Source organism: Amycolatopsis sp. NPDC049252, assembly GCF_043197175.1.
Taxonomy (GTDB): Bacteria; Actinomycetota; Actinomycetes; order Mycobacteriales; family Pseudonocardiaceae; genus Amycolatopsis.
The window spans coordinates 1-56091 of the sequence record NZ_JBICSQ010000046.1; the positions used below are offsets into that span (position 1 = coordinate 1).

Annotated in this window: 49 protein-coding genes (1 of these 49 only partly in view); 19 read left to right on the top strand and 30 right to left on the bottom strand. The window is 72.7% G+C overall.

Annotated elements, in window-relative coordinates; genetic code table 11:
- Window positions 1-325: integrase core domain-containing protein (locus tag ACGFMK_RS32950; RefSeq protein WP_392771571.1), on the top strand; the 325-nt coding region annotated here is incomplete at its 5' end.
- On the opposite strand, the gene ACGFMK_RS32955 is transcribed toward ACGFMK_RS32950, so the two are convergent.
- Both ACGFMK_RS32955 and ACGFMK_RS32960 read right to left on the bottom strand, forming a co-directional pair.
- On the bottom strand, window positions 322-1068 hold the full coding sequence (locus ACGFMK_RS32955) for an LLM class flavin-dependent oxidoreductase (RefSeq protein ID WP_392771573.1): 747 nt from the start codon (window positions 1066-1068) through the stop codon (window positions 322-324). The genes ACGFMK_RS32950 and ACGFMK_RS32955 overlap by 4 nt on opposite strands.
- A 1-nt stretch (window position 1069) precedes the next feature.
- Complete coding sequence (locus ACGFMK_RS32960) at window positions 1070-3019, bottom strand: acetoacetate--CoA ligase (protein ID WP_392771576.1); 1950 nt, start codon at window positions 3017-3019, stop codon at window positions 1070-1072.
- A gap of 130 nt (window positions 3020-3149) precedes the next feature.
- Between ACGFMK_RS32960 and ACGFMK_RS32965 the strand changes: the two genes are divergently transcribed.
- Complete coding sequence (locus ACGFMK_RS32965; RefSeq protein ID WP_392771579.1) at window positions 3150-4136, top strand: LLM class flavin-dependent oxidoreductase; 987 nt, start codon at window positions 3150-3152, stop codon at window positions 4134-4136.
- Here the strand turns inward: ACGFMK_RS32965 and ACGFMK_RS32970 are convergent.
- From ACGFMK_RS32970 to ACGFMK_RS33000, 7 genes are all read right to left on the bottom strand, one after another.
- The gene (locus tag ACGFMK_RS32970; protein ID WP_392771582.1) at window positions 4133-5719 is read right to left on the bottom strand and encodes an ATP-binding protein; all 1587 of its coding nucleotides are present in this window, start codon (window positions 5717-5719) and stop codon (window positions 4133-4135) included. The genes ACGFMK_RS32965 and ACGFMK_RS32970 overlap by 4 nt on opposite strands.
- Window positions 5716-6420, bottom strand: coding sequence for a response regulator transcription factor (locus ACGFMK_RS32975; RefSeq protein ID WP_392771584.1), 705 nt, complete (start codon window positions 6418-6420; stop codon window positions 5716-5718). The genes ACGFMK_RS32970 and ACGFMK_RS32975 overlap by 4 nt, the downstream gene beginning before the upstream one ends.
- 111 nt (window positions 6421-6531) lie before the next feature.
- Window positions 6532-8349 (bottom strand): SpoIIE family protein phosphatase, encoded by a 1818-nt coding sequence (locus tag ACGFMK_RS32980; RefSeq protein ID WP_392771586.1) that lies wholly within the window; start codon window positions 8347-8349, stop codon window positions 6532-6534.
- Window positions 8350-8433: 84 nt separating this feature from the next.
- The gene (locus ACGFMK_RS32985) at window positions 8434-9264 is read right to left on the bottom strand and encodes a MarR family winged helix-turn-helix transcriptional regulator (RefSeq protein ID WP_392771588.1); all 831 of its coding nucleotides are present in this window, start codon (window positions 9262-9264) and stop codon (window positions 8434-8436) included.
- A 228-nt stretch (window positions 9265-9492) separates the two neighbouring features.
- Window positions 9493-10116 (bottom strand): hypothetical protein, encoded by a 624-nt coding sequence (locus tag ACGFMK_RS32990; RefSeq protein ID WP_392771591.1) that lies wholly within the window; start codon window positions 10114-10116, stop codon window positions 9493-9495.
- A gap of 9 nt (window positions 10117-10125) precedes the next feature.
- Window positions 10126-10950: an alpha/beta fold hydrolase gene (locus ACGFMK_RS32995; RefSeq protein WP_392771593.1), complete on the bottom strand. Its 825-nt coding sequence runs from the start codon at window positions 10948-10950 to the stop codon at window positions 10126-10128.
- A gap of 11 nt (window positions 10951-10961) precedes the next feature.
- Window positions 10962-11432, bottom strand: coding sequence for a VOC family protein (locus tag ACGFMK_RS33000; protein WP_392771597.1), 471 nt, complete (start codon window positions 11430-11432; stop codon window positions 10962-10964).
- Between ACGFMK_RS33000 and ACGFMK_RS33005 the strand changes: the two genes are divergently transcribed.
- The 7 genes from ACGFMK_RS33005 to ACGFMK_RS33035 all read left to right on the top strand — a co-directional run bounded on the left by ACGFMK_RS33005 (window position 11328) and on the right by ACGFMK_RS33035 (window position 16674).
- Window positions 11328-11906, top strand: a complete 579-nt coding sequence (locus ACGFMK_RS33005) for a TetR/AcrR family transcriptional regulator (protein ID WP_392771600.1) — start codon at window positions 11328-11330, stop codon at window positions 11904-11906. The genes ACGFMK_RS33000 and ACGFMK_RS33005 overlap by 105 nt on opposite strands.
- A 98-nt stretch (window positions 11907-12004) precedes the next feature.
- Entirely contained in the window at window positions 12005-13198 is a 1194-nt protein-coding gene (locus tag ACGFMK_RS33010; protein WP_392771602.1) for an MFS transporter, read from the top strand.
- Between the two features lie 96 nt (window positions 13199-13294).
- Entirely contained in the window at window positions 13295-13630 is a 336-nt protein-coding gene (locus ACGFMK_RS33015; protein ID WP_392771700.1) for a PadR family transcriptional regulator, read from the top strand.
- 23 nt (window positions 13631-13653) lie between these two features.
- Entirely contained in the window at window positions 13654-13995 is a 342-nt protein-coding gene (locus tag ACGFMK_RS33020) for a DUF1048 domain-containing protein (protein WP_392771605.1), read from the top strand.
- On the top strand, window positions 13992-14759 hold the full coding sequence (locus tag ACGFMK_RS33025) for an ABC transporter ATP-binding protein (RefSeq protein ID WP_392771608.1): 768 nt from the start codon (window positions 13992-13994) through the stop codon (window positions 14757-14759). Before ACGFMK_RS33020 ends, ACGFMK_RS33025 begins: the two co-directional genes overlap by 4 nt.
- Entirely contained in the window at window positions 14759-15520 is a 762-nt protein-coding gene (locus tag ACGFMK_RS33030; RefSeq protein WP_392771610.1) for an ABC transporter permease, read from the top strand. Before ACGFMK_RS33025 ends, ACGFMK_RS33030 begins: the two co-directional genes overlap by 1 nt.
- A complete protein-coding gene (locus ACGFMK_RS33035; RefSeq protein WP_392771613.1) occupies window positions 15517-16674 on the top strand; it encodes a serine hydrolase domain-containing protein in 1158 nt (385 codons plus the stop codon). Before ACGFMK_RS33030 ends, ACGFMK_RS33035 begins: the two co-directional genes overlap by 4 nt.
- Here the strand turns inward: ACGFMK_RS33035 and ACGFMK_RS33040 are convergent.
- On the bottom strand, window positions 16590-17057 hold the full coding sequence (locus ACGFMK_RS33040; protein WP_392771615.1) for a hypothetical protein: 468 nt from the start codon (window positions 17055-17057) through the stop codon (window positions 16590-16592). The two genes, ACGFMK_RS33035 and ACGFMK_RS33040, sit on opposite strands and share 85 nt — an antisense overlap.
- Window positions 17058-17144: 87 nt before the next feature.
- Here ACGFMK_RS33040 and ACGFMK_RS33045 point away from each other — a divergent pair, with 87 nt between their 5' ends.
- The gene (locus tag ACGFMK_RS33045) at window positions 17145-17387 is read left to right on the top strand and encodes a helix-turn-helix transcriptional regulator (RefSeq protein ID WP_392771617.1); all 243 of its coding nucleotides are present in this window, start codon (window positions 17145-17147) and stop codon (window positions 17385-17387) included.
- Here ACGFMK_RS33045 and ACGFMK_RS33050 read toward each other — a convergent pair.
- Entirely contained in the window at window positions 17302-20133 is a 2832-nt protein-coding gene (locus ACGFMK_RS33050) for a hypothetical protein (RefSeq protein ID WP_392771619.1), read from the bottom strand. The two genes, ACGFMK_RS33045 and ACGFMK_RS33050, sit on opposite strands and share 86 nt — an antisense overlap.
- A 208-nt stretch (window positions 20134-20341) precedes the next feature.
- On the opposite strand from ACGFMK_RS33050, the gene ACGFMK_RS33055 reads away from it, so the two are divergent.
- Genes ACGFMK_RS33055 through ACGFMK_RS33065 form a run of 3 tightly spaced genes read left to right on the top strand, consistent with a single transcriptional unit; the run spans window position 20342 to window position 22606 of the window.
- On the top strand, window positions 20342-21499 hold the full coding sequence (locus ACGFMK_RS33055) for an acyl-CoA dehydrogenase family protein (protein ID WP_392771621.1): 1158 nt from the start codon (window positions 20342-20344) through the stop codon (window positions 21497-21499).
- Between the two features lie 15 nt (window positions 21500-21514).
- Window positions 21515-22303: a MaoC family dehydratase N-terminal domain-containing protein gene (locus ACGFMK_RS33060; RefSeq protein ID WP_392771623.1), complete on the top strand. Its 789-nt coding sequence runs from the start codon at window positions 21515-21517 to the stop codon at window positions 22301-22303.
- A gap of 54 nt (window positions 22304-22357) precedes the next feature.
- Window positions 22358-22606 (top strand): Atu4866 domain-containing protein, encoded by a 249-nt coding sequence (locus tag ACGFMK_RS33065; protein WP_392771626.1) that lies wholly within the window; start codon window positions 22358-22360, stop codon window positions 22604-22606.
- Window positions 22607-22611: 5 nt separating this feature from the next.
- On the opposite strand, the gene mftC is transcribed toward ACGFMK_RS33065, so the two are convergent.
- The 4 genes from mftC to ACGFMK_RS33085 form a co-directional block, all read right to left on the bottom strand.
- Window positions 22612-23778 (bottom strand): mycofactocin radical SAM maturase, encoded by a 1167-nt coding sequence (mftC, locus tag ACGFMK_RS33070; protein ID WP_392771628.1) that lies wholly within the window; start codon window positions 23776-23778, stop codon window positions 22612-22614.
- Window positions 23778-24068, bottom strand: a complete 291-nt coding sequence (mftB, locus tag ACGFMK_RS33075; protein WP_392771631.1) for a mycofactocin biosynthesis chaperone MftB — start codon at window positions 24066-24068, stop codon at window positions 23778-23780. Before mftB ends, mftC begins: the two co-directional genes overlap by 1 nt.
- Window positions 24058-24180, bottom strand: coding sequence for a mycofactocin precursor MftA (gene mftA, locus ACGFMK_RS33080; RefSeq protein WP_392771633.1), 123 nt, complete (start codon window positions 24178-24180; stop codon window positions 24058-24060). The genes mftB and mftA overlap by 11 nt, the downstream gene beginning before the upstream one ends.
- Before the next feature lie 126 nt (window positions 24181-24306).
- Window positions 24307-26382, bottom strand: coding sequence for a PQQ-dependent sugar dehydrogenase (locus ACGFMK_RS33085; protein WP_392771636.1), 2076 nt, complete (start codon window positions 26380-26382; stop codon window positions 24307-24309).
- Window positions 26383-26669: 287 nt separating this feature from the next.
- Here ACGFMK_RS33085 and ACGFMK_RS33090 point away from each other — a divergent pair, with 287 nt between their 5' ends.
- On the top strand, window positions 26670-29366 hold the full coding sequence (locus tag ACGFMK_RS33090) for a glycoside hydrolase family 2 TIM barrel-domain containing protein (protein WP_392771638.1): 2697 nt from the start codon (window positions 26670-26672) through the stop codon (window positions 29364-29366).
- A 13-nt stretch (window positions 29367-29379) separates the two neighbouring features.
- On the opposite strand, the gene ACGFMK_RS33095 is transcribed toward ACGFMK_RS33090, so the two are convergent.
- The gene (locus tag ACGFMK_RS33095) at window positions 29380-29820 is read right to left on the bottom strand and encodes a hypothetical protein (RefSeq protein ID WP_392771641.1); all 441 of its coding nucleotides are present in this window, start codon (window positions 29818-29820) and stop codon (window positions 29380-29382) included.
- A gap of 80 nt (window positions 29821-29900) precedes the next feature.
- Between ACGFMK_RS33095 and ACGFMK_RS33100 the strand changes: the two genes are divergently transcribed.
- Entirely contained in the window at window positions 29901-30662 is a 762-nt protein-coding gene (locus tag ACGFMK_RS33100) for a maleylpyruvate isomerase family mycothiol-dependent enzyme (protein ID WP_392771644.1), read from the top strand.
- Window positions 30663-30668: 6 nt separating this feature from the next.
- Here ACGFMK_RS33100 and ACGFMK_RS33105 read toward each other — a convergent pair whose 3' ends face one another.
- Window positions 30669-31247, bottom strand: coding sequence for a TetR/AcrR family transcriptional regulator (locus ACGFMK_RS33105; RefSeq protein WP_392771647.1), 579 nt, complete (start codon window positions 31245-31247; stop codon window positions 30669-30671).
- Between the two features lie 87 nt (window positions 31248-31334).
- On the opposite strand from ACGFMK_RS33105, the gene ACGFMK_RS33110 reads away from it, so the two are divergent.
- A complete protein-coding gene (locus ACGFMK_RS33110) occupies window positions 31335-32216 on the top strand; it encodes an SDR family oxidoreductase (protein ID WP_392771650.1) in 882 nt (293 codons plus the stop codon).
- A gap of 101 nt (window positions 32217-32317) precedes the next feature.
- On the opposite strand, the gene ACGFMK_RS33115 is transcribed toward ACGFMK_RS33110, so the two are convergent.
- From ACGFMK_RS33115 to ACGFMK_RS33135, 5 genes are all read right to left on the bottom strand, one after another.
- A complete protein-coding gene (locus ACGFMK_RS33115) occupies window positions 32318-32821 on the bottom strand; it encodes a roadblock/LC7 domain-containing protein (RefSeq protein ID WP_392771653.1) in 504 nt (167 codons plus the stop codon).
- The gene (locus ACGFMK_RS33120; protein WP_392771656.1) at window positions 32818-33186 is read right to left on the bottom strand and encodes a hypothetical protein; all 369 of its coding nucleotides are present in this window, start codon (window positions 33184-33186) and stop codon (window positions 32818-32820) included. Before ACGFMK_RS33120 ends, ACGFMK_RS33115 begins: the two co-directional genes overlap by 4 nt.
- Window positions 33187-33420: 234 nt before the next feature.
- Window positions 33421-34428 carry an RNA polymerase subunit sigma-70 gene (locus ACGFMK_RS33125; protein ID WP_392771702.1) on the bottom strand — a complete coding sequence of 336 codons (1008 nt, stop codon included), beginning with the start codon at window positions 34426-34428 and terminating at the stop codon, window positions 33421-33423.
- On the bottom strand, window positions 34425-35423 hold the full coding sequence (locus tag ACGFMK_RS33130) for a zinc-binding dehydrogenase (RefSeq protein WP_392771658.1): 999 nt from the start codon (window positions 35421-35423) through the stop codon (window positions 34425-34427). Before ACGFMK_RS33130 ends, ACGFMK_RS33125 begins: the two co-directional genes overlap by 4 nt.
- An 855-nt stretch (window positions 35424-36278) precedes the next feature.
- Window positions 36279-37388 carry an FAD-dependent oxidoreductase gene (locus tag ACGFMK_RS33135; protein ID WP_392771661.1) on the bottom strand — a complete coding sequence of 370 codons (1110 nt, stop codon included), beginning with the start codon at window positions 37386-37388 and terminating at the stop codon, window positions 36279-36281.
- Window positions 37389-37458: 70 nt separating this feature from the next.
- Between ACGFMK_RS33135 and ACGFMK_RS33140 the strand changes: the two genes are divergently transcribed.
- Window positions 37459-38142 carry a TetR/AcrR family transcriptional regulator gene (locus tag ACGFMK_RS33140; RefSeq protein ID WP_392771663.1) on the top strand — a complete coding sequence of 228 codons (684 nt, stop codon included), beginning with the start codon at window positions 37459-37461 and terminating at the stop codon, window positions 38140-38142.
- A gap of 1 nt (window position 38143) precedes the next feature.
- Here ACGFMK_RS33140 and ACGFMK_RS33145 read toward each other — a convergent pair whose 3' ends face one another.
- From ACGFMK_RS33145 to ACGFMK_RS33165, 5 genes are all read right to left on the bottom strand, one after another.
- Window positions 38144-40429, bottom strand: a complete 2286-nt coding sequence (locus ACGFMK_RS33145; protein ID WP_392771666.1) for a lantibiotic dehydratase — start codon at window positions 40427-40429, stop codon at window positions 38144-38146.
- An 11-nt stretch (window positions 40430-40440) separates the two neighbouring features.
- On the bottom strand, window positions 40441-40677 hold the full coding sequence (locus ACGFMK_RS33150; RefSeq protein ID WP_323326601.1) for an acyl carrier protein: 237 nt from the start codon (window positions 40675-40677) through the stop codon (window positions 40441-40443).
- Window positions 40674-41594: a threonine/serine dehydratase gene (locus ACGFMK_RS33155; protein WP_392771669.1), complete on the bottom strand. Its 921-nt coding sequence runs from the start codon at window positions 41592-41594 to the stop codon at window positions 40674-40676. Before ACGFMK_RS33155 ends, ACGFMK_RS33150 begins: the two co-directional genes overlap by 4 nt.
- Before the next feature lie 289 nt (window positions 41595-41883).
- Window positions 41884-43359, bottom strand: coding sequence for an amino acid adenylation domain-containing protein (locus tag ACGFMK_RS33160; RefSeq protein ID WP_392771671.1), 1476 nt, complete (start codon window positions 43357-43359; stop codon window positions 41884-41886).
- Window positions 43356-45650 (bottom strand): lantibiotic dehydratase, encoded by a 2295-nt coding sequence (locus ACGFMK_RS33165; protein WP_392771674.1) that lies wholly within the window; start codon window positions 45648-45650, stop codon window positions 43356-43358. Before ACGFMK_RS33165 ends, ACGFMK_RS33160 begins: the two co-directional genes overlap by 4 nt.
- A 173-nt stretch (window positions 45651-45823) precedes the next feature.
- On the opposite strand from ACGFMK_RS33165, the gene ACGFMK_RS33170 reads away from it, so the two are divergent.
- Window positions 45824-46027, top strand: a complete 204-nt coding sequence (locus tag ACGFMK_RS33170) for an MbtH family protein (protein ID WP_392771677.1) — start codon at window positions 45824-45826, stop codon at window positions 46025-46027.
- A gap of 5 nt (window positions 46028-46032) precedes the next feature.
- Window positions 46033-47145 carry a methyltransferase domain-containing protein gene (locus ACGFMK_RS33175; RefSeq protein WP_392771680.1) on the top strand — a complete coding sequence of 371 codons (1113 nt, stop codon included), beginning with the start codon at window positions 46033-46035 and terminating at the stop codon, window positions 47143-47145.
- A gap of 45 nt (window positions 47146-47190) precedes the next feature.
- Here ACGFMK_RS33175 and ACGFMK_RS33180 read toward each other — a convergent pair whose 3' ends face one another.
- The 3 genes in view from ACGFMK_RS33180 to ACGFMK_RS33190 are tightly spaced (each overlapping or abutting the next) and all read right to left on the bottom strand, a layout consistent with a single transcriptional unit that may run on beyond the window.
- On the bottom strand, window positions 47191-48435 hold the full coding sequence (locus ACGFMK_RS33180) for an MFS transporter (RefSeq protein WP_392771682.1): 1245 nt from the start codon (window positions 48433-48435) through the stop codon (window positions 47191-47193).
- Entirely contained in the window at window positions 48435-49661 is a 1227-nt protein-coding gene (locus ACGFMK_RS33185; protein ID WP_392771685.1) for a cytochrome P450, read from the bottom strand. Before ACGFMK_RS33185 ends, ACGFMK_RS33180 begins: the two co-directional genes overlap by 1 nt.
- Window positions 49658-56091, bottom strand: partial view of an amino acid adenylation domain-containing protein gene (locus ACGFMK_RS33190; RefSeq protein WP_392771686.1) — the 3' portion only. It continues 754 nt past the right edge of the window; the window shows 6434 of its 7188 coding nt (coding positions 755-7188); its start codon lies beyond the right edge, outside the window; it ends in the stop codon at window positions 49658-49660. The genes ACGFMK_RS33185 and ACGFMK_RS33190 overlap by 4 nt, the downstream gene beginning before the upstream one ends.

Below are 56091 nucleotides of genomic sequence, written 5' to 3' on the forward strand. Positions count from 1 at the left end.
CGCCCGTGGCGTGACCGTCGAACGCGTGCTCTCGGACAACGGGTCGGCCTACCGGTCTCACGCCTGGCGCGATACCTGCCTCGAGCTGGGGATCACCCCGAAACGGACTCGGCCTTACCGGCCGCAGACCAACGGCAAGATCGAACGGTTCCACCGCACGTTGGCCGAAGGCTGGGCCTATGCCCGTTTCTATCCCTGGGAAACCCTGCGTCGGGCCGCGTTACCGGGGTGGCTGCACTTCTACAATCACCATCGACCCCACAGCTCAACCGGCGGCAAGCCGCCGGTCACCCGGATGACCAACCTCCCCGGACATCACACCTAAAGCAGCGCCCTGACCCGCGCCGGGTCCGGTCCGTCCGGGCCGATCAGGACGACGGCGTCGTCGAAGCCCGCGTCCGCGTACTGCCGCAGGACCTCGCCCGTGGGGCCGAGGTCCCCGGAATCGGGCACCGGGACGGCGCACACGATCGCCCGGCGGCCGCCGGCGGCGCGGAACCGGGCGCAGGCGGCGATGATCTGGTCGGGGGTGCGGCGGTAAGCGGACGCCAGCCAGCCGTCGAACTCCCGGGCGGCCCGCTCGACGTTGGCGCCCCACGAGCCGAGGAGAAGCGGTGGCCGGCCGTGCGCAGGCGGTGGGGCGAGGTCCGCGCGCTCGTCCCGGCCGTGCTCCAGCAAGCCCCGCAACCGCGGCAGGTTCGCGGAGAAGGTCCGGAAGCGCGCGGCGAAGTCCCGGTTGAAAACGCCGTAGTCGGTGTCGGTCGACCCGGGGCTGAGGCCGAGCGTCAAGCGGTCGCCGCACACCGACATCAGCGACAGGATCCGGTGGGCGAGGTCGGCCGGGTGGTGCAGCGGGACCTGCACGGTGGCCGTGCCCAGCTCCACGTCCTCGGTGGCCGTGGCCGCGACCGCCAGCGTGACGAACGGGTCCGGCACCAGGAAGCCGCGCCCGATGATCTGCGGTGTCCACAGGCTCTCGAAACCCGCACCCGCCAGCCGTTTCGCCCGCTCGGCGAGCGCGATCGGCGGCCCGGGGGACAGGTCGGCCAGCGTCGCACCCAGGCGCATGTCAAAGCCCTCGTTCCGCCGCGAACCGCGCGTACCAGCGCAAGGCGTCCGGATCGTCCACCGACGCGATGTTCGCGGCCTTCGCAAGTTCCTTGCCACTCAACAGCTTCTTGATCGGGACCTCCAGCCGCTTGCCGCTCAGGGTGTGCGGCACGGCGGGCGCCTCGACGATCTCGTCCGGGACGTGCCGGTTGGTCAGGCGCGTCCGCAGCGTGGTGACGATCTTCTGCTTGAGGGCGTCGTCGAGCGTGTGCCCGGGCGCCGGAACCACGAACAATCCCAGCCAGTACCCGTCGTCGGGCAGGTCGACCCCGATCACCAGGGTCTCGGTGATCTCCGGCATCGTCTCCAGCACGTCGTAGAAGTCGCTGCTGCCGAGCCGGACGCCCTGGCGGTTGAGCGTCGAGTCCGAGCGGCCGTGGATGGCGACGCTGCCGTCGGCGTGCATCGTCACCCAGTCGCCGTGGCGCCACACCCCGGGCCACGTGTCGAAGTAGGACTCGGTGTAGCGAACCGCGTCCGGGTCGTTCCACAGGGACACCGGCATCGACGGCATCGGCTGGGTGAGCACGAGGTCGCCGACCGCGTCGACCACCGGCTCGCCGTCGTCGTCCCAGGCCGCGCCGTCGACGCCGGCGAGCCGGCCGCCGATGCGCCCCACCCGGACCGGGTCGTACTCACTGGCGCCGACGAACGAACCCGAAATGTCGGTGCCGCCGCTGGTCGAGTCGATCCGCAGCTCGGGGCTGACGTGCTCCATCACCCAGTGGTAACCGGCGGACGGCAACGCCGAACCGCTGACCATCACGTGCCGCAGCCGGCTCAGGTCGTGCCGCTCCCGGGGCGAGACGCCGGTGTTCGCCGTCGCGGTGATCACCGCGGCGCCGAGCAGCACGAGGTCCGCTCCGGTCCGGGCCGCGACCTCCCAGACCGCGCCCGGCGGGTGGTTGGGGCTGCCCTCGTACAGCGTGATGGCCGCGCCCTGGGTGAGCGCGCCCAGCTGCATGTTCCACAGCGCCCAGCCGGTGGAGGTGAAGGTGAACATCCGCTCGCCGGCGCGCAGCCCGCAGTACAGGCCGGACCACTTCAGGCCCTCCAGCGTGATACCGCCGTGGCCGTGCACCAGGCCCTTGGGCAGGCCCGTGGTGCCGGAGGTGAACAGCACCCACAACGGGTGGGAGAACTCGACCTGCTCGAACGCCGGTGGTTCGTCGCGCGCCAGCAGCTCGTCCCACGGGGTCGTGCCGTCGGGCCGCGGCCGGTCGAAGGCGTACGGGACGTGGACGACGTGCCGCAGCGTCGGAAGCTCTTCGCGCAGCCGCGCGACGACGTCGCCGCGGTCGATCTCCTTGCCGTTCCAGTGGTAGCCGTCCGCCGCGACGAGCACGGTGGGCTCGAGCTGGGCGAGGCGCCCGATGGCGCCGTCGGCGCCGAAGTCGGGGGAGCAGCACGCCCACACCGCGCCGACCGCGGCGGTCGCGAGGCAGGCGATCACGGCGTGCTCGGTGTTGGGCAGATAGGCGCCGACGCGGTCGCCGGGGCGCACTCCGGCCCGGCGCAGCCAGCCGGCCGCGGCCGCCACCGACCGCCGCAGGGCCTCGAAGGTGATCTCCCGGGCGGGCTGATCACCTTCTTGGACGCACACCAGCGCGGCGTCGTCCTCGGCCCCGGCGCGCAGCGCGTGTTCCGCCCAGTTGAGCCGGGCCCCGGGGAACCAGCGGGTGTGCGGCATCGGGTCGCCGGTGCGCACCCGCGTCCACGGCGTGCTGAAACCGACTTCGTAGTAGTCGACGATCGAGAGCCAGAACCGATCCAGGTCCTCGACCGACCACGCCCACAGCGCGTCGTGGTCGGGGAACGGCCGTCCCTCGCGCTTTTCCAGCCAGTTGAGGTACGCGCGCAGCGGGGAGTTCGCGATGCGGTCCGCCGTCGGGCTCCAGAGCACGTCCATCCGTGCAACATAGAGACCGTCCGCCTCGCTCCCCGGCACCGTTGACGGGGATTTGAGAATCGCGTGTGATCGAGTTGAGCCGGCCGGCGCACGCTCCCTTCGACGACGACGTCTCGAGGAGGCCGGACGCATGAAGCTCGCTCTCTACCTGCCCAACTTCCGCGATGAGGTGACCGTCAAGGAGCTGGAGGACCTCACGGCGCTGGCCGAGGACCTCGACTTCGACTCCGTCTGGACGCTCGACCGCATCGTCGTCCCGGAGACGTCCGACCGCGCGGAGCTGCAGTACCCGTTCGGCATGATGACCGACCTGCCCAACGCCCTGCCGGTCATCTCACGCGGCAAGTGGTTCCAGGGCATGACGTTGATCCCGTGGCTCGCCGCCAAGACGACCAAGGTGCGGATCGGGATGAGCATCATCGACACCCCGTACCGCTCGCCCGGCGTGCTCGCGGCCGAGCTCGCCACCCAGGACCACCTGTCGGGCGGGCGGCTCAACGTCGGCATCGGCTCCGGCTGGATGCCCGAGGAGTTCGCCGCCGCCAGCGTCCCGGAGCTGTTTCCGCGTCGGCACGCCCATGTGCGCGAGACGATCGAAATCATGCAGGGGATCTGGTCCAACGAGCTGTTCGAGTACCACGGCGAGTTCGCGGACTTCGAGCTCTCGGGCTTCGGGCACAAGCCGATCCAGCAGCCGCCGCCGATCTTCTTCTCCGGCCTCAAGGACCCGAAGCGCTCGGCCAAGCGCATCGCGAAGTACGGCCTGCAGGGCTGGATCGGCATCCAGGACTCCCCGGAGGACATCAAGCGCTGGAAGGGTGAGATGGAGCGGGAGCTGGGCGAGCTCGGCCGCGGGTTCCCCGACGGGTTCGAGATGTGCAGCATGATCTGGTTCGTCATCACCGACGAGCCGATGGACCAGACCCCGGCGGGCAAGGGCACCAATCTGCTGGCCGGCAGCGCCCAGCAGATCGAGGACATCCTCAAGCGCTACAAGGAAGCCGGGATGACGATGCCGCTGCTGTGGCCGCCGTTCCGCGACGTGCCGACGTCCAAGACGCTCGACGACCTCAAGCGGCTGACCGAGGAGATCATGCCGAAGGTCGACGCGGCTTAACGGGGCAGCCGCACCTCGACCGTCGTGCCTTGGCCCACGACGCTCGTCACCGCGAGCCGCCCGCCCATCGCCTCGGTGAGCCCCTTCGCGAGGGGCAGGCCGAGGCCGACACCCTGGTCGGTGTCCGCACCGAGCCGGTCGAACGGCGTGAACAGCCGCTCCAGGTCTTCGGGCGCGACACCCCGGCCGCTGTCCGCGACGGTCACGATCACCGCTTCGGCTTCGACGCGGGTGGTGATCGTGACCGTGCCGCCGGTCCGGTTGTAGCGCACGGCGTTGCCCGCGAGGTTGAGCAGGACCTGCTTGAGCCGGCGCTCGTCGCAGCGCACGGTGGCCGGCCCGCTCTCGTCGCGCAGGTGCACGCCTTCGGCGCCGGCGAGCGGTTCCAGCAGGTGCAGCACCTCGGCGACCACGCCCGCCACGTCGATCTCCGCCGGGTGCAGCGGCAGCGCGCGGGCCTCGATCCGGGCCACGTCGAGGACGTCGTCGACCATGGCCAGGATGTGCCCGGCCGCGTCGTTGATGTGCTCCAGCGCCGCGCGACGGCGTTCCGGCGGCAGGTCGAGCGAGCCCAGCAGCTCGGTGAACCCGGTGACGGCCTGCAGCGGCGTGCGCAGCTCGTGGCCGAGGGCGGCGACGAAGTCGGTCTTGGCCCGGCTGGCCTGCTCCGCGGCCTGGCGCGCCACCTCGGCCTCGCGCCGGCGCCGGCGTTCCCGCTCGGCCGCGCGTCGCTGGGTGACGTCGAGGACGTTCGCGATCAGCCGGACGGGACGGCCGTCGGGCCCGGCGACCGGCGACACCGAGACGACGAGGTCCAGCGTGCGCCCGTCGGGGTGGCTCAGCGTCGCTTCGTAGGGCGCGGCCGATTCCCCGGCCGGAGTCAGCAGCTCGTCGAGCCGGGCGCCGAGCAGCTCGTACTCCGTGCGCCCGAGCAGGTCCCGCAGCGCTTCGTTGGTCCGCGTCACGGCGCCGTCCGGCTCGGTGATGGCCATGCCGGTCACGTTGTCGTCGAAGGCACGCCGGAACCGCTCCTCGCTGTCGGCCAGCGCGCCGAAGAGCGTGTCGTGGTCGATCGCCACCGACGCCAGGTGGGTGAGCCGGTCGACGAGGTCGCGTTCGCGGGGCGCCGGCTGGTGGGTCCGCTCGTGGTAGACGGCGAAGGTGCCGACGACGCCGGCCCGGCCGCGGATCGGCGTCGACCAGCAGGACCGCAGCCGGTGCGCGCCGGCGAGCTCCCGGAACGGCACCCAGCGCGGGTCGGTCGTGACGTCCTCGGCGATCACCGGCACGCCCAGGAAGGCCGCCGCCCCGCAGGACCCGGCGTCGCGGCCGATGGGGAGGCCGTCGATGCCCTCGGACCAGGCCGCGGGCAGCGACGGCGCCGCGCCGTGGTGCAGCGTCGCCGACTCCGGGTCGAGCAGCAGGATCGAGCAGTGGCAGCCGGGCATCAGCCGTTCGAGGGTGGTCGCGACCTCGGTCAGCACCTCGGCCAGCGGCGCGCCGCCCGCGATCCGCTCCAGCACCCCGGACTGCGCCCGCAGCAGCGCCTCGGCGTCACCGACGGCCTCCTGGACCCCGGTCACGGCTCGAGCCGGTAGCCGACACCGCGGACGGTCCGCACGAGCCCCGGCCCGAGCTTCTGGCGCAGGCGGTGGACGTGCTCGGTGACGGTCGCTTCGCTCTGCCACTCGGCGGCGCTGGCCCAGACGGACTCGAGCAGCTGGGCGCGCGTGAACACCTGCCGCGGGTGCGCGGACAGGAAGGCCAGCAGGTCGAACTCCTTGGCGGTCGTGGTGATCTCGCGGCCGTCGAGGAAGACCTCGCGTGCGGCGTGGTCGATCCGCAGCCCGGCCGCGGTCACCGGCGGCGCCGGCGCGGCCCGCCGCAGCACCGAGCGCACGCGGGCGACCAGCTCGCCGGGGGAAAAGGGTTTCACCAGGTAGTCGTCGGCGCCCAGGTCGAGCCCCACGATCCGGTCGGTCTCGCCGCTGCGGCCCGACAGCACGATCACCGGCAACGCGGCCCCGCGCTCGCCGCTGCGCAGCCGCCGCAGCACGTCCAAGCCGCCGACGCCGGGCAGGGCGAGGTCGAGGATGACCAGGTCCAGCTGCTCACGCCCGATGGTCTCGAGGGCCCGCCGCCCGTCGGGCGCTTCGGCGACCCGGAACCCCTCGGCCTCCAGCTGCCACGTCACGACGGTCCGCACCCGCGGGTCGTCGTCGACGACCAGCACCAGCCGCCCGGTGGCCCCGCGCTTGCCGGGCAGCGTCGCAGGGGCGTCCATCGCGGCTCCTTCACCGGCGTCCGGCCGCCACGGCGCGGCCGTCATCCATCGTGCCTCACCTGCGGCGCAGTGGCCAGATCATCGGTGCCGTCGCCGCGCCGGCGGCCGGTTTCAGGTGCCGATCGCGAGCACGACGACGTCGTCGTCGTGGCCGCCCGGCTCCACCAGGTGCGCCAGCACCGCGTCGGCCACGGTCGCGGGTTCCTGGCCGGCGAGCCCGCTCAGGAACGCCGCCAGCCCGCGGATCGCTTGGTCGAAATCCTCGCCGCGGCGTTCGACGAGCCCGTCGGTGTAGAGGAAGACGAGGCTGCCCGGCTCCAGTGTCGTCCGCAGGTCCGTGCGCGGCCGGGTGCGGATGCCGAAGTGGCTGAAGAGGACGTCGTGGGCGGTCAGCACTTCGGTGCGGCCGCCCGGGTGGACCAGGATCGGCGGCGGGTGGCCCGCGTTGGTGGTCGTCAGGTCCCAGCGGCCGGCTTCGCCGCCGGGGTGGAGGTGGGCGTGCACAAGGGTGCCGGTCGCCGAAAGCTCGAGGCCGGTCAGCGCCGTTTCCAGGGCTTCGACCGTCTCCGCGGGGCCGGCGCCCGGCAGGTCCCACGCGGCCTGCCGCAGCATGCTGCGGACCTGCCCCATCAAGGTGGACGCGTGGACGTCGTGGCCGGTGATGTCGCCGACCGTCACGGCCAGGGCCGGCGCGCCGGGGAGGGGGACGGCGTCGTACCAGTCGCCGCCGACGGCTTCGTCCGCCTCCGACGGCCGGTACCGGGCCGCCATCCGCAGGCCGGGCACGGTCGGCAGGTCGGTGAGCATGGCTTCCTGCAGCTCGCGGGCCACGCCGATCCGGTGTTCCAGCTGACGGACGCGTTCCAGGGCCTGCGCGGTGTAGGTGGCGATGGTGCTGATCACGGCCCGCTCGGCGCTGTCGAGCTCGTGCGGCCGGTCCCAGCCGAGGGTGAGAACCCCGAGGACGTCACGGCTGCCGACCAGCGGCGCGCAGGCGGTGGCGTGCAGGCCCAGCTCGCGGTAGAGGCGGCCGATCGCGGGCGGGAACCCGGCTTCGATCGCGGCGGGGTCCTCGAAGCACAGCAGCCGCCGTTCCCGGAACGCCTTGGCGGTCGGCATGGCGGCGTCGGTGCGGTAGACCGCGAACTCGTCCGCGTCCGCGGTGGTGGTCCGGCCCGGCTGGGCCACCCGCCGCAGGGTGCCGTCCGGCTCGGCCACGACCAGCCCGACGTAGGACGGCCGGTGGTCCCCGGAGACGAGCCAGCTGACCTCGTGGCGGATCTGCTCCAGCGTCCGGGTCCCGGCCAGCGCCTGCGCGGCGCTGAGCAGGATCTCGTTGCGGGCGTGGGCCCGGTCGAGCTGGGAGGCCAGCTCGTCACTGCGGTCACGGTCGCGTTTGCCCTGCCGGGTGGCCAGGCGCAGGCGGATTTCGGTGACGCACATCGTGGCGAGGTCCGCCAGCGTCGAGATCTCGTCGTCGGTCCAGTTCCGCGGCCGGGTGTCGATCGCGCACAGCGAGCCGAGCACCTCGCCCCGGGTGTCGGTCAGCGGAATCCCCGCGTAGGCGACGACACCGAGATCGGGGATGGCCAGGTTGTCGCGGGTCAGCGCGGACGTGCGGGCGTCCGACAGCACGAGCGGCACCCCGGTGGCCACGACGTGCTGGCAGAACGAGTGGCTGAGCGGGGTCTGGCGCGCGGTCGCCCACGGTTCCGGGAGCCCCTGCATGCCGGGGAAGACCTGGCGGTCCGGTTCGACGAGGGAGACCAGCGCGACGGGGACCCGCAGCTGCACGCGGACCATGGCGGCGAACCGGTCCATCGCGCTGTCGGGCTGGGCGGACAGGCCGCTGTCGTGCAGGGCGTTCACCCGCGCCGGGTCGCACAGGACCAGGTCCGGCGACAGGGGAAGGGGTGCGTTGTCGTGCATCGGGCCCCCTCCCCGCGCCTCGATCGCCGCCCGGCCGGTCCGGAGCGCGAAGGCCAGGGTAGGTCGTGACGCCGGGTAAGTGCGTCACGACCGAATCACGGGGGGCTGGAGCGCGTCGGAGATGGGCGTGAGCCCGGCGATCAGCTCGTCGAGCTCGGCCACGCTGAGCACGTCGTACGCCGGTGCGGCCAGGTCGTCGGTGAGGACCTCGATCCGCGCCCTGAGCTCCCGGCCGGCGTCGGTGAACCCGCCGGCGGCGGCCACGAGGCCGCGGGCGCGCAGCCCGTCGACGACCGTGGTCAGCTGAGCGCGGGGCAGGTGGTGGATCCGGCCGAACTCCGCCGGCTTGATGCCGAGCGCGAGCGCGGTGAGGACGTGCGCCTCGGTGCCGCCGATGCCGTGGGCGAGGAGCAGGGCGTTGTGGCCGTCGCCGCGGTGCTCCCGCAGCAGCGTGGCCGCGTGCCAGATCCGGGCCACCGGCTCCTCGGGCACGTCGAGCGACCGGAGCCCGGCGTACAGCGCCCGGCCCTCGGCCGGCGCGCTGACGGCGGCCCGGGTGGCGAGGTCGGCGATCCGCACCAGGCCGGGGGAGCCGGCGAGCTCCCCGATCTGCTGCCGGATGGCGGCGGCGCTGCCCCGCTCGCGCACGGCGATCGCCTCCTCCGGGGTGATCTTCCCCCAGACCCACGGGATGTGGCGCGCCACCTCGCCGTCGGCGAAGTTGTAGAAGACGGCGTGCACCACCTCGGCCGGCGCCAGGCCCAGCGGCGCGGCGCGGCCCGCGAAGTACCCGTCCCAGTAGTTGCGCATGCCGACGGCCCGGAAGGCCTCGTCCGGCACCTCGGAGAAGGTGATGGTGCCGATCGCCTCGATCAGCTCGAACATGCGGTGGACCTTGGCCTGTGAATGCGGCATCGTCGGTGCCTCCTGCGGTCGTGGCCGCGCCCCTCGCGGGCGGGCTCCCACCCTGGCCACGAACGACGCGGCCCGGATTCGACAACTCCCGCCGATTTCGTTCCGCCGGGGACCGGACGCGGCGGCGTTATCGGCGCTCATGGTGAGCGGCGCGGCCGGGGCACGCCGTACCGGGCCGTGTTCACCGACCTGGCGGGCGCCACGGCCGCCCTGCACGCGGGGTGAGCCCTAGAGCCGGTCGGCGAGGGTCTTCGCCAGCGCGGTGTAGACGTCGTCGCGATGCGAGACCATATAGACGGTCGCGGTCCGGTTCTGGCCGTGGCTCCGCTTGCCGGTCATGACCAGAGCCTTGCTCTCGGCGTCGGCCAGTTCGCAGGAGATCGCGGCTTCCCCGATCCCGCGCAGGTTCGTCACGGGGCCGTGGCAGTCCTGTTTGGTGTTTTCGACCGACCGCACGGGAACGTAGTTGCGGGTCGCCGCCACGATCCAGAGGTCGAGCACCCAGGGCGTGTGGTACTTGCCCACGTAGCGGCACTGGAACTCGGTGCCGGGAACGTAGGTCGGGTCCGCCGGCTGCTCGGTCGCGACGAGGTCCTCGCTGGTGCCGAGCAGCACCTGCAGTTCCCCGGTGCCGAGGAACGGGCACGCGGCCGTCACCTTCGCGGGCGACACCAGCGGCGTGAACGGCGGGGTCGTCGGTTTTGTGGTGGCCGCCAGGGTCGTGGCCGGTCGCGTGGTGGTGGCCGTGGTCGTCGCCGGTGTGGGCGGCCCGGCAGGGGGTGGCGGGGCCGAGCAGGCGGCCGTGCCGGTCACGACCAGTGCGGCCGCGAAAACGGCCCCGAATCTCCCCATATCCCCAATCTAGCGCGAAACCGCCGCCGGGACGCCCGGCGAAGAGAGGGCACTCGCCAGCTCGGCGGGATGGGTGAGCGGCAGCAGGTGGTTCGCTCCCGCGATCGTCGTGACACGGGCGTCCGGCAGCGCGGCCGCCAGGCGACCGATCAGCCGGTGGGTCGGGCCGGGGCTGTCCCCGCCCTGGACGAGCAGGACCGGGGCGGTGATCCGGGCCGGGTCCGGCGGTGTCCACCGGCCGATGGCGGGAACTTCGTTGGTGAAGAAGAACTCCGCGTCCCGTTCGGCGCGGGCGAGGCCGTCCTCGCCGAGGACGCCGGTGAGCACCGCGCGGTAGTCATGGCCGCAGACGACGGAGTTGAACGTGTCGAACGCCGCCGGGATGTCACCGCGCGCGGCGGCGGCCATGGCTCCGCCCAGCGCCGCGCCGACCGTGCGCCGCACTTCGGCGAGGTCGGCCGGGGCCGGCAGCTCGTCGACCAGCGGCGGCTCGGACAACACCAGGCGGGCCACGAGATCCGGGCGGTCGAGGGCGAGCTGGAGCGCGATCGCGCAGCCGGAGGAGTGGCTGACCACCGTGGCCGGCCCGGTACCGAGGCGATCGAGCAGCGCCGCGGCGTGGGCCGCGTGCCCGGCGAGCTCGATCGGCTCGCGCACGCGGCCCATGCCGCCGGTGTACCCCGCGCGCAGCATCCGGATCACCCGGCCACCGAGGAGCCCGGCCAGTGGCTCGAACCACGCGCCGAACACGCCGGCGTGCACGAGCAAGGTGGTGTCCCCGGCCCCGGTGTCCGTCCAGCCGATGCTGGCGCCGTCGATCGTCGTGGTGTTCATCGCTCGTCCCTTCAGTTCGCGTAGAGCCGGATCTCGATGCCGTCGGGGTCGTGCAGGCCGACCAGCACTTTTCCGCCCTGGTGGCCGGTCACGACGCCGCCGTGGGGTTCGCCGGCCTCGTCCAGTGCGGCCTTCCACGTCTCGACCTCCGCCCGGGACGGCACGAGCAGGGCCAGGGCGTCGAAGCCGGACAACGCCTGGGCACGGGCGGGATCGTGGCGCAGCGCGAGCTGCGAGCACCCCTCCCGCCGCAGGGCCACGCCCCGGACTTCGCCGTCTTCGACGAACTCGATCGCCACCTCGAAGCCCAGCACCCGCTGGTACCAGGCGCGGCTGCGGGCGACGTCGCCCGCACCCGGGCGACCCGGCGGCGGATCGTGGACGCGGCGGCCGACCTGTTCGTCGCCGACGGCTACACGGCGACCACGCTCGAACAGATCGCGAAACGGGCCGAAGTGGCCGTGCAGACGGTGTACTTCCACTTCGGCAACAAGCGGACGGTGCTCAAGGAAGCCGTCGACCTCGCCGTCGTGGGAGACGACGCACCCGTCGGCATCCTCGGCCGTCCGTGGCTGGAGGAGGCCCGGGCCGAGCGGGATCCGCGGCGGGTCATCGAACTGTGGACGGCCTACGGCCGCGGCATCATGACGCGGGTCGGCCCGATCATGCGGGTCGTGCGCGACGCCGCCGTCGTCGACCCCGACATGGCCGCCCAGTGGACGGCGAACATGTCCCAGACCGCGACCGCGTTCGGTGTCCTGGCCGAGCAGCTCGACGGTCTGTCCGCGCTGCGCGTGCCGGTCGGTGAGGCCGTGGACATCCTGTGCGCGCTGTCCGGGCTCGAGATGTACCTCGTGCTCGGTGACCGCGGCTGGAGCCCGGACCGGTGGGAGCGGTTCGTCGTCGAATCGCTCGCCCACGCGTTGCTGAAGTCGGCTCAGGGCGCGGGTTCCTGAGCCGGTCGCCGCCGATGATCTCGAGCACGCAGCCCTCCGCGCGATCTTGATCACTCCCGGCGCCGGCCGCCCGCGCCGGTCACGCATGATGCTCGGAGATGGTTGAAGACTTCCGGCTGCGCTCGGTCGCCGCGGCGGCGTACGGGCCGGCGGCCCTGTTCGGGCTGTCGGAGGGCGCCGTGCTGCCGGTCGTCGCGCTGAGCGCGATCGACCGCGGGGCGAGCACTCCGACGGCCGCGCTGATCGCCGCGCTGCTCGGTGTCGGGTCGCTGGCCGCGAACATCCCGGCCGGGATGCTCGCGACCCGGTTCGGCGAACGCCGGTCGATGCTCCTGGCGGCGGCCGTCATGGTCGCCGGCGTCCTGACCTGCCTGGTCGACCTGGGCCGCGGGCCGGCGTCACTCCTGCTCTACGGCGGCGGGATCCTGCTGATCGGGGCGGCGAGCGCGGTCTACGGCCTGGCCCGGCAGTCGTACCTGACCGAGATCGTGCCGGCGCACATGCGCGCCAGGGCGTTGTCGACGCTGGGCGGGAGCATGCGGGTGGGCGTGTTCCTCGGGCCGTTCGCCGGGGCCGGGGCGATGCAGTTCGCCGGGCTGCCCGGCGCGTACTACGTGAGCCTGGTCGCGATCGTGGCGGCCGGCGCGCTGGTGTTCCGGGTACCCGACCTGGAGGTCACCGCCGGCGACCGGGCGGACGCGTCCGCCGTCACGACGCGGGGGATGCTGCGGCAGCGGTGGCGGGTGTACGCGACGCTGGGGTTCGGGATCCTGCTGCTGTCGGCGATCCGGCAGACCCGCCAGACGGTCGTGCCGCTGTGGGCGGCGCACATCGGGCTGTCGCCGACGACCAGCTCGATCATCTACGGCGTCGCCGGCGCCGTCGACGCGCTGACGTTCTATCCGGCGGGGAAGGTGATGGACCGCCACGGCCGCCGCTGGGTGGCCGTGCCCGCCACGCTCGTGCTGGGCGTTTCGTTCGTCGTCATGCCGTTCGCGGGCGGCGCGGTTTCGCTGGTGGTGGCGGCCATGGTGATGGGCTTCGGCAACGGGATCGGCTCGGGCATCGTGATGACGCTCGGCGCCGACGTGTCGCCGCGCGTGGGACGCCCGACGCACCTCGGCATCTGGAACGAACTGGCGGACATCGGCAGCGGGGTCGGCCCCCTGGTCCTGTCCGCGGTGACCGCCCTGGCCGGCCTGGGCGCCGGAATCGTGGCGAGCGGCCTGGTCGGCTTCGCGGCGGCCGGCGCGCTGTGGCGATGGATACCGCGCACCCGCCCGGACAGCTGACCCATCGTCGATCCCGCGGCGGGGCCCTTGCGCCATCGGTATTCAGCGTTACTATGTACCGGTAGTCAATGTCATTGAGTAGTGAGCGAGGTGCCCGTGGGCAAGCAGGTGACGGAGATGCTCAAGGGGGTGCTGGAGGGCATCGTCCTGGCGATCCTGTCCGGCCGGGCCGCCTACGGCTACGAGATCACCGCGTGGCTGCGCGACCAGGGCTTCTCCGACATCGCCGAGGGGACGGTCTACGCGCTGCTCGTGCGGGTCGAACAGCGCGGCTTCGTCGACGTCGAGAAGGTCCCGTCCGAGAAGGGACCGCCGCGCAAGGTCTATTCGCTCAACGCACTGGGACAGCAGCAGCTCGAAGAATTCTGGAAGACCTGGAGTTTCCTCGCGCACCGGCTCGAGCAGCTCCGTGAAGGGGGCGACCGACCATGAAGATTTCGGATATCACTGCGAGGGTGATCGGCGACAAACGGCGCTGGCGGGCCTACAAAGCGCGCACCAAAAGGCTTCCCGAGAACTACCGCCTGGCGGTCGACGCCCTGGAGCGGTACCTGATGTTCTTCGGCGCGGCGGACGGCGCCAGTGCGGCCACGATGTTCGAGGACCTGGCCGACCTGTTCGAACGGGCCGCGGCGGACGGGACGCCGATCCGCGAGATCGTCGGCGAGGACCCCGTGGACTTCGTCGAGGCGTTCATCCAGAACTACACCAAGGGCGGCTGGGTCATCCGGGAGCGGGACCGGCTGACCAACGGCATCAAGCGCGCGGAAGAAGCGACCGGGGAGGCCCGGTCATGACGGCCCCGGCGATCCACGTGCGCGGCCTCGAGAAGTCGTACAAGACACTGCGCGTCCTGCGTGGTGTGGACTTCGAAGTGGCGCGCGGCAGCATCTTCGCCCTGCTCGGCTCGAACGGCGCGGGCAAGACGACCGTCATCAGGATCCTGTCGACGCTCCTCAAGCCCGACGCGGGGACGGCCGGCGTCAACGGCTTCGACGTCGCCACGCAGGCCGAGGACGTCCGGGCGTCGTTCAGCCTCACCGGGCAGTTCGCGGCCGTCGACGAGATCCTCAGCGGCCGGGAGAACCTGGTGCTGGTGGCCCGGCTGCGGCACCTGAAGGGCCCGGGCCGGATCGCGGACGACCTGCTCGAGCGGTTCTCCCTGACCGACGCGGCGGCGCGGAAGGCGGCGACGTACTCCGGGGGCATGCGCCGCCGTCTCGACATCGCGATGAGCCTCGTCGGGAACCCGCCGGTCGTCTTCCTCGACGAGCCGACGACCGGGCTCGACCCGCAGGGGCGCCTCGAGGTGTGGCAGGCCGTCAGGGAACTCGCCGGGCGAGGCACCACCGTGCTGCTCACGACGCAGTACCTGGACGAGGCCGAGCACCTCGCCGACCGGATCGCGATCCTGCACGAGGGCCGGATCATCGTGAACGGCACCCTCGCCGAGCTCAAGCGGCTGCTCCCACCGGTCAAGGTCGAGTACGTCGAGAAGCAGCCGACGCTGGAAGACGTCTTCCTCGCCCTCGTCGGCACCGAAGCGAGAGAGGAGCACTGATGACCAAGCACTTCTTCGGGGACACCACTGTCCTGTTGGGACGGTCGCTGCGCCACATCACGCGCAGCGCCGACACCATCATCACGACCGCGATCATGCCGATCGCCATGTTGCTGCTGTTCGTCTACGTGTTCGGCGGCGCGATCAAGGCCGGCTCGGATTCGTACGTGAACTACCTGCTGCCCGGCATCCTGCTCATCACCGTCGCCTCGGGCATCTCCTACACCGCGTTCCGGCTCTTCCTGGACCTGAAGAACGGCATCTTCGAGCGGTTCCAGTCCATGCCGATCGCGCGGTCGTCCGTGCTGTGGGCGCACGTGCTGACGTCGCTGGTCGCCAACCTGATCTCGCTCGTGGTCGTCGTGGGTGTCGCACTGCTCATGGGTTTCCGGTCGGGAGCGGGCATCGGGGCGTGGCTCGCGGTGCTCGGCGTCCTGCTGCTGTTCACCCTGGCGCTGACGTGGCTCGCGGTCATCCCGGGCCTCACCGCGAAGTCCGTGGACGGCGCCAGCGCGTTCTCCTACCCGCTGATCTTCCTGCCGTTCCTCAGCTCCGCGTTCGTGCCCACCGGCACGATGCCCGGCCCGGTGCGCGCCTTCGCCGAGCACCAGCCGGTGACGTCGATCGTCAACGCACTGCGCAGCCTGCTCACCCAGCAGCCGGTCGGTGCCGACCTCGGGATCGCGCTGGCCTGGTGCGCCGGCATCTTGGTCGTCGCGTATGTCTTCGCGACCATCACCTACCGCCGCAAGCTCTCGTGAAAACCCGGTGGGCGGTGGCGGCCGCCGCCCTGCTGACCGGCGTGACCGCGCCGGCGGCCTTCGCGGGGCAGGGACGTCCGGAGCTGCGGGAGACGATCCAGTCGATCGTCGACTCCGGGTTCACCGGGGTGCAGCTGCGCGTGCACGACCCTCGTGGTGACTGGACCGGCAGCGCCGGGGTGCGCGAGCTGGGGGAGACGGCGAAGCCGCCGACGGACGGGCGGTTCCGGATCGGCAGCGCCACCAAGACGTTCACCGCGACCGCGGTGCTGCAGCTGGTGGCCGAGGGCCGGATCGGGCTGGACAGCCCGGTGGCCGCCTCCCTGCCCGAGTTCGGGTTCGACCGGCGGATCACGGTGCGGATGCTGCTGCAGCACACCAGCGGGCTGGTCGACTACACCGGCGACCGCTACCCCGACGGGACGGTCGTACCGGGAATTCCCTGGTCGGGCCGGGAGTGGGTGGACAACCGGTTCCGCACCTACCGGCCGCAGGACCTGGTGCGGCTCGCCGTGGCCAAGCCGGGGCGGTTCGCGCCGGGCTCGGACTGGAGCTACTCCAACACCAACTACGTCGTGGCCCGGCTGCTGATCGAGAAGGTCACCGGCCGGTCGTACGCCGAGGTCGTGCAGCGGCGGATCCTGCGGCCGCTCGGGCTGCGGGACACCGTGGTGGTCCCCGGCACCTCCGTGGACGTCCCCGGCCCGCACGCCCACGGTTACTACCGCTACCCGGACGCCGGGACGTGGAAGACCGTCGACATCACCCGCCAGAACCCCTCCTGGATCTCCAGCGCCGGGGAGATCATCTCGACCACCCGGGACCTCGGCACGTTCCTCGCCGCGCTGACGGGCGGGAAGCTCCTCCCGGCCCCGCTGCTGGCCGAGATGCTCAAGCCGCACCCGACGCCCGATCCGTCGAGCGACTACGGCCTCGGACTGTTCGAGCTGCACGCGGACGCCAACTGCAGCGGCACCGTGCTGCTCAACCACAACGGCGGCGTCCAGGGTTACGGGACGCTGATGTACGGCACCCCCGACGGCAGCAGGACCCTGGAAGCCTCGATCACCTACGTGGACACCGGAACCGTGCCGGCGGACGTGTACCGGAAAGCGGTACAGCGCCTTGTCAGGGACGAGTTCTGCGACGAGTGACCCGGGTCACCCGCACCTGCGACGTCCTCTGGGAGAGCAGTGTTGTCGTAGTGGATCATCGCTGCGCGGGTGGCCACCACGTAACCCCAGGTAACCAAACCGATCACGACCGCAGCGATGGCGAGAGTGACCCATAGCGCCGGGCGGCCCCTGTCCACGCCGAAGGTGATGAGCACCGCGATACCGCCGGTGGCCAGCACGAAGACGAACAACGACAACACCGCCCAGAGCAACGCGACCGGCCAGGCCGCGCCGAAGCCGGTGGGATGGCCGCGGACAGCCAGCTGGAACGCCCCCAGCCCCCACAGGCAACACAGGACGAGTGCGACGAACGTGAACCCGGCCCCGACCAGGATGCGCCTCCACACTCGCCGCACCGACATGGTGCTCTGTCTAGCCGAGGCACCACACGCTCACGTCCGGACTCCGCGTTCGTGATCGATCCGTGACGGACCCACTCGTCCGGCTTGATGTCCAACCAGCAGGTGGCGGACAAGCCGTTCATCACGGTCGGCACGACGAAGTGGCACCTGTACCAGATCTTCGGCCGGCTGCCGGCCCGCAACCGCACCGAGGCGGTGGCGCGGGCCAGGGAGCTGAACCTCTCCTCTGTGGTAGGGAAATCCGTTACGGCGTCAGGTAGCAGGACTTCGCGACTCCGTTCAGCGGGTCGATGCCGAACGCCGTGGTCGTGCAGGGGGTTCCGCCGGTGAAGGTGTGGTAGACGAACGCTCCTCTTGCGCCGTAGGCGACCGTGCGCTGGCCGGTGAAGGCGCACGTGGCGCCTTCGCCGGCGCACGAGGTGGTGTAGCCGGGTGGGCTGCCGCCGGCGGTGTAGCACGCCTTGGACTCACCCGAGACCGGGTCGCCGCCGAAGGAATCGTTGGCGCAGCCGGTGTTGCCCGTGGCGGTGGCGTACCGGAACGCGCCGTACGCGCCGTAGGCGATCGGCTGGCCGGCGGTCGCGGGACAGGAGCCGCCTTCGCTCGCGCACTGGCTCCAGCCGCCCGCCGGTGGGCCGGCCGGCGCGATGTAGCACGACTTCGCGACGTTGCCGATCGGATCGCCGAAGACGCCGTTGGTGCACGGGGTCCCGGCGCTGAACACCCGGTGGACGAACGCGCCGTTCGCGCCGTAGGCGATGTCGCGGCCGTAGCCGGTGAAGGAGCAGGTGCCGTTTTCGGCCGCGCAGGCCGTGTACCCGGCGGGGCCGCCGAGTGGTGCCACATAACAGGACTTGGCGAGGTTCGCGGCCGGGTCGGTGCCGAACGCGTCGTTCGTGCAGGCGGTCGCCGAGGTCGCGGTCTTGAACGTGTAGGTCCCGGCTCCGTAGGCGACGCTCCGGGTGCCGGAGAAGGTGCATTGCCCGCTTTCCGTGGCGCAGTAGGAGAAACCGGCCGGGAGCCCACCGGCGGTGGGCGGCGGGGGAGCGCTGGGGTTGCCGAGCCCGGTGGCGGTCACGTCGTAGGTGCCCGGCGCGACGCCGGTGAGGTAGACGTAATCGCCGTCCTGCGACGTGGCGCCGATCCCGGGGCGGGGCGTGAAGGTGCCGCCGCTCCACACCACCGCGCCGTTGACGGAGACGTTGATGTTCGCGCCACCCAGCTTGGGCACGCCGATCCGGCCGGTCGTGCCGGCGGGGGCGGCGAGGTGCGCGGTGTAGGTGCCGGCACCGGGATCGCGGGACCAGGATCCGTTCAACGGCCCCTGTGGCAGCGTGATCCGGCCTTCGGCGCTGGTCAGGTCGCCGGGGTGCGGCACGAACCGGTACTGGCCGGCCTGGGGTTCCGGTGCGGTGCCCAGTACTTCGAAGGTGAGCGCCGAGGTCGGGCCGCTCGACCAGCCGTGCGACATACTCATGAACGGCCCGCCGTAGGCCGGGCTGCCGTCGGCGTTGATGCCTTCCCAGAACGTGCTCTTCGTGCCGACCGGGCTGTCCAGCATGTACCCCCAGGTGCGGCGGATCTGGGCCAGGGCGGTGAAGTCGTCGTTGGCCGCGAAGTGCGCCTGCACCTCCATGCCGCCGGAGAAGGGGTGCACGCCGCCGCCCCACTCGGGGGTCGTGGCACCGAAGGCGTTCCAGCGGGCGGCGAGGGCCCGGACGACGCTGGTGGCCTTCGACGGCGAGTCGGTCAGGCCGTACCAGACCGCGAGCGAGTTGCCGTCCTGCGGGTACAGGCCGCTGTTCGGGTTGTCGCGGTACAGGCCCGCACCGGAGTCCCAGAGCCGGGCGTTCGCCGCCGCCTTCAGCGCGGCGGCCTTGTTCGTGTAGGTGGCGGCCAGACCGCTGTCACCCTTGACCGCCGCGAGGGTGGCGCCGCCGGTCAGCGCGGCGTAGAGCAGCGCGTTCGCCTCGATGTTCTCACCACCCTGGCCGGAGCGCGCCCAGTCCTGGGTCGCGGTCACGTTGAGCAGGCCGGCGGAGTCGACCTTGCCGAGGATGAACTGCATCCCGCGGGTGTAGTTCGACCACACCGAGTCGAGCCAGGAACGGTCGGCGGAATAGGTGTAGTACAACGACGTGCCGAGCAGGGTCCACGTGTGGTACGTGTCCGAGCCCTTGAGGTTGAACACCGGGCCGGACCAGGGAATCTCGCCGTTGGCGGCCTGCGCGCCGTACATGGTCGACAGCGCGTTCCGTGTCGCTTCCAGCTCGTTCATCGACGCGTAGGCGGTCGGGACGGAGATACCGAGGTCGCCGGGCCAGACGGTCCGGTCCCGTTTGGCGCCGTCCACCAGCACCGAATTGCCCACCCCGACCACGGCGCTGTTGTCCCATTCGGACGGTGGTGGCGGCCAGGCCCGGCCCTGGTTGCTCGCGATGATGTTGGTCTGCACGGTGTAGGCGCCCGCGTACCAGATCCGGTTGAGCAGGTTGTCGCTCGAGGAGAAGTAGTTCGCGTACGCGGCGGGGTTCGCCTTGCCCGGCGCGGGTGTGAAGGCCAGGGACACGCCGGTGAGGTCCGCCCAGCCCGCGGTGTTCAGGAAGACCGTCAGGTACCGGAAACCGCCGCGCAGCCGCGCCGCCGGCATCACGTAGGTTCCGTTGGTGGTGGCGTCCCCGAAGATCGCGCCGTCGGCGTTGCCGCCGCTGCTGGCGTCGCTCGTCCGTCCGATGTAGAGCGACGACTCGGTGAACGCGAGCCCGACCCGCTGCCCGCCGCTGGTCGCGCCGAACGAGAGGGTGGCGATCCCGCCGACCTCCTTGCCGAAGTCGAGGGTGATCGACGAGTTCGTCCCGGACAGCCGGGTCGCCTGCCCGGACAGGACGTTCTGCGGGTTGGCCACCGAGCCGGAGGTGCCCTGGACGGCGACCGGGCGCACCGTCCGGGACGTCGGTGAGAGGTTCGGCAGGTCGAGCGCCGAAGCGAACGGCGGTGGGGAGCCCGTGCGAGCCTCGAGGGGTGGTGCCGCGAGGAGAACCAGGAGCAGGGCACCCACCAGGGCGGCGGAACGCATGGCGACCTCCACGATTGCAACGTTTCAATCCCGGGCTGCGACAGGTCTGGGGCGAAATACGGGGAGATTGGTCTAGACGATTTCGGTCACGCCAGGGTGCTCCTCGTCACAGGTGATGTCAATGCCTGGATCCACCGGGTGACGGCCTGCTGGACCCGGGGGCAGGAGTCATGATGGGTGGGCAGCCGGCCACAGAGAGGATGTCGTCATGGACGGGCTCACCGAGGAGGAAGAGGCGATCGTCGCCCTGGTGGGGGCGTTCGTCGACCGCGAGGTCCGGCCCGTCGCGCAGGAGCTCGACCACGGCAACGTCTACCCCGAGAAGCTGATCGAGCAGATGAAGGAGATGGGCGTCTTCGGGCTCGCGATCCCGGAGCCGTGGGGCGAGGCGCACGTGTCCGCGCGGTGCTACGCCGCGGTCACCGAAGAGCTGGCCCGCGGCTGGATGAGCCTGGCCGGTGCGATGGGCGGGCACACCGTCGTCGCGAAGCTGCTGCTCGACCACGGGACCCGGGAGCAGAAGGACGCCTACCTGCCGAAGCTGGCGACCGGCGAGATCCGCGCGACGATGGCCCTGACCGAGCCTGGCGGCGGCTCCGACCTGCAGGCGCTGCGCACCACCGCGCGCCGCGACGGCGACGCCTACGTCGTCAACGGCTCGAAGACGTGGATCACCAACGCCCGCCGCTCGCAGCTGGTCGCCCTGCTGTGCAAGACCGATCCCGCGGCGGAGCCGGCCCACCGCGGCATCAGCATCCTGCTCGCCGAGCCCGGCCCCGGCTTCCACGTCTCGCGTGACCTGCCGAAGCTCGGCTACAAGGGCGTCGAGAGCTGCGAACTGGCCTTCGACGGCTTCCGCGTGCCCGTGACGGCGTTGCTCGGCGGTGAGGAGGGGCGCGGGTTCGCGCAGATGATGCGCGGGCTGGAGATCGGCCGGATCCAGGTCGCCGGTCGGGCGCTGGGTGTCGGGCGCGCTGCCTTGGAGGATTCCCTGCGCTACGCCCAGGAGAGGGAGAGCTTCGGCAAGCCGATCTGGCAGCACCAGTCCGTGGGCAACCTGCTGGCCGACATGGCCACCAAGCTCGAGGCCGCGCGGCAGCTGGTGCACCACGCCGCCCGTCGCTACGACTCCGGGGAGCGCGCGGACATGGAGGCCGGGATGGCCAAGCTGTTCGCGTCGGAGACGGCGATGCAGATCGCGCTCGACGCGGTCCGGATCCACGGCGGGTACGGCTATTCCACGGAGTTCGACGTCGAACGGTACTTCCGTGACGCGCCGCTGATGATCGTCGGCGAGGGCACGAACGAGATCCAGCGGAACGTCATCGCGCGCCAGCTGGTCGAGCGCCACCGCATCCAGTCCTGAGCCGGAGGGAGAAGCATGGACCGCACGGAGCTGATCCAGCCCGAGCCGGCCGAGGCGCTGGCCGCGCTGCTCGGCGTGCCGCTGCCGGACGTCGAAGCCGGGCTTCCCCTGCTGTGGCACTGGTTGTACCTGCTGGAGCGGCCCGCGCAGGCGGACCTCGGCCCGGACGGCCACCCGGTGCGCGGCGGGGTCCTCGCCCCGCCGGGCGCGGGACGGCGCCGGATGTGGGCGGGCGGCCGGGTCCGGACGGCCGGGGCGCTGCGCTGCGGGGAACCCGCCACTCGGCACTCGGAAGTCGTTTCCACGACGGAGAAACACGGCCGGTCGGGCGAGCTGACGTTCGTCGTGGTGTCGCACCGGGTCCGGCAGCGCGGGCAGGTGGTGGTCGACGAGCGGCAGGACGTCGTCTACCGCGAAGCCGGGGCCGCCTTGCCGAGCCCGGCTGAAGGCCCGGTGGTTCCGCCCGCCGAGGGCGAGTGGGCGCTCGAGGTGACGCCGACGCTGCTGTTCCGCTTCTCCGCCTTGACCTACAACGCGCATCGCATCCATTACGACCGCGGCTATAGCCGCGACGTCGAGGGGTATCCCGGGCTGCTCACCCACGGCCCGCTCCAGGCCCTGGCCATGGCCGAAGCCGCCCGGGCGAACGGTGCCGGCGGTGATCTGGACTTCGAGTACCGGCTCGTGTCGCCGCTGTTCGACCACCAGGGGCTGATCGCCCGGGCCGACGGCGCCACGACGGCCGTCCGCGACCGCCACGGGCGGCAGACCGCGACCGGGACGCTGCGAGCCGGGGAGCCGTGAACCTGGGAGAACCGCACCCTGGTTCGCCGGCGGCCGAACGGTGACGCTGGAAGCATGACCGACGAACACGCTCCCTTCACCGGGATGTGGGTGACCGCCGACGGCCACATCCGCCAGGAACTGCGGCCGGACGGCCGCTACGACGAGGCACGCGGCCGCAGGAAGAGCGCCTACACCGGCAGCTACACCGTGACCGGCAACCACATCGACTACGTCGACGACACCGGTTTCACCGCCACCGGTGACGTCCGTGACGGCGTGCTGTACCACGAGCACCTGGTCCTCTACCGCGAGGACAGCTAGGCGCGTCAGCCGCCGAACCCGACGAGGGGGTTCTCGTCGCACGCTCGTTCCGGTGGCCGCCGCATCCCGATCGTCACCGGGACCGGGCGGCGCCGGTGCGAGTGGTCCAGCGACGGCTTCGGCACGCTGGTGACCCCGGCCAGGGCCGGCTCGCCGTGGCCGCGCACGCATTCGGGGTCCGGGCCGTCCAGCGGCAGCCCGGTGAAGAACTTGGCCGCCATGCAGCCGCCGCGGCAGGCGTCGAACGCCGAGCACGACGTGCACGCACCGCCGCTCTGCGGGCTGCGCAACTCCGTGAACAGCTCGGACTCCCGCCAGACGCTCGTGAACCCGCCGGCCTCGCGGATGTTCCCCGCCAGGAAGGTGTCGTGGATGGCGAACGGGCAGGCGTAAACGTCGCCGACCGGGTCGACCAGGCACACCACCCGCCCGGCGCCGCACAGGTTCAACCCCGGCAGCGCGCCCTCGCCGTACCCGGCGAGGTGGAAGAACGAGTCGCCGGTGAGCACGTTCTCGCCGTGCGCGACCAGCCACTCGTACAGCGAGCGCTGCTGCGCGGCGGTGGGGTGCAGTTCGTCCCAGACGTCCGCGCCGCGCCCTGAGGGACGCAGCCGCGTCAGCCGCAGCTGGGCGTCGTAGCGGTCGGCGATGGCCTTGAACTCGTCGAGCTGGCCCGCGTTCTGCCGGGTGACCACGACGGAGATCTTGAACCCGCGAAAGCCCGCCGCGGCGAGGTTGTCCATCGCGCGGATCGCCGTGGCGTAGGAGCCGCTGCCGCGGACGTGGTCGTTGACCTCGGCGGTGGCGCCGTCCAGGGAGATCTGGACGTCCACGTAGTCGCTCCCGGCCAGGCGCCGGGCCACCTCGGGGGTGATCTTGACGCCGTTGGTGGAGAACTTGACGCCGACGTGGTGCGCGGTGGCGTAGTCGACCAGTTCCCAGAAGTCCGGCCGCACGGTCGGTTCCCCGCCGCCGATGTTGACGTAGAAGACCTGCATCCGCTCGAACTCGTCGATCAGCGCCTGGCACTCCGCGGTGGACAGCTCCCGCGGATCCCGCCGTCCCGACGACGAAAGGCAGTGCACACAAGACAAGTTGCAGGCGTAGGTGAGCTCCCAGGTGAGGCAGATGGGAGCGTCGAGGCCGTACTGGAATTCGTCCACGAGCGACATCAGACGCTCCTCGGCTGGATCATCCGTGACTCGGCCAAGGTGGCCAGCGCGGCGCGGTAGCGGGGCAGCTCGTCGGGACCGACCCCGGCTTCGGTACACGCCGAGCGGGCGGTCGGGTGCTCGGTGAGCCCGCGGACCACGGCCAGCAGGGTCGGATTCTTCAGGAAGGACAGGCGGCGGGTGCCGAAGTGGTAGAGCAGCGCGCCGAACCGTTCGGGCCGGATCGAGACCCGGTCGTCGAGGCGCCACGCGCTGTCCAGGTCGAACGCCGCCCGCGTCTCAGTAGACACCGCACATGCCGTCGATCGAGACCTCTTCCACGAGCAGGTCTTCGGCGACCGGGATCTCAGCGGCCTCAGTGGTTTCGGCGGATTCGGTCGCGGGGCTGGTCTTCTCGGTCATCGTGACTCCTTCGGCACGGGCTGAGCAGGACACGCGAGATTCGTCACCGTGTGCCGAATAGAGTAATGGCACGCGGTGACATAAACAAGGTGCGGTTCGGCCGCGCCCGTCGCGTCCCTCGCCCGGCTAGCCGCCGAGGGTGACGTGGAAGATCTTCTCGTCGCTGTTGTCGGGGATGCTGTCCTTGTCGCCGTTGTTGGTGGTGGTCAGCCACAGGCCGCCGTCGGGCGCGGGTTCCACCGTGCGCAACCGGCCGTAGGTGCCGTTGAAGTACGCCTGGACGTCGGTCAGGTCGCTGCCGCTGATCACCTCGCGGTACATCCGGGTCCCGCGTTCGCAGGCGACGTAGAGCACGTCGCGGACGATGGTGATGCCGGAGCAGGAACCGTCCGCCGTGGCGTACGTCCGCTTGGGCGCGATGAACCCCGCGGTGCCGCACGTCCCCGACGTGCCTTCACAGGCAGGCCAGCCGTAGTTGCCGCCCTTGGTGATCAGGTTGGTCTCGTCCATCACCGCGTTGCCGAACTCCTGCTCCCACAGGCGGCCCTGGGAGTCGAACGCGAGTCCCTGCGGGTTGCGGTGGCCGTAGCTCCACACCTGGTTGCCGAACGGGTTGTCCGAGGGCACCGTGCCATCCGGGTTGAGCCGCAGGACCTTCCCGTTGAGGCTGGCCTTGTTCTGCGCGTTGTCGCCGTTCTGGGCGTCACCGGTACTGGCGTACAGCTTGCCGTCGGGGCCGAAGCGCAGCCGGCCGCCGTTGTGGAACTTGTTGCGCAGCAAGCCACTGAGCAGGACCTGTTCGGTGCCGGTGTTGAGCCTGTCGTTCTCCAGCTTGATCCGCACGATCCGGTTGTCGGACGGCGACGTGTGCATGATGTAGAGCCAGTGGTCACCGGCGAACGTGGACGCGATCGCCAGACCGAGCAGCCCGCCTTCGCCGTCGGTGTTGTCCACGCCGGGGACCGTGCCCACGCTGGTCTTGGCCCCGGTGGCGGGGTTCAGGTGGACGATGTCGTGGGCGTCGCGCCGGCTGTAGAGGATCGTGCCGTCCGGCAGGGTCACCAGGCCCCACGGGATGTCGGTGTCGGTGGCGATCTGTGTCACCGCGCACACGGAGTCGCCGCAGGCTGCGCCGGTGGTCACGGTCGTGGTCGCGCTGGGCGGAGACACGTTCGCTTGGGCGTCGCGGGCCACCACGTAGTACGCGTAGCTCGTGTTCGCCGCCAGCCCGCTGTCGACGAAGGTGGTCGCGGGCGGCGCGGTGGCGGTCCCGGTGACGGCGCCGACCTTGGCGCCGCCGCGGTAGACGTCGTACGCCCGGACGCCGATGTTGTCCGTGGCGGCGGTCCAGTTGAGGGTCACCGTCGTGCCGGACGCGCTGCCGGTCAGCTTCGTCGGCGCGGTCGGCGCCTGGGTGTCCGGCTGGCACTGCGGCGGCGTGATCGGCACGGTGGCGCTGGCCTGCGAGACGTTGCCCGCGGCGTCCCGGGCGTTGACGTACAGGCCCCAGGTCACCCCGCCGACCACGGTGAGGCTCGTCGACAGGGTGTTCCCGCTCACCGACTTCATCAGCTGGCCGTCGTGGTAGACGTCGTAGAACGCCACGCCCACGTTGTCGGTGGACGCGTTCCACGAGAACGTCACGGCGTCGCAGACCAGGTCACTGACGCGCGGGTTGCCCGGCACGCTCGGCGGCTGGGCGTCGCCGAGGGAGGTGCGCCACTTCTGGTTGCCCCCGCCGTTGCAGGTGTACAACCCGACCAGGGTGCTGTTCGCGGTGCCCGCGGCGGTGACGTCGAGGCAGAGGCCCGACTGCACGCCGGTGATGGTGCCGTCGGTGTTGATCCGCCACTTCTGGTTGGCGCCGCCGTTGCAGGGGTAGATCTGCGCGTCGGCCGGGGACGTGGTGCTCGCGCCGGCGACGTCGAGGCACATGGTGCCGTCGTAGACCCGCAGTTCGCCCGCCGAAGTGAACGTCCAGGCCTGGTTGGCCTGGCCGTTGCAGTCGTAGATGTTGACGCGTGTCTTGGCCGCGGTGCTGTTGCCGACGACGTCCAGGCAGCGCCCGGAGGCCACGCCGACCACGGTCGAGCCGGTGGCGGCGGTCGCGGTGGTGGCGGTGGGCGCGACCAGCGCGGCGGCGGCGATCACCGCGGTCAGGACACCGAAGCGCAGTCGGCGGCGGACGTTCGAGGAGAACATTCTCCTACCTTTCACAGTGGATCGGCCGGAGACCGCGGGGGCGGGGGCAGGGGAGGGGCCTGAGTGCCGCACCACTGTCGTGGGCCCGCGAGCGGACGTCAAGACTTGTCCGCCTGCTTGTCCGGTTGGTCGGCGATTGCCGTTGTACGGTGTGTCATATATCAGATCGGACTCTGGGAGGCCTGGTGGAACTCACCCGTCGTCAGGCTCTGGCGATCAGCGCGGCCGGCGTGGCCGTCGCGGGATGGCCGACGTCCCGAGTCGCTTCGGCGGCCGGAACGGGTCCAATGACCGAGACGATGCTGCTCACCGGCGGCGACGCCGACCACCCGGTCGACTGGGACTTCCAGGTCACGGCCGGCCGCCGCGCGGGCGAGTGGGCCACGATCCCGACGCCGTCGAACTGGGAATGCCACGGCTTCGGCAGTTACCACTACGGCGGGGATCTCGTCCCGGCGGAGAAGGGCAACTACCGGCACTCGTTCACACCGCCGGCCTCCTGGGCCGGCCGCCGGATCTTCCTGGTGTTCGAGGCCGCCATGACCGACGCCGACGTGCGGGTCAACGGCGTGTCGGCGGGACCGGTGCACCAGGGCGGCTTCTACCGCTTCCGCTACGACGTCACGGCCCTGCTGCGGCTCGGCGAGCCGAACCTGCTCGAAGCGGCCGTCAGCAAGGAATCGGCCGACAACTCGGTGAACGACGCCGAGCGCCGGGGCGACTTCTGGAACTTCGGCGGCATCTTCCGGCCGGTCTTCCTGGAGGCGTACCCGGCCGCCCGGATCGACCGCGTCGCGGTCGACGCCCGCGCGGACGGGACCTTCGCCGCCCACGTCACGCTCGCCGGGGTGACCGCGGCGGCCCGGCTGACCGCGCAGCTGCGGCGGCTCGACGGCACGGCCGTCGGGGGCGCGTTCTCGGTCGCCGTCGCGAGCGGAGCCACCGGCGCGACCCTGACGACCACCGCGACCCAGCCGCTCCTGTGGACGGCCGAAACGCCGAACCGCCACCAGGTCGAGCTGACGCTCGCGAGCGCCGCCGGGACTCCGCTGCACAGCACCGTCGAACGCTTCGGCTTCCGTACGGTGGAGGTCCGGGCCGGTGACGGCATTTACGTCAACGGCAAGCGGATCGTCCTCAAAGGAGCGAACCGGCACACGTTCTGGCCGACGTCCGGCCGGGCGTCCAGTCCGCGCCTCGCCCGCCTCGACATCGGGCTGATGAAGGACATGAACCTGAACGCCGTCCGGATGTCGCACTACCCGCCGGACGCGTTCTTCCTCGACCTCTGCGACGAGCTCGGGCTCTACGTCCTGGACGAGCTGACCGGCTGGCAGCACCACTACGACGAGGGTGTCGGCGCCCCGCTGGTCAAGGCCCTGGTGGAGCGCGACGTCAACCACCCGTCGATCCTGTTCTGGGACAACGGCAACGAAGGCGGCTGGAACACCGCGCTCGACGACGACTTCGGGCAGTACGACCCGCAGCGGCGGGCGGTACTGCACCCGTGGACGACGTTCAGTGGCATCGACACCAGCCACTACCAGACCTACGACAGCACGGCGAGCAAGGTCGCCGGCACCACGATCTTCATGCCGACGGAGTTCCTGCACGGTCTCTACGACGGCGGCGCCGGGGCGGGCCTGAACGACTACTGGAAGCTCATGGGCGGTGCCCAGCGCTCGGCGGGCGGGTTCATCTGGGCGCTCGTCGACGAAAGCGTCGCGCGGGACGACCGCGGCGGGGCTCTCGACACCAACGGCAGCCGCGCCCCCGACGGGATTCTCGGCCCGTACCGGGAAAAGGAAGGCAGCTTCTACACGATCAAGGACATCTGGTCGCCGGTCCAGCTGGCCAGCCCGGCCTACTACGACTCGGTTTTCCCGGCGTCGTTCGACAAGACCGTGAAACTGGTCAACCGGTACGACTTCACGAACCTCCGCGAGTGCCGGTTCGCCTGGCAGCTGCTGGCTTTCCCCGCGCCCGGCGCGGGCACCGGCCACCAGGTCCTGTCCCGGGGAGAGGCGGCCGGGCCGGACGTCGCACCGGGCGCCACCGGCGCGGTGACGCTCGGCCTGCCCGCCGACTGGACCGGCGCCGACGCGCTGCGGCTGAGCGTGACCGACCGGACCGGCCGGGACGTCGCCGGCTGGACGTGGCGTGTCCGCAAGGCGCCGGACTTCGCCGCGCGCCTGGTCAAGCCGGCGACCACCGGCGGTGTCACCGCGACCGAGACCACCGCCGACGTTGTGCTCGTCGCCGGCGCCACCCGGGTCACCGTCAGCAAGTCCAATGGACGGCTCACCGGTGTGCGCCGCGGCAGCACGCCGGTGTCGCTGGCCAACGGCCCCGCCCCGGCCGGCGGGGCGGCCACGCTCACCGGGTTCAGCCACTTCCGCGACGGCACCGGCTGGGTCGTGCAGTGCGACTACAGCGGCGACCTGACGTCCGTGCGCTGGCGCCTGGACGCCAACGGCTGGCTGCGGCTGGAGTACCGCTACCGCGCCACCGGCGACCACGACCACCTCGGCGTGACCTTCGACTACCCCGAGGGATACGTGCGGGGCCTCACCTGGCTCGGGGACGGGCCGTACCGCGTCTACAAGAACCGGCTGCGCGGCGTGTCCCCGGACGTCTGGACCAAGCCGTACGACAACACCGCGACCGGGGCGAGCGGGTTCGCCTACCCGGAGTTCAAGGGTTACCACGCGCGGACCTGCTGGGCGGTGCTGGACACGACCGAAGGCGCGGTCACGGTGGTCGCCGCGGACGAAGGCCTGTTCCTGCGGCTGTTCACCCCGGCGGTGGGACCCGATCCGCAGAACGCCGTGGTCACCTACCCGGCGGGCGGCATCTCGCTCCTGGACGGCATCGCGCCGATCGGCAACAAGTTCCACGGTGTCGCGTCGCTGGGCCCGGAGAGCCGGCCGAACGCCGCCACCGGCGACTACCACCGCACGGTGTACTTCCGCTTCGACGGGTAGAAAGGGATGCGGTTCAGCGGCGGCCGGTGGCCAGGATGACGAGGAACTGGCCGCCGCCCGGCTCGACGTTCGCGGTCACCGGCATCCCCGGTACCAGCCGGGAGAACCGGTCCACCAGCCAGTCGGCCGCTTCCTGGGCGTCCTGCTCGGTCGGGCAGCGGGCCACCATCTCGCGGCCGCCCTTGCGTTCCAGCCGGCCGGCCACGGTGATCAGCGGCGCGGGCTCGGCCACGTGCAGGCGGTCCGGCCACGCGATGACCACCTTGACCGCGCCCTTGCGGGTGTTGCAGCCGCGGTGCGCGAGCCGCTCGGCGACCTTGGCCTTGCGGTCGGCGGTCCGGCTGTCGACGCTGGGCCCGCGCGAGTCGTTCACCGACATGCCGGGGTCGACCGGTTCGTCGCACACCCAGCAGCGCCAGCCGTCGCGCTCGGCGACGTCATCGAGGAGGCTCATCCGGGTAACCTAGCCTGCCTCCCGAACGTCTCCGGAACACACACGCCCGGCCGGGAGTTGAGCGTGGCATGAGTCAACTCGTGGACCGTACGATCACCGCCCTCCGCGCCGAGCACGACACGCTCGCCGCCCTCGTCAGCACGCTCACCGACGACCAGCTGGCCGCGACCAGCGGTGCCTCGGAGTGGACCGTCGCCCAGGCTCTTTCCCACCTCGGCAGCGGTGCGGAAATCGGCTACGCGCCCATCGCCAAGGCTGCGGGGGAGGACGTGACGCCCGAAGACAACCAGACGATCTGGGCCCGCTGGGACGGGTCGGCGCCGCGCGCGCAGGCCGAGGGCTTCCTGGAGCACAACGCCCGCTGGCTCGAGCTGGTCGAGGCGTTCACGCCCGAGCAGCGCACGTCGCTGACCGTCGACCTCGGCTTCCTGCCGGAGCCGGTCCCGCTGCTGACCGCGCTGGGCATGCGGCTCAGCGAGGTGGCCAACCACTCGTGGGACGTACGCGTGGCCTTCGACGCTGACGCCGGGGTGGACGCGGGCTCGGCCGACGTGCTGGTCGAGCACATGTCCGGCCCCCTCGGGTTCATGCTGGGCTTCCTCGCGAAGCCGGCGGAGCTCGCCGACCCGGCGTCGGTCGCGGTCCCCGGCGGCACGCTGGTGATCGACGACGTGGTCACGGTCGCCGACCACCTCGAGGCGCCGTCCGCGACGTTCAACGGGCCGGCCGAGGCGTTCATCCGGCTGGTCAGCGGCCGGCTCAAGGCGCCGTACGACAAGGGCGTCACGGTCGAGGGCAAGGTCTCGCTCGACGACCTGCGCCGGGTGTTCCCCGGCTTCTGACCGGGATCAGCCCAGTGACGCGCTGGCCGCCCGCAGGTCGTCCAGGGCCGCCAGCGTGTACGGCGCGAGCTCGCCCGCGGTGTCGCGGTCGGCCTCGGACCACTCGGCGTAACCCCGCTTGAACGCCAGGACGCCCAGCTCGCCCGCGAGCTGGGCGATCGCGTCGGGTACCCCGCGGGCGGCGAGGGCGGTCGTCATGGCGGCCGCGAGGCCGATGCTCTTGAGGGCGTCGCGCTCCTGGAGCTCGGTGCTGGCGGCGATGGCCGCCTTCAGGCGGGGGCCGAGCTGGTGGTTGACCGGGCCCATCGTGTTCGACGCGCGTTCGAGGCCGGCCGCGACCGCTTCGAGCGGGCTGGCCTCGGGCGGCGCCTCGGCGATCCCCTCGGCGAGCAGGCGGCTCAGCGTTTCCTGGCCGGCCACCAGCAGGTCGCGCTTGTCGGGGAAGTACCGGAAGAACGTGCTGCGCGTGACGCCGGCGTGCTCGGCGATCTGCGCGACCGTGGTGGCGTCGTACCCCTGCTCGGTGAAGAGTTCGACGGCGGCCACGACGAGCCGTTCACGCGCTCCGGGTTCCCATCGTGCCATGCGACGATCATAGGCGATGGGACTAGTGTCTCATCACTCTGGTAGCGTGATGAGACACTAGTCCCATCACGTTCCAGGGAGTGTTCCATGGATGTTTTCGTCACCGGTGGCACCGGGCTGGTCGGCTCCGCCGTCGTCGCGGAGCTGCTCGCCAACGGCCACACCGCGGTGGTCCTCGCCCGCTCCGACACGTCCGCGGCCGCGGCGGAGAAGGCCGGCGCCCGGACGCTGCGGGGAGATCTGGCCGACCTGGACACCGTCCGCGCCGGTGCGGCCCGGGCCGACGGGGTGATCCACCTGGCGTTCAGCAACGACTTCAGCAGCGCCGAAGCGGTCGCGCGGGCGGTCGCCGAGGAAAGCGCCGCCATCGCGGTGCTGGGCGAGGAGCTCGTCGGCAGCGACCGTCCCTTCGTCACGGTCTCGGGGACGCCGTGGGTGCCGGGCCGCACGTCCACCGAAGCCGACCCCTCGCCGACCGACGGGCCGGTCGGCGGCCGCGGCCGCGCGGTCATGGCCGCACTGGACCTGGCCTCGCGCGGGGTCCGGAGCGCGGCCGTGCGCCTGCCGCGCACCGTCCACAACGAGGGTGACGGCGGCTTCGCGGGCCTGCTGACCCGGATCGCGCGCCAGACCGGCGTGTCCGGCTACCCGGGTGACGGCGCCCAGCGCTGGCCGGCCGTGCACGCCCTCGACGCGGCCGTCCTGTTCCGGCTGGCCCTGGAGCAGGCCCCGGCCGGGACCGCCTGGCACGCCGTGGCCGACGAGGGTGACGCGGTGCGCGACATCGCGGCGGTCATCGGCCGTCGCCTGGGCGTGCCGGTCGAGCCGGTGGCCGAGGAGGCCTTCGGCCCGCTGGGCGCGATCTTCGCGATGGACCAGCCCTCGTCCAGCGCCCACACCCGGGAAGCGCTCGGCTGGGAGCCGAAGCACCCGAGCCTGCTCGAGGACCTGGAGAACATCCGGCCCTGACCCGGACCGAGGACCACGGCCACCGCGCTCACGGACGCGGTGGCCGTGCCGGTGCGGGGTGAAAGCGCTTCCTCGCGGCGGGACCGCCCGCGGCGGCGGCGCTACTCCCGTGACGCACGACGTGAAGCCTCCGGCGCGAGATCGGTGTGCCGAAGCAGCGTCAGCGCCTGCTTGGCGGCCAGCGTGAACAGTCCCATGGTGATGTCCGGCTGGCCGAACACGACGAGCAGGAGCGTCGCCTCGACGGGGAAGACGCAGACGTAACCGGAGCTGCCTTCGAACATCGCACTGCGTGCTTCGCCGATCCGGGCCTGTGCGGTGAACTGCGCGGCGAGCCCGGCGGCCGCCGCCGACATCGCGGCGACGCTGTCGGCTTCGACGGAATCGGTGTCGTTGGCCAGCACCAAGCCGTCGTGGGTGGCCATCAGCAGCCCGGCCACCTGGTCGACCTGCTCCCGGATCTTGCGCAGGACCAGGAGCGTCCGGGCCGAGTCCGGTGGCGGGCCCGGGGCCACCGGCTCCGGGGAGCTCGCGATCGCGGACGCGGGGGTGCGGACCGGCAGCGGCGCGCGGAGGTGCTGGCTGTGGGTGTCGGTACCGCTCATACGGAGAGACTGGTCTCGATGCGCTTGAGGCTGTGCCGCGCGAGCGCGAGGTTCGCGCGTTCGCGGTCCAGCACGAGGTAGAGGAACAGCGTCGAGTTGCCGCGGGCCGACAGCGGCCGGATCACGTGGTACTGGCGGTGGAGGGTGATGAGGATGTCCTCGATGGCGTCGTCGAGCCCGAGGGAGGCCATCACGCGCAGTTTCGCCCGGACGACCTCGGTGTTGCCGGCCGCCGCGACGTCCAGGTCGAGCCAGTCGCCGCCGCCCAGGGAACCGAGTGACATCCCGCTGTCGTAGTCCACGAGCGTCGCGCCGACGGCGCCGGGGATGTTCATCGCTTCTTTCAGCGCAAGATCGATCGTCATGGAAAAGCGCACTCCTGTCGGATGTTCACGGGCGAGTACGGCGAAACGACGAGCCCTGCGCCGTTGCCCCAGGCAGGTGACGTTATGTGTCCGCGGTCGTTCTGAGTACGCCCGTTCGGAGCAATTTGAGTGGTTCGCAGTGCGTAGTTTTCACATAAAATCTGCAAATTGCAGTCAGCAAATAGCTGAACGACTCCGGCTTCCAGCGATCCCGCGGCCGTTACGACTTCCCGGTTACTCGAAAGCTTCGTCAGGGGAACCGGGCGGCGGGCCGAACAGGACGACCAGGGCCGGGTCGTGGAACTCGACCACGCGGGAGATGCCGGTGGACGTCGGCGCCAGCACCACGATGCCGTGCGGGTGGTACCCGCCGCTGTCGTCGCGGTGGTACACGGCGGCGGCGGGCTGGCCGTTGGCCGTGGTGGAAGACATCCGCCAGTCGCCCGGCCGGCCCAGCACGTACGTGCCGAGCACGTGGATGCACCGCACGCGGCCCGCGTACCACTCGCGGAACGGTGTCGCCTCCAGTGTGGCGTCCGTGCGCAGGACCTGCTCCAGCAGCGCGGGGTCGGACCGCTCGAAGGCCGCGATGTAGCCCTCGAGCAGCGCCCGTGCCCGCGGGTCGGCCGGTTCGAGCAGCTGCTCCCGCTCCGGTTCCCGCTCGTCCAGCCGGGCCCGGGCACGCTGCAGGCCGCTCTTCACCGCCGCCGTCGTGGTGCCGAGGACCTCCGCGGTCTCGGCCGCGGAGAACGCCAGCACGTCACGCAGGATGACGATCGCGCGCTGGCGGGCGGGCAGGTGCTGGAGGCTCGCGACGAGCGCCAGCCGCAGCGACTCGCGCGCGACGGCCGTCGCGGCCGGATCGTCGGCGACCCACCGGTCCGGCAGCGGTTCCAGCCACGACACCTCGCCCGGCCCGACGTGGCTCGGGGGCCGATCAGGGCCGTCGTAATGTTCGCTCAGGCCCGAGGGCAGCACCCGGATCCGGCGCGGCTGCGCCGCGGTCAGGCAGACGTTGGTGGCGATCTTGTAGAGCCACGACCGGATCGACGCGCGTCCCTCGAAACCGGCGTAGGACCGCCATGCCCGGAGGTAGGTCTCCTGCACCAGGTCTTCGGCGTCCTGCGCCGAGCCGGCCATCCGGTAGCAGTGCGCCAGCAGCTCCCGGCGGAACCGCTCGGTCTCGGCGGTGAACCGGTCCTGGTCCGCCGTCATGGGCAACTCCCTCGTCCGCTCGGTCAGGGCCGTAGCGCCAGTTTGCCGACGGTCGCCCGGGCCGCCAGCTCGGCGAGCGCCTTCGGGCCGTCCGCCAATGCGTACCCGGCCGGGCTCGCGGGACCGAGGACACCGGCGGCGACGTGCGCGGACAGCTCGCCCATGAGCTCGCCGAAGACCCGCGGCGCGGCCTGGATCAGCACGCCGATGTTGAAGCCGACGACGTGGACCTGGTAGCGGTAGACCAGGTCCCAGTTGGTGATCGCGGCTTCGCCGCCGGCCAGCCCGTAGACGACGACCCGGCCGGTGACCGGCTTCGCCGCGGCCAGCCCGGCGGCGAAGGCGGCGCCACCCACGGCCTGCAGCACCAGATCGGCCCCGGCGCCCCCGGTCAGCCGCAGCACCTCGGCGGTGACGTCGCCGTCGACGGAGTCCAGGACGTGGTCGGCGCCCAGCGCCCGCACGGTCTCGTGCTTGCCCGGCGAAGCGGTCGCGATGACCGTCGCGCCGTAGTGCTTGGCCAGGGTGACCGCGGCCTGGCCGGTCGCGCCCGCGGCGGCCTGGACGAGCACGGTCTCCCCGGCGGCCAGCCGCCCGAGCGGCCGGAGCGCGGCGAGCGCGGTGGGCCGGTTGACGACCAGGCCGAGCGCCTGCTCGGCGTCCCAGCCGGCCGGCACCGGCATCGCCGCGGCCGCGGGCAGCACCGCGTACTCGGCGAAAGCCCCGTCTCCGACGCCGACGACCAGGGTCCCCAGCGGCGGCCCGGTCACCTGCGAACCCAGCGCCACGACCTCGCCGGCGGCCTCGAACCCCGCCAGGTAAGGCGGCCGCGGACCGCCTCGGAACGTGCCGTGAGCTTTGGAGACGTCGGCGTAGTTGACCCCGGCGGCGACGACCCGGATCAGGACCTCACCCGGACCCGGGCTCGGCACCGGCGCGTCGGTGACCAGACGCATGTCCTGCGGTCCCTCCAGCGAGGTCTGCTGCAGGGCGCGCATGGTGGCGGGAAGGGGCATGGTCATCGGCTTTCTTTCTCGACTGGCCTGTCGGGGCCGGTTCCTTCGGCGGACAGGTAGACCTCGGCCGGGGTGGAAAGGAATCGCCGGCCGCGGAAAGCCGGCCGCCGCGGCGCTCGGCGGGTGTGGATGGTGTTGAGGTTCAGCAGGATCCGGCTTGCGATGTGGGCGGTGGTCGCGGGCTGGGGAGAGTCGGCGCTGCCGCGGCGTTCGGCGGGTGTGGATGGTGTTGAGGTTCAGCAGGATCCGGCTTGCGATGTGGGCGGTGGTCGCGGGCTGGGGAGAGTCGGCGCTGCCGCGGCGTTCGGCGGGTGTGGATGGTGTTGAGGTTCAGCGGGACTCGGCTTGCGATTCGGCGATGGTCGCGGGTCGCGGAGAGCCAGCGTTGGCTCAGTGCGCGGCGCAGCTCGGTGTATTTGCGGATGGGGTCGGGGTTCGGCGTGACCCGGTGTGCGATCTCGGCGGAGGGTCGCTGGCCGCGGAACTCGCCGCTGTCGCGGAGCGCGGCGGATTTCGGTGCGTTTTTCGGCGCCGAAGTGGGCGTCGAGCGGGATGGTGCGGGTGGTGTCGGGGTTCGGTGCGACCTGGTGAGCGATCTCGGCCGGGTCAGCGCTGCCGCAGTGCGCGGCGCACCCGGTGCGTGTGCCTGGCCGCGGGTCGCCGGGTCGGCGAACCATCGGCCGGGCGCACGGTCTCGGACGCCGCCTCGTCCGGAGCAGCGTCCGGGCCGGGTCGAAGCGCCGGCCGCGGACCGCTGGGTTGATCATCGGCGCCGCGTCGAGCCGGCGTCCCGCCTCGCGCTGCGCCACCGCGGCGCGGCGGGGATCGCCCTGCGCCCGCAGGAGCTCGCCTGCCCCGCCTTCAGCTGGGCTGGAAGAAGGCCAGCAGCCGCCGTCCCGCGTTCGGGGACATCAGGAGTTCCTGCATCTCCGCGGACATGCGGGCGGCGGCGCCGGCGCGCTCGAACATCTCCCTTTCGTAGTCCTTGACGGCGGCGGGAAAGTCGTCCGGGTGCGCGGCCAGGGCCAGGCCGAGCAGGGCGCCGTCCAGCAACGCCATGTTGGCGCCCTCGCCCACCGGCGGCATCAGGTGCGCGGCGTCGCCGACGAGAGTGACGCCGGGCGTCGACGGCCAGGTCAGGCCGAGCGGGAGGGTGGTGATCGACCGCGGCTCGACCGTGTCGTCGCAGGCCGCGATCAGCGCGTGGAACCGGGCGTCCCAGCCGTCGAGCAGGTCGATCAGCCGCGCGCGGGCGGCGGCCGGGTCGTCGAACGGGATCCCGCTGCCGGCGAACCAGTCTTCGCCGGTGTTGTAGAAGTTGACGCCGATGCGGACGCGGCCGTCGCCGTTGCGCTGCGCCGCCAGGGACAGGCCGTCGCCGAACACCCAGTAGTTGCCGCGCCCGACCATCGCCGCGAGGTCCGGGTGGGTGCGGTCGACGTCGGGGATGCCGAGCTCGACGACGTTCTGGCCGACGTGCGCCGGGCGGGCGTCGGTGAGCAGCGCGCGGACCCGGGACTGCGCGCCGTCGGCCCCGACCAGCAGGTCGTACGGCGCCCTGCCGCCATCGGCGAAGTGCACCCAGCCGTCGCCGGCCGAGGCGAACGCGTGCCCCCAGCGCACCGTCTGCTCGGGGAGGGAATCCAGCAGCAGGGCGCGCAGATCCGCCCGGTCGACCTCGGGGCGCAGGGACGGGGCGTCGTCCGGGGTGTCCTCCTGCAGGAGCAGGGTGCCGTCCGGCTCGAGCAGGCGCATGTCCTGGCCTTCGGGCCGGGCGATCGTGTGGAACCGGTCGATCAACCCGGCCTCGCGCAGCGCCCGCTGACCCGAATGGATGTCGAGCATGCCGCCCTGGCCGCGCGCGTCGCGTGACGGCTCGCGTTCGTAGACGACGGCCTCGATGCCGTGGACGTGCAGCACCCGGGCGAGGGCCAGGCCGCCGAGGCCCGCTCCGACGATGGCGATGGTCACGGTCGCTCTCCTTCGATACACCGTACTGACCAATACAGTGTATCGAGCGAGGCGATGTATTGTCACCGGCATGTTGGTGTGGGAGAGGCCGGAGCCCCCTGAACGGCCCACCCCGGCCCCGCTGAGCCGGGACGGGATCGTGCGCGCGGCGATCCGGCTGGCCGACGCGGACGGTCTCGACGCAGTGTCGCTGCGCAAGGTCGCCACCGCGCTGGACGTCGGCCCGATGCGGCTCTACGGCTACATCGACAGCAAGGAAGAGCTGCTCGACCTGATGGTCGACGCCGTCTACGCCGAGATCCGGCCGTCCGGCGACGGCTGGCGGGAGGTGCTGCGGTCGCACGCCGAAGCCACCCGCCACGCCGTCCACGAGCACGAGTGGCTCGCCGACCTCCTGGGCGGCCGTCCCCAGCTCGGACCGAACGCGCTGGCCAACGGGGAGACCGTGCTGGCCGCGCTGGGCGGGGTCGACGTGGACGCCGTCATGCCGGTGGCGGGCGCGGTCAACGCGTACGTGACCGGCGCGGTGCGCCGGGAGATCGCCGAGCGCCGGGCCGAGCGGGCCACCGGGATGGACCAGGAGCGCTGGCAGGCCTCACGCGGGCCCTACCTGGTGCGGACCCTCGCGACCGGCCGGTTCCCGGCGCTGGAACGGGTGGTGCGCGACGCCGCTCACCACGACGCCGACGAGACGTTCCGGATCGGCCTCGACTGCCTGCTCGACGGCATCGAGGCCCGCATCGCGAAGGAGTGACTCACGGCGCCTGGTCGACGGCCACCAGCCGCAGTTCGGCCGTGTACGCCCGGCCCTCGTCGTCGGTGAGCCAGGTCTGGTCCGGGGTGGGCAGCATCTCGGTGATGGTCAGCCGGGCCTGCGGATCCTGGCGGGCCAGCCGCCGGACGGCCTTGGCCAGGATGTTGACGTACACCGGGCTGTCGAAGTCGACGTAGAACGGGCGCGGTTCGGTGGGGGACACCACGAACACGAACCGCGGCAGCTCCAGCTCCTCGCGCCAGTGTCGCGCTCGGACGAACCGGCGGGCCTCGTCCTTGTCGGTGGCGAAGGCCAGGTCGGTGGCCGGGCGGCGCCAGGTCTCGCGGGCCACGACCATCCGGTCGATCGTGACCCGCGGGGCGTGGTCACCCTCGGGCAGCAGCCGGAACAGGTCCATCGCCAGCGTGGTGAGCACGTGCGCGAAGACCTCGACGAGCTCGAACCGGGCCCCGTCGGGCAGCACGACCTCCAGGTCGCCGTCCCGGTCCTCGACCGCGACGTCCGCGCCCAGCACGGTCCGCGGCCGGCCGGGGTCGACGGTGTGGTCCACCAGGCCGACGTAGTAGTCCTGCTCGCGCACCAGCGACTGGCGGATCCGCGCGGACAGCCGCGCCTTGTGTTCCTTGGCCAGCAAGGGGAACAGCCGCGGCTGCGGGAAGTCCCGGCCGGTCTCGGCGAGCAGCTCCGCGGGCGCGGGGTGCTGGTTGACGAACACCGAGAAGCTGATCGTGTTGGCGGCCAGGTGCAGCTCGCCGAGCACGACGTCGAAGTCGTCGCGCGCCACGGCCGCGGTGTCCCCGGCGAACAGCAGGTCCGGGCTCAGGTAGCGGGCCGTGCCCCAGCCGGTGCGCGGGGCGGCGAAGGCGGCCTCGACCGCGGCGGAGATGTCCGCGCCGCGCCGCCGGATCCGGCTCGCGTCCGCCGGCACGTCGAGGATCTCGCGCCACCGGCGCTGGAACTCGTGCTGGATCGCCTCGGCGTCGGTGACGGCGTCGCCGTGCAGGATCGGCATGCAGGCGAACCAGAGCGCGGCCAGGTCCACCGGCCCCGCCGCGCGCAGCCGCTCGAACACCGGGCGCACGCGCTCCATGACCCGCTGCCCGAGCGCCGAGGTCATCCAGGTCGCGCTGGTCAGCAGCAGGTCCAGCGGGGCGACCGTGCCGAGCACGTCGGGGCCGAGCCGGGCGCGGGTGGCGCGCACGCAGTCCTGGAAGACGAGCGCGCGGCACGGCGCGGTCCGCGCGCCCTTGGCCCGGGTGCCGGCGGTGTCGGTCAGCTCGGTGAAATCCCGCTCCAGCGCGGACATCGCTTCCGACAGCCCGTCGGCGTCGGCCGTGTCGCCCTCGCCGACGGCCCGGATCCGCTCGCGGCCGCGTTCGAGCAGGTCGAGCCCGGCCAGGCCGCGCTCGCGTGCCGCGGGGTCCTCGATCCGGTTCAGCCAGGTGCGGAGGTAACGCTCGGGGTGGGCGTCGGCGGGCACCTCCAGCTTCCACACGATCCACCGCCGCCGGGCCAGCTCGGTCAGTTCGGCCATCGTGCCGTCGCCGAGTTCGCGGGCGAGGTCGCGGGCCGGGCGCACGCCGTCGCAGGCCTCGAGCACCCGCCGCGCGTCCGGGGACAGCGGCTGGGGCGGGCGGCCGGGCACGACCACGGTGTCACCCGCGATCCGCACGAACGGCACCCGCCGCGGCGCCGTCCACTCCCGCAGCGCCCCGTCCGCGTCGAGGGTCTTGGCCAGGGTGTCCACGGCCCAGCTGGAGAAGTACAGGTGGGCGGCGGAGATCAGGCCGGTGCCCGGGTCGACCTCGACGCCGCGCGCGGCCGGGTCCCACGAACCCCAGCCGACCGGGCCGAAGAAGCCGATGCTGTCGTTCTTGACGCAGAACCGTTCCCAGTAGTGCGCGACCAGACCCTCGCGGTCGCGGTGGCGGCTGGTGCGGCCCGCTTCGGGCGTCCAGGCGATGAACGGGTCGATCCCGGAGTCCAGGACCGGCCGGTTCTGCCAGGCCACGGCGGCCCGGAACGCGGGCTGGGCGGCGATGCGCTGCAGCTCCGCCGAGGTTTCCCTTGCGGTGTCGGCGAATTCGGCGGCGAAGGCGTCCCAGTCCGGTCCGGAAAGGACGGTACCCGCGGGGAACTTGTCTGCGTCCCCGGCCAGTCCCTCGGGTGCCAGCCGCAGTACCCCGGCGGCCGGGAAACCCGGGCCGCGCAGGGCGAACTGCGACCAGAGCCGCCAGCGCTCGCCCAGCCGTACGTCGTCGTTCATGCCAGGGTCGTTCATGCCAGGCCCCCGACGACCGCGGCCAGCTCGGCGGGAGTGGGGTAGGCGAACACGAGCGCGACCGGGACGTCCACGTCGAGCGCGTCCTGGATCCCCGCGGCGATCTGGAAGGCGGCGAGCGAATCACCGCCCGCCTCGAAGAAGTCGCTTTCGGTGTCCAGGGTCGCGTCGTCGAGGGCCTCGCGGTAACCGGCCGCGATCAGTTCCGGGACGTCGAGGTGGGTCGTGGTCATGGGGTTGCCTTCCTGGTGTGGTTGTTGCCGCCGGAGACGACGACGGCGGCGCGGCCGGTGAAGCCGTGGTGCAGGGCGCCGGCCAGGGCGACGCTGCCGCTGGGTTCGGCCTCGATGCCCGCGTCGTGCAGCAGGCGCATCGCGTGGGTGATCTCCTCGTCGGTGACGCCGACGAGGTCGTCGACGCGCCGGCGGATGATGGGGAACGGCACCTCGCCGGGGTGCTGCGCGCGCAGGCCGTCGGCGATGGTGTCCGGCGGTGGGATGCGCACCGGCTGGTCCGCGGCCAGCGAGCGGGCGTACCGCCGCCCGGCCATCGGCTCGACCCCGACGACCCGCACTGGCCGGGAGTGCCGCTCGGCGGCCAGGCACGCCCCGGCCAGCAGGCCGCCACCCCCGGTGGGCACGAACACGACGTCGGTGTCCGGGTCGTCGTCGAGCACCTCGAGGGTGACGGTGGCCTGCCCGGCGACGACGAGTTCGTGGTCGGAGGAGGGCACGACCTGGCCGCCGGTGTTCAAGGCGTATTCGCGGGCCTGACGGTCGCGCTCGGCGACCCCGCCGGCGGCGTGCCGCACCCGGGCGCCGAGCCCGCGGATGACGGTTTCCTTGGCCGCGCTGGCCCCTTCGGCCATGACGACGGTGACGTTGACGCCGAGGGCGCGGCCGAGCAGGGCCACCGCGATGCCGTGGTTGCCCGAGGACCCGGTGACGATCTCACTGGCGCCGAGGCCGAGCAGGGCGTTGGCGGCTCCGCGGGCTTTGAAGGAGCCACCTTTCTGGAGGTGCTCGGCCTTGAGCGCGATGCCGGGCAGGCCGTCGACCCGCAGGAGGGGAGTGGGCCGCACGTACCCGGCGATCCGCGCGGCGACGGCCCGCAGATCGGTGACTGCGGCGGAACGGAGGGCGCGGCTCATGGTCGGCCACCTTGGATCGGCCTGCTCCGGCGGGTCGCGGTTGGCTTCTTTGTCTCAGCCGCGCCTCGGCGGATGAGGGGTGCGCGGCGCAGAGCCGGTTTCCCTGGTGCGGCGAGGTTTGGTCGCCCTCCGTGGGGCGGCCGGGTTTGGTCAGCCACGGTGGGGTGGAGGGCGCCACGCGTCGCCGGGTTCGTTGGTTCGGCCGGGCCCGGCGGGGTCGAGGGTGCGCGGTTCGCGGTCGCCTCGCCCAAGCGCTGTTGGTCGCGCTGGGGATGGCGGGCTTCGGGGCTCATGGCCGCCCTCCCTGGCTCAGCCTTGCCCGATCGGTCTTGCCCGTGCGCGTGGTCGGCAAGCGGTCCACCCGGCGAAAACGGCGGGGCAGCAGGTGGTGCGGCAGCGTCTCCGCCAGGTGCCGGCGCAACGCCGCGTCCGTGACGCCGTCCGTCGCACCCGCCACGTGTGCCACCAGGTGGGCCCGGCCGCGGTCGTCGGTGGCCGCGGTGACCACCGCGCCGTGGACCGCCGCGTGGGTCAGCAGGCGGCCCTCGATCTCCGCCGGGTCCACTCGGTAGCCGCGGATCTTCAGCTGGCGGTCCAGCCGGCCGCGGTACTCCAGGGTGCCGTCCGGGCGGCGGCGGGCCAGGTCGCCGGTGCGGTACGCGCGGGCGCCCGGCGGGCCCGCCGGGTCGGGGCGGAAGCGGTCGGCCGTCAGGCCCGGGCGGCCGCGGTAGCCGCGCGCCACGCCCGTGCCACCCAGGTGGACCTCGCCCTCGGTGCCGTCGGGCACCGGACGCAGGTCGGCGTCGAGCAGCCGGACCGACACGCCCGTGCGCGGTGTGCCGACGATGTCCGTTGCGCGTTCGGGGTTGACGGGTACGTCCAGGCGGGTCGAGGTCATCGTGGCTTCCGTGGGGCCGTAGTGGTTGAGCAGCCGGCCCTCCAGCAGGCTGCGGCCGCCCGCGGCGAGGAACGGGCGCAGCGACTCGCCGCTGGACAGCGTCAGCCGCAGCGACCGCAAGGCGCGCGCGGCCGCGTCGCTGCGGCTCAGGAACGTCAGCAGGGACGGCGTGATGCTGAGGACGGTGTTGACGCCGTACGAGGCGACCGTCGCGGCGAACCCGTCCGCGCGCAGCAGCGTCGCACGCGGCGCCAGGACCAGCTGCCCGCCCGCCAGCAGCGTGGCGAACGTGTCCCGGATCGACGCGTCGTAGCCCAAGGGGGCCAGTTGCAAGGTCACCGTGTCGGCGTCGAGACCGCCGTCGCGCACCACGAAACGCAGATAGGCGTCCAGGTTGCCGCGCTCGATCAGCACCGGGTTGGGGACGCCGGTCGAGCCCGACGTGTGGCTGACGTACGCCAGCGCGCGAGGACCGGGATCGGCGGGCAGGGGAGCATCGCCGGAGAGCCGGTCCAGCCGGATTGCCGGGCCAGGCACGGACACCCGGGGTTCCGCGGTGCTGATCAGGAAGGCGGCACCCGCGCTGTCGAGCATCTGGGCCAGCCGCGGCGCGGGCTGGTCCAGGTCGAGCGTGAGGAACGCGCCGCCCGCCCGCAAGGCCGCGGCCATCGCCACCACGGCGTCCACTGTGGACTCGACGGCGATCGCGCACACCCGCTCCGGCCCGAAGCCGACGTCGGCCAGCGCGGCGGCCAGCCGCTCGACGCGGGTGGCGAGTTCGCCGTAGGAGAGCACGGTTTCCGGCGTGCGCAGCGCGGGCGCGTCCGGGGCGTGGCCAAGGATCTCGTCGAGGAACCAAGCGGTCATCGGGCACCGTCCACGACGATGAGGCGCAGCTCGGCGGTGTAGGTCGCGCCGGTGTCGTCGGTGAGCCAGGTGCGGTCCGGCATGGGCAGCATCTCGGTGATCGTCAGCCGGGCCTCGGGGTCCTGGCGGGCCAGCCGCCGCACCGCCTTGGCCAGGATGTTGACGTACACCGGGCTGTCGAAGTCCACGTAGAACGGACGTGGTTCGGTGGGGGAGACCACGAACACGAACCGCGGCAGCTCCAGCTCCTCACGCCACTGCCGGGCCCGGACGAACCGGCGGGCCTCGTCGGTGTCGGTGGCGAAGTCCAGGGTCGCGGCGGCGCGGCGCCACGTCTCCCGCGCGACGATCAGCCGGTCGATCGTGATCCGCGGTGTGTGGTCACCGTCCGGGACGAGGGCGAACCGGTCGATCACGCGGTTGGTCAGGGCGCTGCAGAACCCGTCGAGCGCGTCGAACTCGGCGCCGTCGGGCAGCACGGCGACCAGCCGGCCGTCGCGGTCCTCGATCACGGCGTCGGCGCCGAAGACGGTCCGCGGGCGGTGCGGGTCACCGGTATAGTCGACGAGGGCGACGTGGTAGTCCTCGGGCCGGACCAGCGCGTGCTGGCCGCGCGCGGAGATCCGCGGCGGCGCGGCCTTGGGCAGCATCGGGATCAGCCGCGGCCCGGGGTAGTCGCGGGCGTTCTGCGCGTGCAGCTCGGCCGGCTCGGGGTGCTGGCGCACGAACAGCGAGTGGCCCACGGTGTTCATGGCGACGTGCAGCTCGCCGAGCACCAGCTCGAACTCACCGCGCTCGACGGCGTCCGCGTCGTCGGCCACGACGAGCAGGTCGGGGCTGGCGTAGCGGGACAACGACCAGCCGTGCTCCGGCCGGGGGAACGCCGTCCGTACGCCGTCGGCGAGCTCGGCGCTGGTGCGGTGGACGCGGCGGGCGTCGCCGGGCAGCTCGAGCACCTCGGCCCAGCGGCGGCGCAGCTCGGCCTGGATCGTGGTGATGTCGGCGACGGATTCGCCGTACGGCGCGGGCAGGCACTCCAGCCACAGCGACCCCAGGTCGACGCGGTCCTGCCGGGCCCGCAACCGGTCATAGGCGCTCCGCAGGTGGGCTTCCGCCGTCTCGGCGAACCGGCCGGTCATCCAGCGCGCCGCGGTCAGGCACAGGCCCAGCGGAGCCAGTTCGTCCAGCACCGCGGTGCCCACGCTGGCGGTCGCCGAGCGTCGGCTGTCGGCGTAGACGAGGGCCCGGCCCGGTGCCGTGCGGGCGCTCTTGGCGCGCTGGGCCGCGACCTGCGTCAGCGACGCGAACTCGGTCTCCAGCGCGGTCATGGCCGCGGACAGCTCGTCGGCGTCCAGGCCGGCCGCGGCCACCCGGTCGCGGCCCTGTTCCAGGGTGTCGAGCATCGCCAGCGCCCGGGTCCGGGCGGGCTCGTCGCCGATGCGAGCCAGCGCCGTGCGCAGGTAACGCTCCGGGTGGGCGTCGAGCGGCACTTCCAGGCGCCAGACGAGCCAGCGCCGCGCCACCAGCGTCTCCAGGTCGGCGCGGACCTCCTCGGCCGGGGCGGACACCGCCGCGGCGAGCGCGGCCAGGTCCCGGGTGCCGTCGCAGAGGCGCAGCAGGTCCCGTTCCCGCGCGGTGGCCTCCTGCGGCGGACGGCCGGGCACCTGCACCAGCTCACCGGCTACGCGCACGAACGGCACCCGGCGCGGCGGGACCCACGGGCGCACCGCGGGATCGGCGTCGACGGTCCGAGCCAGCGCGTCGATCGCCCAGCTGGCGAAGAACACCTCGGTGGCGCAGACCAGGCCCTGCCCCGGGTCGACGGCCAGCCCGCGCCGTCCGGTGTCCCAGCGCCCCCAGCCCACCGGGCCGAAGAACCCGATGGTGTCGTTCTTGACGCAGAACCGCTGCCAGTAGTGCGCGACCAGCTCCTCGCGTTCCCGCCGTTTGCTGGTGCGGCCTTCGGTGCCCGGGTCCCAGCCCAGGAACAGGCCGACGCCGCGGCCCAGGACCGCCGGGTTCTGCCAGGCGACGGCCGTGCGGAACGCCGGGCGGCTCGCGAACCCCTGCAGGGCCCGGGTCGACTCGGCGACGGCGGTCCCGAACTGGCCGGTGAACTCGGTCCACGCGGCACCGGTGAGGGCCGTTCCCGCCCGGAACTTGTCGGCCGCCTCGGCCAGCCCGGCCGGGGCCAGCGCGAGCACCCCGGCGGCGGGGAAACCCGGGCCGCGCAGGGCGAACTGGGGCCACAACCGCCATTCGCCGCCGGGCAGCAGCAGGTCGTCCGCCATCAGGAACCTCCTTGGTTGGACCGCACTTCACCACCGTGCCGCCCGCCCGGCCGCGGCTCCAGGGAAGCAGCGGCAGCACCGGATCGCGGGTCCCGTTGCAGGTTTGTCCCTGGTCCGCCCGGGGTGCGGCGGGCAGCGTCGAGGGCTCGCAGACCGACAACGGAGGGACAGCCGTGGAGGACGACGAGCGCGCCTACCGCGTCGTGCGCAACGACGAGGAGCAGTACTCGATCTGGTCGGCCGAGCAGGAGATCCCGCGCGGCTGGCACGCGCAGGGGTTCACCGGGACGCGGCCGGAGTGCCTGGCCCACATCGACGAGGTGTGGGTGGACATGCGGCCGCTGAGCCTGCGCCGGGCGATGGACCCGGCCGGCTGAGCCCGATGCGGATCGACAACGCGGCCCTGTCCGTCGTCCGCGATCACTTCGACCGGTCGATGTACTCGCTGCTGGACCACCGGATGTCGCTGGAGCTGCGGCCGAGCCCGACGGGGTTCCCGAAGTACGAGCCGCTGCGCCGGATCGTCGCGCGCCTGGCTCCGGCGCAGCGGACGCTGTTCCGGATGTTCCGGCTGGGCGAGACCGTCGACGACGCGGCGTTCCACGGGGCGTTCCCGGCCGAGGTGGCCGCGGCGCTGCGGACGGGCGAGCTGGTGGTGGGCGGGCCGGACGGCTGGCGCAGCGCCGACCTGCTCGTGGTGCCCGCCCAGCGGATGCTGCTGATCACCGGCGTTCCCGCCGGCTACCCGACCGCCGTGCGGCGGCCGCCGAAGGCGGTCTTCGACCTGTCGACGTCCTTCGTCGCCGCGGCCTTGCCCGCGTCCCTGGCCGGCTGCCGTGTGCTCGACGTCTGCTCGGGCACGGGGGTACAGGCGTTGCTGTGCGCGTCGCGCGGGGCACGGGAGGTGCTCGGGCTGGAGCTGAACGAGTCCGCGGTGACCATCGCCCGCGCCAACGCCGTGCTGAACGGCCTCACCGACCGGGTCCGGTTCCGCCGCTCCGACCTGCTCGCCGCGCTGGAGCCCGGCGAGCGGTTCGACTTCGTGGTGGCCAACCTGCCCTACGCGCCGGCCCTGGACCCGGACCACCGTCCGTCCACCGTGGCCGAGATCGGCAACCGCCTGCTGTGGCCGCTGCTGACCGAGCTGCCCCCGCACCTGGCCGACGCCGCCCGCGGGATCGTGGCCACGTGGCGCTCGGCCGGGCACGCGGGCCGGACGTACCAGCTGGAGTCCATCGCGGCCCGCCTGGCCGAACACGGCTGCGCGGTCGCCGCGTACGTCGACCCGGTGTTCGACACCGTGGACGGCGTCCTCGACCTGCTGCGCACCGAGGTCGGCACCCGCTCGGACGCGGACCTGCTCATGGCCGAGCTGCGGGCGTTGCTGGAGAGCGAATCGGTGGCGATGGACGGCTTCTACAACCAGCTGGTGCAGTTCCGCCACACCGGCGGCCGGGCGGTGCCGCAGGAAGCGGTCACCTTCGGACTGTCCTGAGTGGACGCGAAAGGACCGGTGGTTCCTCGGAACCACCGGTCCTTTTCAGCGCGACGCGCGGACCCGAGGCGAGGCGAGAACACCCAGCGCGGTGACAGCCAGGATCACCGCCGTACCGCCGAACATGAGGGCCGTGTGCACCTGCGCCAGCGCTCCGCACAGCACCAGCGAAACCGGCGCGACCGCGTAACCCAGCACCATGTCCAGCGAGAGCACCCGGCTCAGCACCGATTCGTCGATGGTGCGCTGGATCCAGCTCAGGCCGAACACCCCCTGGAACCCGATGGCGAACCCCATCGCCAGCACCGTCGCGACCGCCGCCACCGTGTTGTGCAGCACGCCCAGCACCGCCGTGCCCACCGCGAGCCAGCCCGCCAGCGCCGCGATCAGCAGGCCGATCCGGGGACGACCGTCGACCAGCCCGCCCGTCAGGCCACCCAGGACGGCCCCGGCGGCCAAGGCGCCGTTGAGCACGCCCAGCGTCGTGGGGCCGCCGTCGAGCTCGAAGCGGGCCAGGTCGGCGAAACCCACCGTGAACGCGCCCGCGTAACAGAAGGTCACCGCCGCGTCGATGGCGAGGATCGTGCGGATCCGGGGATCGGCCCAGGCGTACCGCAGGCCGGCGCGGATGCGGACGAGCATGCGCTCCGGCTCGAGAGTCCGAACCGGGGAGTAGCCGCCGCGGGTGCGGACGCCCAGCACGCAGAGCCCGCACAGCGCGAAACACAGCGCGTCGACGAGGAAGGCGACGTCGGCGTCCGACACGGCCACCACCACGCCGCCCACGGCCGGGCCGACCATGGCCGCGATCCGGGAGCCGGTGCCGAGCAGGGCGTTGGCCGGCGCCAGCAGGTCCTTCTCCACCACCGACGGCAGGACGGTCATCCGGGCCGGCTGGAAGAACGCGTCCACCGCGCCGAACGCCGCGGCCGCGACGCACAGCAGCCCGATGCTCAGCGTGCCCGTCAGCCCGGTCAGGCCGACCGACGCCATCACCGCGGTCCGGGCCCAGCTGGAGAGCACCATGATCCGGCGGGGTGACCACTTGTCGGCCAGCGACCCGCCGACCAGCGTGAGCAACGCCCGCGGGACGGCCTGCAACGCCAGCACGTACCCCAGCGCCAGCGTGGAACCGGTCAGGCTCAACGTGATCCACGAGAACGCGACGTAGCTGAACCCGTCACCCAGCAACGACAGCGACTGGCCCAGCCAGAGCAGCCGGAACGGGCCCAGCCGGGCGGGGGCCCACAGCCGGGAGCCCGCGTCGGTCACGGCCGACCGCCCCCGCATCAGTACCTCACCGGCAACGCCGTCAGGCTCCGGTTGAGCAGGGACAGCTGCCATTCGTGCCCGGATCCGGCCAGCGCGAGGTCCGGGTAGTCGTGCACCAGCACGTTCAGCACGGCCCGCGCCACCAGCCGGGCGAGCGCGGCGCCGATGCAGAAGTGCGCGCCGTGCCCGAACCCCAGGTGGGTGGAATCGCTGCGGTGCACCGAAAACCGCTCCGGCTCGGGGAACCGGTCCGGGTCGCGGTTGGCCGCCGCGGTGATCAGGAAGATCCGGTCGCCCGCACGCACGTCGTGGCCGTCGAGGTCGAAGTCGCGGGCCGCGGCCCGGATGGACATCTTGGACGGGCCGTCGAACCGCAGCGCCTCCTCGACGCTCGCCGGCAGCAGCTCCGGGTCCGCGCGCACCGCCGCCAGCTCTTCGGGGTGCTGGAGCAACGCGCGGACGCCGTTGGCGATCAGGTTGCTGGTCGTCTCACCGCCGGCGAAGGCCAGCTGGGTGAGCATCCCGACGAACTCGGCCTCGCTGACCGACGCCCCGATCTCGCCGCCCGCCAGCACCGAGCTGATCAGGTCGTCGGCGGGCTCGGCCCGCCGCGCCCGGACCAGGCCGGCCAGGTAGTCGTCGAGGTTGACCAGGGACTGCAGCGACGTCCGGTACTCGCGTTCCTCCTGGGTGGCGCCGAGCACCAGGTCGCCGACGCGAGCGTTCCAGTACCAGAACGACGGGCCGTCCCGCTGCGGGACGCCCAGCCAGCGCGCGAACACCAAGGCGGGCAACGGCTTGGCCACGTCGGCCAGCAGGTCGCCGACCTGGCCGGGCGCGGCCCGGCGGGCCAGCAGCGCCCGGGTGGCGCGGGCCACCATGTCCGCGTAACGGCCGACGGCGCGGGCGGAGAACGGCTCCTGGAACACCTTCCGCAGCCGCCGATGTTCCGGCGGGTCGTTGAACACCATCCAGCGGGACAGGATCGCGAAGGCGCGCTCGGCGTCGTCGCGGGCCCCGGCGGGCACGGCGTCCATCAGCGGCCGCACCCGGTCGGCGGTGATCGCCGGTTCGCGCAGGCAGCGGGTCAGCGGCGCGTGCCCGGTCACCAGCCAGGCGCGGTGCATGGCGCTCCAGTACACCGGGTCGTGCTCGCGCAGCGCGGCGAGGTACCCGTACGGCTCGGCGTTGATCGCGGGGTCCAGCAGGTACCGCTCGGTGAACGTCGTGAGCGTGCCGGTCATCGTCCCTCCCGGATCCGGTCGAGCAGCGCGGCGACCTCGCGCACGTTCGGCTCGGTGAGCATCGACATGTGGCTGCCCGGCACCACGTGCACGGTCAGGCCGCCGCGGGCCAGGTCCCGCCAGCGGTCGAGGTAGGACCGGTAGTCCATGTCCAGGCCGGGCATGGGTTCACCCGCGGGGGCGTCCGCGGCGTCCTGGCCGACGAGCAGGTGGATGGCCCCCGGGTACGGCTCGACCCGGTACTCGGCCATGGCCGTCAGCAGCGAGTGCCAGACCTCGATGGGCGCGTTCTCCACGAGCTGGGCTTCGTCGGCCCGCATCCCCGCACCCAGCAGCAACGCCGTCAGCTCGGCCGAGAGCGCGTCCCGTCGCGGCGACGGCGCCATGGCCCGCACCTGGTCGCGCAGCGGCAGCGCGTCGAGCATGTCCTGACCCAGCCGGGCCAGCCGGCGGGCCGCCTCCGGGTTGGGCAGGTAGGGCTCGATCAGGATCAGCGGGTCGACGTCCCGGCCCTGCGCCCGCAGCTGGGAAGCCATCTCCAGCACCAGGTTGCCGCCGAGCGACCAGCCCAGCACGGCGTGCGGGCCGGGCTCGTCACGCTCGAGGATCTCGGCGACGTAGTTCGCGGCGATGCCGGGCACGGTCACCGGGTCGACCCCGCCGAGCAGGCCCCGGGCCTGGAACCCGACGACCGGGCCGCGGTCGAGGGCGCGGGCCAGCGGCACGTACCAGGTGGCGCTGCCGCCCGAAGGGTGCACGCAGTAGAGCGGCTCGCCGACGCCGTCGCGCAGCCGGACCTCCGACCGCAGCGCGGTGAGCTCCCGGTCCGGTCCGCCCGCGTCGACCCGCGCGGCCAGCTGGGAGATCGTCGTCAGCTCGACCAGGTCCCGCACGGACAGCGGCACCCCGCGGGCGGTGGCGATGGCGGCGATCCGCACCGTGGACAGCGAACTGCCGCCCACGCGGTAGAAGTCGTCGTGCACGCCGACGTCGGACACGCCCAGCACCTCCTGCCAGATGCCGGCCAGGATGCGCTCGGTCGGGGTGCCCGGTGCCACGTAGTCGGTGCCGGTGTCCGGCCGCTCGGCCGGGGGCAGCGGCAGGGCCCGGCGGTCGACCTTGGCGCTCCCGTTGAGCGGCAGCGCGTCGAGGAAGACGAACCAGGCGGGCACCAGCTGCGCGGGCACCCGGGTGCGCAGCGCCCGCCGCAGCGACTCGGCGTCCGAGGTCTCGCCCACCACGTAGGCGACCAGCGCGGGCTCGCCGGGCAGGTCCTCACGCAGCAGCACGACGGCTTGGCGCACCTCGGGCAGGGCGCGCAGCGCGTGTTCGATCTCGCCGAGCTCGATACGGAAGCCGCGCAGCTTCACCTGGGAGTCACGGCGTCCCAGCCATTCCACGGCGCCGTCGGCGCGCTGGCGGGCCAGGTCGCCGGTGCGGAAGAGCCGCTCGCCGGGGGCGCCGTACGGGTGTGGCACGAAGCTCGCCGCGGTCAGGCCGGGGCGGCCCAGGTAACCGCGGGCCAGGCCCGCGCCGCCGAGGTACAGCTCGCCCGGCACGCCGACCGGCACCGGCTGGAACCGTTCGTCGAGCACGTACGACTCGGTGTTGCGGAAGGGCAGGCCCATCACCGGCCGGCCCTCGCCCGGCGCGCACCGGGCGATGTGGGTCCAGACGGTGGCTTCCGTGGGCCCGAAACAGTTGTAGAAGGCCCGGCCCGGCGACCACGTTTCGACGAGCTGCTCGGTTGGCGCCTCGCCGCCGGTGAGCAGGGTGCGCACGGTCGGCAGCTCTTCGCCCGCCAGCATGGTCAGCGCGGTGGGCACGATGGTCGCGGTGGTGACGCCGAGGTCGCGGATCGTGCGGGCCAGATCCGGGCCGGGGCGGAGGTTTTCCGCCGGTGCCGTGCACAGCCGGGCGCCGTTGGCCAGCGCCAGCACGATCTCGTGGATCGAGACGTCGAAGTTGAACGACGCCAGCTGCAGGATCCGCTCGTCCGGGGCCGTGGCGAACAGGTCGCGCTGGGCGTGGACCAGGTTGACCAGGCCGCGGTGCGGCACGACGACACCCTTGGGCAGCCCGGTCGAGCCGGACGTGTAGAGCACGTACGCGGGGTGGTCCAGGTGCGGGCGTACGGGCGTGCCGACCGGGCCTGACTCGGGCTCGTCCAGCAGCACCTTGGTGCCGCCGAAGGGAACCGTTTCGTCCACATCGGACTCCGTGAGCAGCACGCGCATCCCGCTGTCGGCGGCCATGAAGGCCAGCCGGTCGGCCGGGTAACCGGGATCCAGCGGCAGGAACGCGCCTCCCGCCTTGAGCACGGCCAGCGCCGCGCGCACCTGGTCCGGCCCCCGCCGGGCGCAGATCCCGACGACGACCTCCGGCCCGACACCGAGCCCGGCCAACCGGGCGGCGAGCGCGTCGGAGCGGGTGTCCAGCTCGGCGTAAGTCAGCGACGTCCCTTCGTGGGCGACGGCCACCGCGTCCGGGGTGCGGACCGCGTGCTCGTGGACGTACTCCGGGAACAGCGCCACCGGGTTGGCGGCCACGGGACCGTGGGCCCACGGACCGAGCGCCCGTTCGCGGGCGGCCCCGGCGAGCGCCGGACGGGTGACCGGGCCCTCTGGGTCGGCCACCATCCGCTCGACCAGGTCCCGGATCAGGTCGGCGAGCTGGTCCGCGGTGGCCGGGTCGAGGTACTCGGGGTCGACGTCGATGCTGAACCCGTCCACGCTCATGTTGATGTACAGCGGGAACATCGTCCGCGCGAACTCCTCGGCCTCCTCCCAGTTCTCCGGCGCGAGCTGGTGGAAGTTGACGTAGTTGAAGACGGTGTCGAGCAGGTTCGGCGCGCCCGGGCGCAGCCGCGCGATCCGGGCCAGCGGCACCACCCGGTGCGGCATCAGGTCCTGCTCGGCGGCGAACACCGTGTGGATCAGCTCCAGCCAGCTCTCCGGCTCGCCGGTGATGCCGAAGGGCACCGTGTTGACGAACAGGCCGCGCATCCGGTCGGCGCCCGCACGCTCGGGGCGGCCGTTGGTGGTCAGGCCGACGGCGTGCCCGCGGGTCTGGTCGTCGCGCTCGGCGAACAAGCCCATCGTGTGGTGGAAGGCGGCCAGCAGCACGCTGCGCCGCGGCACCCCGGCCCGCGTGGCGAGCGCGCCGATTTCCCCGGCCAGGCCGGCGAAGGAGCGGCGCACCTCGTACAGCACCGCGCCGTCGGTCGCGCCGCGGCGGGTGAACCGCACCGGAGCGAGGTCGGCGAGCACACCGCGCCAGAAGGCCAGCGACTCCTCCGACGACGTGGCGGCCCGTTCAGCCGCGACGTACTCCGCGTACCGCGGTGCCGGCTCCGGATCGGGCAGGGTCTCCCCGCGCACGATCCGCCCGTGCAGCGCGACCAGGTCGGCGATCATCGACGTCAGGCTCCAGCCGTCGATGGCGACGTGGCAGTCGGTGATGACGATCCGCAGGTCGTGCTCGGTGAGCTGGTGCAGGTGCACCCGGATCAGCGGGGCCCGGCTCAGGTCGAAGCGATTGGCGAACTCGGTGTCGGCGTAGCGGCGGCGGGCCGCCCGCTGCGCGTCCCGGTCGAGCCCGCGCAGGTCGGTGTACCCCACCCGCAGCGTGGCGTTCTCGTGCACCAGCTGCAGGGGTTCGCGGTAGGACACGAGGTCGATCGACGTGCGCAGGTTGTCGTGCGTGCGCACGAGCCGGTCCATCGCGGCCTGGAACGCGTCCCGGTCGAACGTCTCGGTGACGGTGATCTTCAGGTCGGTGACGTTGTGGTAGGCGCCGATCCGGGGCTGCGCCAGCATTTCGTGCAGCATCCCGGCCTGCAGCATGGTCAGCGGGTAGGCGTCGGCCAGGCCCTCCGGCAGCTTCGCTCGGTCGGCCGGATCGAGCATGGCGAACGGTGCCACCGGCGCGGGTTCGTCTCCCGGTGCCTCGGTGGTCAGCGCGGCCAGCTCGCCCAGGGTGCGGGCGCGGAACAGGTCGGCCACGGTGAGCCCCAGCCCGGCCGCGCGGGCCAGCCCGATCACGCGCAACGCGAGGATCGAGTCGCCGCCGAGCTCGAAGAAGTTGTCGGCGAGCCCGGCGCGGCCGACCCCGAGCACCTCGGCCCACACCGCGGCCAGCGTCGCCTCGGTCGCCGTCCGCGGTGCGACGTGCTCGGCCGGGGTCACGACGGCGCCGTCCCGCACGGCCAGCAGCGCGGCCCGGTCGATCTTGCCGTTCGCGGTCACCGGCAGCGCGGGGTGGGCCACGAACAGCGCGGGCACCATGTACTCCGGCAGCGTGGCCCGCAGCGCGGTACGCAACGCGGGGACGTCGAGCGGCCGCGCCCCGTCCGTCACGACGTGCCCGACCAGCCGGGCGTCCCCGCCGGGCTCGGGGCGCGCCACGACGGCCGCGTCGGCCACCCCGGGGCAGTCCCGCAGCGCGCTCTCCACCTCACCCGGTTCGACGCGGTAGCCGCGGATCTTGACCTGGTGATCGGCGCGGCCGACGTAGTTCAGCTGCCCGTCGGGCAGCACGCGCACGAGGTCGCCGCTGCGGTACATCCGGGCGCCGTCGCCGGCGAACCGGTCGGTGGTGAAGCGCGCCGCGGTCAGCTCCGGGCGGTTGCGGTAACCCAGTGCGACGCCGTCGCCGGCGACGTACAGCTCCCCGACGGTGCCCGGGGGCACGAGCCGGCCGCGCGCGTCCAGGACGTACCCGCGGGAGCCGTGCATCGGCAGGCCCACCGGCGACGTCACCGCGGCGGTGGTGTCCGCCGCCGTGATCAGCCGGTAAGTGACGTGGACGGTGGTCTCGGTGATGCCGTACATGTTCACCAGGGCGGGGCGGGTCTCCGCACCGCTGAACCAGTCCCGGTACTCCCGGGCGTCGAAGGCGTCCCCGGCGAAGACCACCGTGCGCAGGGCCAGGCCGGCGAAGCCCGCGCCCTCGCGCTCCAGGTGCGCGCGCAGGCCGCTGAACGCGGCGTTGGTCTGGGTCAGCACGGTGACGCCCTCGTCGCGCAGCACGGTGTGCACCGCGGCCGGGTCGCGGACCTCGTCCTCGGTCAGTACCACCGTGCGCCCGCCGACGGTCAACGCGCCCCACAGCTCCCACACCGACAGGTCGAACGTCGCCGAGTGCACCAGCGCCCAGACGTCGCCGGTGCCGAAGTCGAAGCACCGGTCCGCCGCGTCGAACAGCCAGGCCACGTTGCCGTGGGTGACCTCGACACCCTTGGGCTGCCCGGTCGACCCCGACGTGTACATGACGTACGCCGGGGCGTCGCCGGTCCGGATCTCGGGCACCATCCCGGTGAGAACGGGACCCTCCAAGGGAATCGGCTCGACCGGCAGGCCCGCCAGGGCGGCCCGGCCGGCCTCGTCGGTGACGGCGGCCGTGATGCGAGCGTCGGTGACGACGAACTCCAGCCGGCCTCGCGGGTGCGCCGGGTCCAGCGGCAGGTAGGCCGCGCCGGCCCGCCACACCCCGAGCACCGCCACGGCCAGCTCGACCGACCGGGCCAGGCTGATGCCGACCAGGGAGTCTGCCGCGATCCCGGCCGCCCGCAGGCGCAGCGCGAGCGCGTCGGCCCGGGCGTCCAGCTCGGCGTAGGTCAGGGTGGCGCCACCCCCGCTCACCGCGACCGCGTCCGGCCGCAGCCGGACCTGCTCGGCGAAGCGGTCCAGCACCGGACGGGCCGGCGCCGCGGCGGGCCGGTGCTGCCCCGGGCCCTGCGGGCCGAGCAGCCAGGACCGCTCGGCCTCGGTCAGCAGGTCCAGCTCACCGAGGCGCGTGTCCGGCCGTTCGGCGAACGCCCGCAGCACGGTCACCATGTGGTCGGCCAGCCGGGCGACGGTCTCCGCGGTGAACAGGTCGGTCCGGTAGAGCCAGGACAGCCGGACGCGGCCGTCGTGCTCCGCGGCCTCCAGCGCGAGGTCGAACTTGGCCTCGGTCAGCGCCACCGGGAACGCCTCCCCGGTCGCTTCGCCCAGGGTGAACCCGCCCGAGCCCGCGCCGGCGTGCGAGAACAGCACCGAGCACAGGGGAGTGCGGGAGAGGTCCCGGTCCGGCACCAGCTCGTCGACGATCCGCTCGAACGGCACGCCCTGGTGGCCCAGCGCGTCCAGCACCCGTTCCCGGGTCCGCGCCAGCAGCCGCGCGCTCGTCGGGTCGTCGGTGAGGTCCGCGCGCATGACCAGGGTGTTGACGAAAAACCCGGCCAGGTCCTCGGTTTCCGGGCGGTCCCGGTTGGCCACGATGGTGCCGACGGCGACGTCGTCCTGTCCACTGTGGAACGCCAGGGTCGCCTGCAGGGCCGCGAGCAGGGTCATGAACGGCGTGGTGTCGGCCCGGCGGCCCACCTCGGCGAGCGCTTCCGTGAGCGGCTCGGGCAGCTCGACGCGGTGCACCGCGCCCGCGTGCGACC

Coding starts and splice junctions, on each gene's coding strand:
- ACGFMK_RS33030 (WP_392771610.1), top strand. CDS start 14,759: ATGACCAAGCACTTCTTCGGGGACACCACTGTCCTGTTGGGACGGTCG.
- ACGFMK_RS33010 (WP_392771602.1), top strand. CDS start 12,005: ATGGTTGAAGACTTCCGGCTGCGCTCGGTCGCCGCGGCGGCGTACGGG.
- ACGFMK_RS33115 (WP_392771653.1), bottom strand. CDS start 32,821: ATGAGCGGTACCGACACCCACAGCCAGCACCTCCGCGCGCCGCTGCCG.
- ACGFMK_RS33145 (WP_392771666.1), bottom strand. CDS start 40,429: ATGAACGACGACGTACGGCTGGGCGAGCGCTGGCGGCTCTGGTCGCAG.
- ACGFMK_RS33040 (WP_392771615.1), bottom strand. CDS start 17,057: ATGTCGGTGCGGCGAGTGTGGAGGCGCATCCTGGTCGGGGCCGGGTTC.
- mftA (WP_392771633.1), bottom strand. CDS start 24,180: ATGACCGAGAAGACCAGCCCCGCGACCGAATCCGCCGAAACCACTGAG.
- ACGFMK_RS32975 (WP_392771584.1), bottom strand. CDS start 6,420: ATGGACGCCCCTGCGACGCTGCCCGGCAAGCGCGGGGCCACCGGGCGG.
- ACGFMK_RS33050 (WP_392771619.1), bottom strand. CDS start 20,133: ATGCGTTCCGCCGCCCTGGTGGGTGCCCTGCTCCTGGTTCTCCTCGCG.
- ACGFMK_RS33025 (WP_392771608.1), top strand. CDS start 13,992: ATGACGGCCCCGGCGATCCACGTGCGCGGCCTCGAGAAGTCGTACAAG.
- ACGFMK_RS33045 (WP_392771617.1), top strand. CDS start 17,145: ATGTCCAACCAGCAGGTGGCGGACAAGCCGTTCATCACGGTCGGCACG.
- ACGFMK_RS33140 (WP_392771663.1), top strand. CDS start 37,459: ATGTTGGTGTGGGAGAGGCCGGAGCCCCCTGAACGGCCCACCCCGGCC.
- ACGFMK_RS32995 (WP_392771593.1), bottom strand. CDS start 10,950: ATGAACACCACGACGATCGACGGCGCCAGCATCGGCTGGACGGACACC.
- ACGFMK_RS32990 (WP_392771591.1), bottom strand. CDS start 10,116: ATGGGGAGATTCGGGGCCGTTTTCGCGGCCGCACTGGTCGTGACCGGC.
- ACGFMK_RS33090 (WP_392771638.1), top strand. CDS start 26,670: ATGACCGAGACGATGCTGCTCACCGGCGGCGACGCCGACCACCCGGTC.
- ACGFMK_RS33160 (WP_392771671.1), bottom strand. CDS start 43,359: ATGACCGCTTGGTTCCTCGACGAGATCCTTGGCCACGCCCCGGACGCG.
- ACGFMK_RS33095 (WP_392771641.1), bottom strand. CDS start 29,820: ATGAGCCTCCTCGATGACGTCGCCGAGCGCGACGGCTGGCGCTGCTGG.
- ACGFMK_RS33060 (WP_392771623.1), top strand. CDS start 21,515: ATGGACCGCACGGAGCTGATCCAGCCCGAGCCGGCCGAGGCGCTGGCC.
- ACGFMK_RS33155 (WP_392771669.1), bottom strand. CDS start 41,594: ATGAGCCGCGCCCTCCGTTCCGCCGCAGTCACCGATCTGCGGGCCGTC.
- ACGFMK_RS32960 (WP_392771576.1), bottom strand. CDS start 3,019: ATGGACGTGCTCTGGAGCCCGACGGCGGACCGCATCGCGAACTCCCCG.
- ACGFMK_RS33185 (WP_392771685.1), bottom strand. CDS start 49,661: ATGACCGGCACGCTCACGACGTTCACCGAGCGGTACCTGCTGGACCCC.
- ACGFMK_RS33120 (WP_392771656.1), bottom strand. CDS start 33,186: ATGACGATCGATCTTGCGCTGAAAGAAGCGATGAACATCCCCGGCGCC.
- ACGFMK_RS32965 (WP_392771579.1), top strand. CDS start 3,150: ATGAAGCTCGCTCTCTACCTGCCCAACTTCCGCGATGAGGTGACCGTC.
- ACGFMK_RS33110 (WP_392771650.1), top strand. CDS start 31,335: ATGGATGTTTTCGTCACCGGTGGCACCGGGCTGGTCGGCTCCGCCGTC.
- ACGFMK_RS33150 (WP_323326601.1), bottom strand. CDS start 40,677: ATGACCACGACCCACCTCGACGTCCCGGAACTGATCGCGGCCGGTTAC.
- ACGFMK_RS33180 (WP_392771682.1), bottom strand. CDS start 48,435: ATGCGGGGGCGGTCGGCCGTGACCGACGCGGGCTCCCGGCTGTGGGCC.
- ACGFMK_RS33130 (WP_392771658.1), bottom strand. CDS start 35,423: ATGACCATGCCCCTTCCCGCCACCATGCGCGCCCTGCAGCAGACCTCG.
- ACGFMK_RS33055 (WP_392771621.1), top strand. CDS start 20,342: ATGGACGGGCTCACCGAGGAGGAAGAGGCGATCGTCGCCCTGGTGGGG.
- ACGFMK_RS33175 (WP_392771680.1), top strand. CDS start 46,033: ATGCGGATCGACAACGCGGCCCTGTCCGTCGTCCGCGATCACTTCGAC.
- ACGFMK_RS33065 (WP_392771626.1), top strand. CDS start 22,358: ATGACCGACGAACACGCTCCCTTCACCGGGATGTGGGTGACCGCCGAC.
- ACGFMK_RS32980 (WP_392771586.1), bottom strand. CDS start 8,349: ATGCACGACAACGCACCCCTTCCCCTGTCGCCGGACCTGGTCCTGTGC.
- mftC (WP_392771628.1), bottom strand. CDS start 23,778: ATGTCGCTCGTGGACGAATTCCAGTACGGCCTCGACGCTCCCATCTGC.
- ACGFMK_RS33105 (WP_392771647.1), bottom strand. CDS start 31,247: ATGGCACGATGGGAACCCGGAGCGCGTGAACGGCTCGTCGTGGCCGCC.
- ACGFMK_RS33165 (WP_392771674.1), bottom strand. CDS start 45,650: ATGGCGGACGACCTGCTGCTGCCCGGCGGCGAATGGCGGTTGTGGCCC.
- ACGFMK_RS32955 (WP_392771573.1), bottom strand. CDS start 1,068: ATGCGCCTGGGTGCGACGCTGGCCGACCTGTCCCCCGGGCCGCCGATC.
- ACGFMK_RS33085 (WP_392771636.1), bottom strand. CDS start 26,382: ATGTTCTCCTCGAACGTCCGCCGCCGACTGCGCTTCGGTGTCCTGACC.
- ACGFMK_RS32985 (WP_392771588.1), bottom strand. CDS start 9,264: ATGCCGCATTCACAGGCCAAGGTCCACCGCATGTTCGAGCTGATCGAG.